Annotated in this window: 50 protein-coding genes, 3 tRNA genes, 1 other RNA gene and 3 pseudogenes; 27 read left to right on the top strand and 30 right to left on the bottom strand. The window is 49.2% G+C overall.

Features of this window, described 5'->3' with window-relative positions:
- Positions 1 to 104 precede the first annotated feature (104 nt).
- From J4F31_02235 to J4F31_02220, 4 genes are read left to right on the top strand one after another with little or no spacing between them, the layout of a single operon-like run.
- Entirely contained in the window at positions 105 to 620 is a 516-nt protein-coding gene (locus tag J4F31_02235) for a hypothetical protein (GenBank protein ID MCE2495394.1), read from the top strand.
- Between the two features lie 9 nt (positions 621 to 629).
- Complete coding sequence (locus tag J4F31_02230) at positions 630 to 1,796, top strand: ATP-grasp domain-containing protein (GenBank protein ID MCE2495393.1); 1,167 nt, start codon at positions 630 to 632, stop codon at positions 1,794 to 1,796.
- Positions 1,797 to 1,809: 13 nt separating this feature from the next.
- Positions 1,810 to 2,754, top strand: a complete 945-nt coding sequence (locus tag J4F31_02225; GenBank protein ID MCE2495392.1) for a glycosyltransferase family 2 protein — start codon at positions 1,810 to 1,812, stop codon at positions 2,752 to 2,754.
- Entirely contained in the window at positions 2,751 to 3,779 is a 1,029-nt protein-coding gene (locus J4F31_02220; protein ID MCE2495391.1) for a hypothetical protein, read from the top strand. The genes J4F31_02225 and J4F31_02220 overlap by 4 nt, the downstream gene beginning before the upstream one ends.
- A 3-nt stretch (positions 3,780 to 3,782) precedes the next feature.
- Here the strand turns inward: J4F31_02220 and J4F31_02215 are convergent, their stop codons facing one another.
- The 5 genes from J4F31_02215 to J4F31_02195 are packed head-to-tail and all read right to left on the bottom strand — an operon-like array spanning position 3,783 to position 7,594.
- The gene (locus J4F31_02215) at positions 3,783 to 4,154 is read right to left on the bottom strand and encodes a hypothetical protein (protein ID MCE2495390.1); all 372 of its coding nucleotides are present in this window, start codon (positions 4,152 to 4,154) and stop codon (positions 3,783 to 3,785) included.
- A 30-nt stretch (positions 4,155 to 4,184) separates the two neighbouring features.
- The gene (locus J4F31_02210; protein MCE2495389.1) at positions 4,185 to 4,655 is read right to left on the bottom strand and encodes a hydrogenase maturation protease; all 471 of its coding nucleotides are present in this window, start codon (positions 4,653 to 4,655) and stop codon (positions 4,185 to 4,187) included.
- A complete protein-coding gene (cybH, locus tag J4F31_02205; GenBank protein MCE2495388.1) occupies positions 4,648 to 5,379 on the bottom strand; it encodes a Ni/Fe-hydrogenase, b-type cytochrome subunit in 732 nt (243 codons plus the stop codon). Before cybH ends, J4F31_02210 begins: the two co-directional genes overlap by 8 nt.
- A 2-nt stretch (positions 5,380 to 5,381) precedes the next feature.
- A complete protein-coding gene (locus J4F31_02200) occupies positions 5,382 to 7,103 on the bottom strand; it encodes a nickel-dependent hydrogenase large subunit (GenBank protein MCE2495387.1) in 1,722 nt (573 codons plus the stop codon).
- Positions 7,104 to 7,114: 11 nt separating this feature from the next.
- Positions 7,115 to 7,594, bottom strand: coding sequence for a hypothetical protein (locus J4F31_02195; GenBank protein ID MCE2495386.1), 480 nt, complete (start codon positions 7,592 to 7,594; stop codon positions 7,115 to 7,117).
- On the opposite strand from J4F31_02195, the gene J4F31_02190 reads away from it, so the two are divergent.
- The 4 genes and pseudogenes from J4F31_02190 (at position 7,569) to J4F31_02175 (ending at position 9,458) form a co-directional block, all read left to right on the top strand.
- On the top strand, positions 7,569 to 7,685 hold the full coding sequence (locus tag J4F31_02190) for a hypothetical protein (GenBank protein MCE2495385.1): 117 nt from the start codon (positions 7,569 to 7,571) through the stop codon (positions 7,683 to 7,685). The two genes, J4F31_02195 and J4F31_02190, sit on opposite strands and share 26 nt — an antisense overlap.
- Positions 7,686 to 7,721: 36 nt before the next feature.
- Positions 7,722 to 8,072: a hypothetical protein gene (locus J4F31_02185; GenBank protein MCE2495384.1), complete on the top strand. Its 351-nt coding sequence runs from the start codon at positions 7,722 to 7,724 to the stop codon at positions 8,070 to 8,072.
- A 28-nt stretch (positions 8,073 to 8,100) separates the two neighbouring features.
- Positions 8,101 to 9,116: pseudogene (gene hypE / locus J4F31_02180) on the top strand (hydrogenase expression/formation protein HypE).
- A gap of 84 nt (positions 9,117 to 9,200) precedes the next feature.
- Entirely contained in the window at positions 9,201 to 9,458 is a 258-nt protein-coding gene (locus J4F31_02175) for a hypothetical protein (protein ID MCE2495383.1), read from the top strand.
- A 12-nt stretch (positions 9,459 to 9,470) separates the two neighbouring features.
- Here the strand turns inward: J4F31_02175 and J4F31_02170 are convergent, their stop codons facing one another.
- Positions 9,471 to 10,844, bottom strand: a complete 1,374-nt coding sequence (locus J4F31_02170; GenBank protein MCE2495382.1) for a transglutaminase domain-containing protein — start codon at positions 10,842 to 10,844, stop codon at positions 9,471 to 9,473.
- A gap of 419 nt (positions 10,845 to 11,263) precedes the next feature.
- Between J4F31_02170 and J4F31_02165 the strand changes: the two genes are divergently transcribed.
- From J4F31_02165 to J4F31_02150, 4 genes and pseudogenes are all read left to right on the top strand, one after another.
- Positions 11,264 to 11,560, top strand: coding sequence for a helix-turn-helix transcriptional regulator (locus J4F31_02165; protein ID MCE2495381.1), 297 nt, complete (start codon positions 11,264 to 11,266; stop codon positions 11,558 to 11,560).
- Positions 11,557 to 12,537: pseudogene (locus J4F31_02160) on the top strand (virulence RhuM family protein). The gene J4F31_02165 and the pseudogene J4F31_02160 overlap by 4 nt, the downstream one beginning before the upstream one ends.
- A 6-nt stretch (positions 12,538 to 12,543) precedes the next feature.
- Positions 12,544 to 14,019, top strand: a complete 1,476-nt coding sequence (locus J4F31_02155) for an N-6 DNA methylase (GenBank protein ID MCE2495380.1) — start codon at positions 12,544 to 12,546, stop codon at positions 14,017 to 14,019.
- Positions 14,016 to 14,738 carry an ORF6N domain-containing protein gene (locus J4F31_02150; GenBank protein ID MCE2495379.1) on the top strand — a complete coding sequence of 241 codons (723 nt, stop codon included), beginning with the start codon at positions 14,016 to 14,018 and terminating at the stop codon, positions 14,736 to 14,738. Before J4F31_02155 ends, J4F31_02150 begins: the two co-directional genes overlap by 4 nt.
- Before the next feature lie 83 nt (positions 14,739 to 14,821).
- Here the strand turns inward: J4F31_02150 and J4F31_02145 are convergent, their stop codons facing one another.
- Genes J4F31_02145 through hutI form a run of 7 tightly spaced genes read right to left on the bottom strand, consistent with a single transcriptional unit; the run spans position 14,822 to position 23,810 of the window.
- On the bottom strand, positions 14,822 to 17,023 hold the full coding sequence (locus tag J4F31_02145) for a hypothetical protein (GenBank protein MCE2495378.1): 2,202 nt from the start codon (positions 17,021 to 17,023) through the stop codon (positions 14,822 to 14,824).
- A 2-nt stretch (positions 17,024 to 17,025) separates the two neighbouring features.
- Positions 17,026 to 17,526, bottom strand: coding sequence for a hypothetical protein (locus J4F31_02140; protein ID MCE2495377.1), 501 nt, complete (start codon positions 17,524 to 17,526; stop codon positions 17,026 to 17,028).
- Positions 17,523 to 17,966, bottom strand: a complete 444-nt coding sequence (locus J4F31_02135) for a nuclear transport factor 2 family protein (GenBank protein MCE2495376.1) — start codon at positions 17,964 to 17,966, stop codon at positions 17,523 to 17,525. The genes J4F31_02140 and J4F31_02135 overlap by 4 nt, the downstream gene beginning before the upstream one ends.
- Before the next feature lie 25 nt (positions 17,967 to 17,991).
- Positions 17,992 to 19,554 carry an FAD-binding protein gene (locus tag J4F31_02130; GenBank protein MCE2495375.1) on the bottom strand — a complete coding sequence of 521 codons (1,563 nt, stop codon included), beginning with the start codon at positions 19,552 to 19,554 and terminating at the stop codon, positions 17,992 to 17,994.
- A 1-nt stretch (position 19,555) separates the two neighbouring features.
- Positions 19,556 to 21,520, bottom strand: a complete 1,965-nt coding sequence (locus J4F31_02125; protein ID MCE2495374.1) for a gliding motility-associated C-terminal domain-containing protein — start codon at positions 21,518 to 21,520, stop codon at positions 19,556 to 19,558.
- 39 nt (positions 21,521 to 21,559) lie between these two features.
- Positions 21,560 to 22,576: a formimidoylglutamase gene (locus J4F31_02120; GenBank protein ID MCE2495373.1), complete on the bottom strand. Its 1,017-nt coding sequence runs from the start codon at positions 22,574 to 22,576 to the stop codon at positions 21,560 to 21,562.
- The gene (gene hutI / locus J4F31_02115; GenBank protein ID MCE2495372.1) at positions 22,563 to 23,810 is read right to left on the bottom strand and encodes an imidazolonepropionase; all 1,248 of its coding nucleotides are present in this window, start codon (positions 23,808 to 23,810) and stop codon (positions 22,563 to 22,565) included. Before hutI ends, J4F31_02120 begins: the two co-directional genes overlap by 14 nt.
- Before the next feature lie 251 nt (positions 23,811 to 24,061).
- Here hutI and aroC point away from each other — a divergent pair, with 251 nt between their 5' ends.
- The 3 genes from aroC to J4F31_02100 all read left to right on the top strand — a co-directional run bounded on the left by aroC (position 24,062) and on the right by J4F31_02100 (position 28,528).
- Positions 24,062 to 25,126: a chorismate synthase gene (gene aroC, locus J4F31_02110; protein MCE2495371.1), complete on the top strand. Its 1,065-nt coding sequence runs from the start codon at positions 24,062 to 24,064 to the stop codon at positions 25,124 to 25,126.
- Positions 25,123 to 26,523: a dicarboxylate/amino acid:cation symporter gene (locus tag J4F31_02105; GenBank protein MCE2495370.1), complete on the top strand. Its 1,401-nt coding sequence runs from the start codon at positions 25,123 to 25,125 to the stop codon at positions 26,521 to 26,523. Before aroC ends, J4F31_02105 begins: the two co-directional genes overlap by 4 nt.
- 61 nt (positions 26,524 to 26,584) lie before the next feature.
- Positions 26,585 to 28,528 carry a PD40 domain-containing protein gene (locus tag J4F31_02100; GenBank protein ID MCE2495369.1) on the top strand — a complete coding sequence of 648 codons (1,944 nt, stop codon included), beginning with the start codon at positions 26,585 to 26,587 and terminating at the stop codon, positions 28,526 to 28,528.
- Positions 28,529 to 28,558: 30 nt separating this feature from the next.
- On the opposite strand, the gene rplS is transcribed toward J4F31_02100, so the two are convergent.
- The 4 genes from rplS to J4F31_02080 form a co-directional block, all read right to left on the bottom strand.
- The gene (gene rplS, locus J4F31_02095; protein MCE2495368.1) at positions 28,559 to 28,987 is read right to left on the bottom strand and encodes a 50S ribosomal protein L19; all 429 of its coding nucleotides are present in this window, start codon (positions 28,985 to 28,987) and stop codon (positions 28,559 to 28,561) included.
- 63 nt (positions 28,988 to 29,050) lie between these two features.
- Positions 29,051 to 29,740 carry a tRNA (guanosine(37)-N1)-methyltransferase TrmD gene (trmD, locus tag J4F31_02090; protein ID MCE2495367.1) on the bottom strand — a complete coding sequence of 230 codons (690 nt, stop codon included), beginning with the start codon at positions 29,738 to 29,740 and terminating at the stop codon, positions 29,051 to 29,053.
- 51 nt (positions 29,741 to 29,791) lie between these two features.
- Positions 29,792 to 29,874, bottom strand: a tRNA-Leu gene (locus J4F31_02085).
- Positions 29,875 to 29,936: 62 nt separating this feature from the next.
- Positions 29,937 to 30,009, bottom strand: a tRNA-Lys gene (locus J4F31_02080).
- A 330-nt stretch (positions 30,010 to 30,339) separates the two neighbouring features.
- Here J4F31_02080 and J4F31_02075 point away from each other — a divergent pair.
- Both J4F31_02075 and J4F31_02070 read left to right on the top strand, forming a co-directional pair.
- Positions 30,340 to 30,861: a shikimate kinase gene (locus tag J4F31_02075; GenBank protein ID MCE2495366.1), complete on the top strand. Its 522-nt coding sequence runs from the start codon at positions 30,340 to 30,342 to the stop codon at positions 30,859 to 30,861.
- Positions 30,845 to 31,438, top strand: a complete 594-nt coding sequence (locus J4F31_02070; GenBank protein ID MCE2495365.1) for a nitroreductase — start codon at positions 30,845 to 30,847, stop codon at positions 31,436 to 31,438. Before J4F31_02075 ends, J4F31_02070 begins: the two co-directional genes overlap by 17 nt.
- Here J4F31_02070 and J4F31_02065 read toward each other — a convergent pair.
- Positions 31,435 to 32,570, bottom strand: a pseudogene (locus tag J4F31_02065) (pirin family protein). The gene J4F31_02070 and the pseudogene J4F31_02065 overlap by 4 nt on opposite strands.
- Positions 32,571 to 32,670: 100 nt before the next feature.
- On the opposite strand from J4F31_02065, the gene J4F31_02060 reads away from it, so the two are divergent.
- The 6 genes from J4F31_02060 to J4F31_02035 all read left to right on the top strand — a co-directional run bounded on the left by J4F31_02060 (position 32,671) and on the right by J4F31_02035 (position 37,447).
- On the top strand, positions 32,671 to 33,606 hold the full coding sequence (locus tag J4F31_02060; GenBank protein ID MCE2495364.1) for a hypothetical protein: 936 nt from the start codon (positions 32,671 to 32,673) through the stop codon (positions 33,604 to 33,606).
- Positions 33,607 to 34,413: a hypothetical protein gene (locus J4F31_02055; protein MCE2495363.1), complete on the top strand. Its 807-nt coding sequence runs from the start codon at positions 33,607 to 33,609 to the stop codon at positions 34,411 to 34,413.
- Between the two features lie 98 nt (positions 34,414 to 34,511).
- Positions 34,512 to 35,237 (top strand): VCBS repeat-containing protein, encoded by a 726-nt coding sequence (locus J4F31_02050; protein ID MCE2495362.1) that lies wholly within the window; start codon positions 34,512 to 34,514, stop codon positions 35,235 to 35,237.
- Positions 35,234 to 36,244, top strand: a complete 1,011-nt coding sequence (locus J4F31_02045; GenBank protein ID MCE2495361.1) for a VCBS repeat-containing protein — start codon at positions 35,234 to 35,236, stop codon at positions 36,242 to 36,244. The genes J4F31_02050 and J4F31_02045 overlap by 4 nt, the downstream gene beginning before the upstream one ends.
- A gap of 11 nt (positions 36,245 to 36,255) precedes the next feature.
- Entirely contained in the window at positions 36,256 to 36,708 is a 453-nt protein-coding gene (locus J4F31_02040) for a VCBS repeat-containing protein (protein ID MCE2495360.1), read from the top strand.
- The gene (locus J4F31_02035) at positions 36,638 to 37,447 is read left to right on the top strand and encodes a T9SS type A sorting domain-containing protein (protein MCE2495359.1); all 810 of its coding nucleotides are present in this window, start codon (positions 36,638 to 36,640) and stop codon (positions 37,445 to 37,447) included. The genes J4F31_02040 and J4F31_02035 overlap by 71 nt, the downstream gene beginning before the upstream one ends.
- 1 nt (position 37,448) lies before the next feature.
- Here J4F31_02035 and J4F31_02030 read toward each other — a convergent pair whose 3' ends face one another.
- Genes J4F31_02030 through rlmD form a run of 4 tightly spaced genes read right to left on the bottom strand, consistent with a single transcriptional unit; the run spans position 37,449 to position 40,509 of the window.
- Complete coding sequence (locus J4F31_02030; protein MCE2495358.1) at positions 37,449 to 37,979, bottom strand: hypothetical protein; 531 nt, start codon at positions 37,977 to 37,979, stop codon at positions 37,449 to 37,451.
- Entirely contained in the window at positions 37,948 to 38,454 is a 507-nt protein-coding gene (locus J4F31_02025) for a phosphoribosyltransferase (GenBank protein ID MCE2495357.1), read from the bottom strand. The genes J4F31_02030 and J4F31_02025 overlap by 32 nt, the downstream gene beginning before the upstream one ends.
- A 25-nt stretch (positions 38,455 to 38,479) precedes the next feature.
- Entirely contained in the window at positions 38,480 to 39,070 is a 591-nt protein-coding gene (locus tag J4F31_02020; GenBank protein ID MCE2495356.1) for an SAM-dependent methyltransferase, read from the bottom strand.
- Positions 39,067 to 40,509: a 23S rRNA (uracil(1939)-C(5))-methyltransferase RlmD gene (gene rlmD / locus J4F31_02015; protein ID MCE2495355.1), complete on the bottom strand. Its 1,443-nt coding sequence runs from the start codon at positions 40,507 to 40,509 to the stop codon at positions 39,067 to 39,069. The genes J4F31_02020 and rlmD overlap by 4 nt, the downstream gene beginning before the upstream one ends.
- A 74-nt stretch (positions 40,510 to 40,583) precedes the next feature.
- Here rlmD and J4F31_02010 point away from each other — a divergent pair, with 74 nt between their 5' ends.
- Positions 40,584 to 41,699 (top strand): MBL fold metallo-hydrolase, encoded by a 1,116-nt coding sequence (locus J4F31_02010; protein MCE2495354.1) that lies wholly within the window; start codon positions 40,584 to 40,586, stop codon positions 41,697 to 41,699.
- Here J4F31_02010 and J4F31_02005 read toward each other — a convergent pair.
- From J4F31_02005 to J4F31_01995, 3 genes are read right to left on the bottom strand one after another with little or no spacing between them, the layout of a single operon-like run.
- Complete coding sequence (locus J4F31_02005; GenBank protein MCE2495353.1) at positions 41,696 to 42,274, bottom strand: acyl carrier protein phosphodiesterase; 579 nt, start codon at positions 42,272 to 42,274, stop codon at positions 41,696 to 41,698. The two genes, J4F31_02010 and J4F31_02005, sit on opposite strands and share 4 nt — an antisense overlap.
- On the bottom strand, positions 42,271 to 43,557 hold the full coding sequence (rocD, locus tag J4F31_02000; GenBank protein ID MCE2495352.1) for an ornithine--oxo-acid transaminase: 1,287 nt from the start codon (positions 43,555 to 43,557) through the stop codon (positions 42,271 to 42,273). The genes J4F31_02005 and rocD overlap by 4 nt, the downstream gene beginning before the upstream one ends.
- Before the next feature lie 53 nt (positions 43,558 to 43,610).
- Entirely contained in the window at positions 43,611 to 44,687 is a 1,077-nt protein-coding gene (locus J4F31_01995) for a glutaminyl-peptide cyclotransferase (GenBank protein ID MCE2495351.1), read from the bottom strand.
- Positions 44,688 to 44,729: 42 nt separating this feature from the next.
- Between J4F31_01995 and J4F31_01990 the strand changes: the two genes are divergently transcribed.
- A complete protein-coding gene (locus tag J4F31_01990; protein ID MCE2495350.1) occupies positions 44,730 to 45,275 on the top strand; it encodes a Smr/MutS family protein in 546 nt (181 codons plus the stop codon).
- Positions 45,276 to 45,352: 77 nt separating this feature from the next.
- Positions 45,353 to 45,721: RNase P RNA component class A (gene rnpB / locus J4F31_01985), an RNA gene on the top strand.
- 64 nt (positions 45,722 to 45,785) lie between these two features.
- Here the strand turns inward: rnpB and trxB are convergent.
- The 3 genes from trxB to J4F31_01970 all read right to left on the bottom strand — a co-directional run bounded on the left by trxB (position 45,786) and on the right by J4F31_01970 (position 50,074).
- Positions 45,786 to 46,766: a thioredoxin-disulfide reductase gene (trxB, locus tag J4F31_01980; GenBank protein ID MCE2495349.1), complete on the bottom strand. Its 981-nt coding sequence runs from the start codon at positions 46,764 to 46,766 to the stop codon at positions 45,786 to 45,788.
- A gap of 72 nt (positions 46,767 to 46,838) precedes the next feature.
- A complete protein-coding gene (locus tag J4F31_01975) occupies positions 46,839 to 47,723 on the bottom strand; it encodes a DUF4249 family protein (protein ID MCE2495348.1) in 885 nt (294 codons plus the stop codon).
- Entirely contained in the window at positions 47,720 to 50,074 is a 2,355-nt protein-coding gene (locus tag J4F31_01970) for a TonB-dependent receptor (protein ID MCE2495347.1), read from the bottom strand. The genes J4F31_01975 and J4F31_01970 overlap by 4 nt, the downstream gene beginning before the upstream one ends.
- A gap of 89 nt (positions 50,075 to 50,163) precedes the next feature.
- Here J4F31_01970 and J4F31_01965 point away from each other — a divergent pair.
- Positions 50,164 to 50,238, top strand: a tRNA-Pro gene (locus J4F31_01965).
- Here J4F31_01965 and J4F31_01960 read toward each other — a convergent pair.
- The gene (locus J4F31_01960) at positions 50,230 to 51,168 is read right to left on the bottom strand and encodes a recombinase zinc beta ribbon domain-containing protein (protein ID MCE2495346.1); all 939 of its coding nucleotides are present in this window, start codon (positions 51,166 to 51,168) and stop codon (positions 50,230 to 50,232) included. The two genes, J4F31_01965 and J4F31_01960, sit on opposite strands and share 9 nt — an antisense overlap.
- Before the next feature lie 21 nt (positions 51,169 to 51,189).
- Positions 51,190 to 51,747 carry a recombinase family protein gene (locus J4F31_01955; GenBank protein ID MCE2495345.1) on the bottom strand — a complete coding sequence of 186 codons (558 nt, stop codon included), beginning with the start codon at positions 51,745 to 51,747 and terminating at the stop codon, positions 51,190 to 51,192.
- Positions 51,748 to 52,145: the final 398 nt, after the last annotated feature.

Genomic DNA, 52,145 nt, shown 5'->3' with positions numbered 1-52,145 from the left:
TCGTCAGTAGTAGACGTCTTTATAGTTTATATGTATTAAATCGCACGTTCACTTGCGATTTAATACAGTACCTTTTTTTAGTTTAGCACCAAACCCATTACCTCATGAAAAGAATCTTACTCTTTGCCTTGACTTTAATAACAACGGCAACAATGGCCCAGACGAATGCTCGCGGAGATGAGCGTCCTGCTATCGACCGACTTTTTGACTTTTACGATGGAAAGGATAGTATTCTCGTTAAGAATGACAACGGGCAAATTTGGGTGACGTTACATCGGCAGTATAATATGGAAGGCTTGCCCTTATCCATGACCGCTGAAATTGCTTCTGAGAATATTCCAGCGCTGTCAGAGATCGTGGTCGACCTTTATCACAAAAGAATCTCGGAAGGATTTGAAGCGGAAATGACCCATCCGTACACCGAAAAGATGCTACAACGAGAAATGATGGATGGTTGGACGATTGAAGTCTCTATGCAGCGGGGATCTGAGCACTTTGTCGTCAAGGGGCAACGCGATTGGGCGGAGCCAACGTCCATGATGTCGATTTACCAAATTCACATCTCATTCATCGATTGGGAGTGCCGCAGCGGAGAGCGTGTGGCAGAGTTCGATTTTTAATTCGGCGCCTTGAAAGTAGCTATTCTCGGGGCGAGTTATTTGCAGCGCCCTCTTGTTGAGCGAGCCAAAGAGCTCGGTCATACTACCTCTGTTTTTGCTTGGCGCGAGGGAAGTGTAGTTGACGATATTGCGGATCACTACTATCCGGTTTCCATTTTAGATAAGGAAGAGATTCTTCGCATTTGTCGTGAAATGGAGATCGATGGAATTGTTACTATCGCAACGGATATTGCCATGATGTCGGTCAACTATGTGGCGGCAGAATTGGGTTTGATTGGCAATTCCGTGGCGAGCACTTTAATCTCTACCGATAAATTCGAAATGCGGAAGGCTTTGCAGGCCGCCGATATCCCATGCCCACGATTTTACTTTTTTGAGCGCCCTGATTTCGATGGACAGCGACACATCATCGATTTTCCGGTAATCGTGAAACCAACGGACCGATCAGGGAGCCGCGGCGTTACGAAAGTGGAGAGATCGGAACAAGTCAACGATGCCATATCCAAGGCATTGACCGAGTCCATTCAAGGGCGTGTAATACTCGAGGAGTTCATCGAAGGGCGCGAATTTAGCGTAGAAACCATCTCCTACCGGGGAAAGCATATTCCATTGGCCATAACGGATAAAGAAACGACAGGGGCGCCATACTTTGTAGAAACGGCTCACCACCAGCCTGCAGATATCTCCCGGGAGGTAGAGGAAAAAATATTTACGGCTACCCTGCAAACGCTTGATGTCTTGGGAATAGAGAACGGGGCTGGCCACACCGAAGTGTTTTTAACTGACAACGGTGAAGTGCGAGTGGTTGAAGCTGCGGGCCGGATGGGCGGCGAATTCATCGGTTCTCACATGGTTCGCCTATCGACCGGATACGATTTCATAGGTAACGTCATTAAAGTGGCATTGGGACAGGAACCCGACCCGGCCCCTGGTCACTATAAGGCATTTTCCGGGGTGTACTACGTGTTGCCTGAACCTGGACGTATTAGTCGAATTGAAGACCGTGGCGAACAGTATCCTGAGGTGGTTGAAACCGTTCGGATCAAGGGCGTGGGAGAGATCGCACCCGTGCTCCTTGACGGTGCAGGAAAACGATCCGGGCTATTCGTATACCGTTCCGACCATCGTTGGCGCATTGACGATCCGGGCTCAATACTTAGTTTTGTAACTGAATAGGTAAATTGCCGAAATGAATTCGAGTAGCCCCGTATATTCAGTTGTAATTCCAGTGTATAATAGCGTTCAGTCGCTTGAAAAGCTCTGCGGCCGATTGGAGGCTGTGTTTTCGAGCATGGGAGACTCTTTTGAGATCGTTTTTGTCGATGATTGCAGTCCAAATAGAGAAACCTGGCCAAAGCTCGAGGATCTGTGCAATAGAGATTACGTGCGGGCCGTAAGGTTTAGCCGGAACTTTGGGCAACAACCCGCGACCATTTGTGGACTCGAAAAAGCGCGGGGCTCGTGGGTGATCACCATGGATGATGATGGACAGCACGCTCCCGAAGACATACCAAAACTGCTCCGTCAAAAGCAGCATGATGTGGTGATCGGCGAGCTGCGTGAAAAGAAGCACAACCTAAGAAAGCGCATTTTGAGTCGTATCAAAGGTCGTTTCGATCGCATTATTCTCGATAAGCCCAGAGATTTAAAGCTCTCTGCCTTTCGTTTGATCAACCGCAACACGGTTGATGGGATGTTGAAGCTTAAGGAAACACCGTACCCCTTTATTCCGGCCATGATGTTCTACGTAACCAAGGATGTCGTTGGCGTATCCGTTGATCACTTCGAACGAACTGAGGGCACTACAGGCTACACTTTCCGGAGTATGCTGCGGCTTTTCCAGAATCTCTTGATCAATAACTCAAGTCTTCTATTGCGTTACATCGGAAACCTCGGTGTGAGCATTGCGGCATTGAGCTTTTTATTTTCCGCCTACCTCGTATTTCGCAAGCTATTCATGGATATTGTGGCTCCCGGTTGGACTTCCGTGATGGTGACCGTGTTGTTCATCGGCGGACTCATACTCTTTAGTCTGGGCGTTATAGGGGAATACCTCATTCGCATCATCAATACCGTGGAACGCCGTCCTATTTACCTGATTCGCGATGAAAGGGGCAATACGGACGAGGCATGAAGCACGTGTTGCTCACCGGTATGGCTCGATCGGGCACCACCTTGCTCGATAAATACCTGGGGAATCACCCCGATGGAGCGATCGCTTCACAGCCTTTGCCCTTGTTTTTTATAAAGCTCAAGAAGGCGTTTTACGCTTCCATTGGGCATCCTGAAGGCTATTACGTCCTCAGTCATTTATTCGGCGAATCGCGATACACCCCGCAAGACTTGTCCGCGTTCTTACTGGCGTTCAAATGTCCGGAAGAAATGTTGAAGAAGGTTTTCGCGAATACTTCCAATTACGGTGGGCAGTACAGGAAATACGAGAATCCAGATGCATTGGCAGCCGAATTGCAGGGGCATTCTCCGGCCCGCACCCTGGAGCTTTTATTGACCAAGATATTCCCAGGTGCTTATAAATTTCGGGGATTAAAGGAGATCTACGTTGAGGAATTCGTTCCGTACTTCCTAGCGGAAGGATGGTCATGCGCCGTCGTTGTTCGCGACCCTCGAGACGTGTTGGCATCAATGAATAAAGGGCAGGGGAGTGCGTACACCGGAACCGTAAAACCCACCCTGTTCAATATCCGCAACTGGCGAAAATCGATCCGTTTCCACTTAATGCCCGGGGTGTATGGTTTGCAATTCGAGGCATTGGTACAACGTGCCGAAAAAGAGCTGTCGGACCTTGTGCATGAGCTATCGGGCCGCGAGGCCCAGAAACACTGGATTCCCGAAACGTTGAAGGACGAATACGGAAACCCGTGGAAGGCGAACTCGTCCTTTAATTCTGAATCGTCCGAAAAGCCTACGGAAATGAGGAAACTTCGGCCCGAACAAACGAGCTTTATAGAGGCCTATTCATACGACGAAATGTTGCAATTGGGCTATTGGCCCGAGCAAATTACGAGGCGTCCAAATTCGATCGACGATCTTCCTCTGAACGATCCGTTCGAGGTCAATGACGAGCGACTCAGTGCTTTATACAGCAATACAGAGCGGGAACGCGAGCGCGAATGGACTGAGATGGCAGGCCGAGGCTAGGACTTACTCCTTGCTTTTCTTCCTCATTTTATCGAGTAATGCGCCTGTCGACTGTTTCGTGACTTCCTTGTATTTAATGAAGTCTTCTTTACTCAAGAGCGACTGAACCTTTGAGTCTTTTTCGCCCATGAGCTTGTTCATTTGCTCCATTGTACCGCTTTCGACGATCTTGTCGGCAGCCTTGAAGAACTCATTGTGGATGTCGGTCATTTTGGCGACCTGTTCATCGGACATATCGATCTTGGAGGCCAGCTGCTCCATGAGCATGTCGGTTTGTTTTCCGGGGTCGATTCCCATGCTGTTCATTGAGGGTATTTGGGCGAATAGGGCAGTAGAAGCCAGTGCTAAGGTGAGGGTAAGGAATAATTTCTTCATGGTTGGTATACTTTAGAGTGAGTAAGATACTCAAAACGTTCGATCTTTTGCGAGGGAAAGTTCGACCTTGTGTATGGCTTGCTCGATCTTAGGGAAGGTGTTCGCAATGGTTTCGCTGAGCTCAAGGCTTAATCCGGCGTAATCCTTTACCGATACGGCAATAAGGAACATGTTGGGCAATTGATCGATCAGGGTGAGGGAAGTGATGAGGTCTTTGAGCCCAATTTCGTGGGTGCTCATGGTCGATGGGAAATCGCGGTATCCGCTGGGCTTGATGAGCCTAACGGTACCTTCGGGACGATCGTCCAAGGTGGCATCGATCAAGATCACGGGGTCGTGCTCAATTAAGTGCTCCATGAGGTGGAATCCGCCTGTACCGCCGCCGAGGAAGTCGAATTGCGGGAACAATCCGCTTTTCTCGAGATGGGCTACAGCTTGGCAACCCACGCCTTCATCGCCCATGAGTGAATTCCCGACCCCGAGAATCAATCCTTTACTCATGGTTACAATCTTCTTTTTCGAGGCAGTCTTCCTCAATGAATTTCCATCCACCTCCCATACTCGAGATTTCCCCGTGTCCTTCTACGTAGTCGTGGTAGAACACCAAGTAAACGTGGATAATGATGAAGATCACGAAGGCCCACATGGCCACGTGGTGAACTTGCCGGGTTATTATATCACCTCCGAGTACGCCCGTTACCCAATCCAACAACTGTGGAAACCACGAAGGACTCATACTGCTGTACAAGGCAAAACCAGTCAATACCATCAAGAGCATCAATACAAATAGCATGAAGTAGGAGAAGCCCGCCAGAGCATTGTGGTCTATAGCGAAGTGTTGTTTGTTCTTTTTTAGCAGAACGTCCATCTGGATCACCTTCACCAGATCTTTCCAAAAAGCCTTGTTCATGCTGATGAAATTCTCCCACCTCTCGTATTTGTTGCCCGCGAACATCCAATACATCCTAAAGGCGAATCCGACCGTAAAAATGTAGGCCGATGCGAAGTGAATGAATCGGACCGTTCCGAACCAGTAGCCAAAGCTAGCTTCTTGCCCTTGCTGAATAGCGGGCGGATTCGCCATAATCAAACCAGTGACGATCAACACAATGATCGCCGGTGCATTGATCCAATGGAAGAATCGAATGGGCAAGGAAAAAACATATACCCTGCGCATGACCTTGTGGTCCAACTCTGCTTTCTGTGCGGCTCTAGCTCCTCTCATGATCAGAATATTTCGAGTTCGTGGTCGTATTCATTTCCCTGATCGTCGTACAAATGCACTGCACAGGCCATACAAGGATCGAAGCTGTGCAGCGTTCGGAATATCTCGACCGGTTGCTCCGGATCGGCAACCGGAGTGCCTAATAAGGCCTCTTCGTACGAGGAACGTTGGCCAGCGGGGTCCCGGGGCGATGAATTCCAAGTTGAAGGAACTACGAGCCGGTAGTTCTTGATCTTTTGATCTTCGATCACGATCCAGTGTGCCAGTGCTCCAAGGGGGGCTTCCATGAGGCCAACGCCTTTTGCTTCTGCCGGCCAGGTGTCCTTCTCGAACTTCTCGGTGTTCGCCATGCGCTCATCGCCGTTCTTGATGTTCGAAAAGAGGTTGCCCATGAATTCGAGCCCCCAATCCGCGGTCAATTTCGTTTCGATCACACGCGCAGCTGTTCTGCCAAGTGTTGAGAACAAGGCTGTAGCCGGCACGTCCAATTTTGCAAGTACCGCATTTACATTTTCGACGAATTCCTCTTTTCCACTGGCATAGCCTACCAGCACGCGGCTCAATGGCCCAACTTCCATAGGTTTTCCTTTCCACTGAGGAGTTTTGACCCAGCTGTATTTTCCGTCGACATTCAAGTGCTCGTAAGGAGGCTTGGGTCCGGTGTAATTCATAGTGGATTCACCTTCCCATGGGAACTTGCCGACCTCGTCGCCATCAGAGTAACTGTACCGGCTGTGTTTGATGAATTCTTGAATTTCGTCGTGGTCGCGCGCATCGACCTCGTGGACTTTGCTCAGGTCGCGGTCTAAAATTATACCACGAGGAAACTTAAAGCTACTTACATCACCATACCCTCGGGTAGGGAGGTCACCGTACGCGAGGTAGTTGGATAGCCCGCCGCCGATTCCACCCAAATCAAGGTAATAGGGAGCAACGGCCAAAATGTCGGGGATGTATACGTTGTTGACGAATTCTTTTGCCTCTACCAGCAACTGACGCACGTATGCAAGTCTTTCGGCATTTAAGGCGTTGGCCTCGTTGGTGTTTATTGCGAAGGCCATGCCTCCGACCAAGTAGTTCGGGTGTGGATTCTTTCCTCCAAAAATGGCGTGGATCTTCACGATCTCTTTTTGCCATTCAAGGGCTTCGAGGTAATGAGCAACTCCGATGAGGTTGATCTCCGGCGGAAGTTTATAGGCGGGGTGTCCCCAATAGCCATTCGCGAAAATCCCCAATTGGCCGCTGTTCACGAATGTTTGTAGGCGCTTTTGAACATCACTGAAGTATCCCGGACTCGACTTTGAGTGATTTGAGATGCTCTGTTGAATCTCCCTCGTCATCTTCGAATCGGTTTTAAGTGCGCTAACCACGTCGACCCGGTCCAAGGCATGTAAATGGTAGAAGTGGATCACGTGATCCTGCATGTATTGGGCAGTTTCCATGATATTCCGCACCAATTCGGCATTTGGTGGAATCACTATTCCCGGGGCGTCTTCAACCGCTCGGCACGACGTCAGCGAATGCACCGTAGTACAAACACCGCATACTCGGCCTACGAAGACCCAGGCGTCTCGTGGATCTCGGCCCTTGAGGATCTCTTCAAGCAGCGGAACCATGGTTCCGGAACTGTACGCGTCTACTACTTTACCGTCCTTTATTTCAACTTTGACCCGTAGGTGACCATCGATACGGGTTACTGGGTCTATGGCTAATCGTTCTGACATGGCCTGAGTTTTTATTTATTATCGCCTTCCAACCTTCCGTCGTCGACGGTGTCTTTGATGATCATTGCCTTTTGAATGTTCGTGGCTATGGCGTGAGTCAAGACGCCGGCTCCAACCGCAGCTCCGGCTATGGCACCGATCTTATCGGCATTGCTTTCAATTCCAAATCCCGGGAAGCTGCTTATTCGCTCGTAGAATGGCCCATTGTCCCAGAAATTATCTTCATTACAACCGATGCATCCGTGTCCTGATTGAATAGGGAAACTAACCCCGTTATTCCACTGCATAACCCCGCAGGCATTGTAGGTTACCGGACCTCTACAGCCGAGCTTGTATAAGCAGTAGCCCTTTTTAGCATTTTCATCGTCGAAGCACGTATTGGTTCCGCCCGCTATGGAGGCCATTTTAGGGGCAGCAGATAATAAGATACAGGGGTTTTTAACGGCCGGACACGTATGCACGATCATGGGCACCGATGAGTATCTGCTCATCGCGAAGAAATTCAACGCACCTATCGAGATCTCGGGTTTTGAACCCGTAGACCTGCTCCGCGGTATCTTAGAGCTCGTTAAAATGCTCTAAGCGGGTCAGTCATCGGTCGAAAACGCCTACGCTCGCGTGGTTCGATTAAATGGTAATCCCGAAGGGCAGGCTATTCTCGATGAGGTTTACGAGCGTATTGACAAGGAGTGGCGCGGAATAGGATCCATCATAAAAAGGGGCTTGGGTATCGCCCCGAAATACGCACGGTACGATGCCGAAGAAAGACTCTCCCTCACTGAAGAGGAAAGCACGGGAAGCAATGGTTGCATCGCCGGGGAAGTCTTACGCGGAAATAGAAAACCGCTCGATTGCCCCTTCTTCGGGAAAGGCTGTACTCCTTTGAACCCCATGGGCACCCCCATGGTCAGTAGCGAAGGAGCTTGTGCCGCCTACTATAACTACCACAGCGAAGAAAGCCATGTCTAGCCATCTACGTTTTTCACTTAACTGCCCGTTGCCCGAACTCAATTTCGACACCATCACCCTCGGCCACGGAAGTGGCGGCTTATTGACCAATCGGCTGCTCGATTCCGGCGTGTTCCGCATTTTCGACAACGAACAACTGCAACAGCGTCACGACGGGGTTTTACTGCCTACGGCAGGAAAGGTGGCTTTTACCACCGATAGTTTCGTTGTGAGCCCGCTATTTTTTCCTGGCGGCAACATTGGTGACCCGGCCGTTCACGGCACGGTGAACGATTTGGCCAGGTGTGGCACTCGTCCTCAGTATTTGTCCTTGGCGTTCATTCTTGAAGAAGGCCTCCCGCTGGCCGATTTTTGGGAGACATTGCTCACCATCGACAATGCCGCTGAAAAGGCTGGGGTTCAGGTGGTCACGGGTGATACCAAGGTCGTTGATCGGGGTACGGGCGATGGGATCTTTATAAATACCACCGGTATAGGTGAGGTGTTGCGCGGAGCCGATATCGATCACCGTAGAATAGAGGATGGCGACGCTATCATCGTAAGCCACAGCATTGCCCATCATGGAATGGATATTATGTTAAAACGTGAAGGTTTGGAATTCGACGCGGAGATCGAAAGTGACTCGCGAGCCGTTCATCGCGCCGTTGAGGCGCTGATCGGTAAACTGGGGAATGATGTAAAGCTCTTGCCCCAACCCGTGGAGGGGTGGCAACGGTGCTGAATGAGATCGCCGGACAGGTGCGGTTGGGGATTGACCTGGATCATGCTGTTATTCCGGTCGATGACGTGGTCAAGAGTGCCTGTGAGGTCCTCGGACTCGATCCGCTGTACGTGGCGAATGAAGGGGTTTTCATTGCGGTTGTTTCGGCCGATCGGGTCGATTAGGCTTTGGAATTATTGCGTCAACGGCCCGAAACTTCGAGGGTCGCTCACATTGGGGTGTTTACCGACGAGCATCCCGGCAAGGTGATCATGAGCAGTGGAATAGGGGGGCGACGAGTGATCAATATGTTGGCCGGGGAGCAGTTGCCGAGGACTTGCTAAACGGGTTCGGCAGCACCATCTGTTGTACTCGGATTGAATTTTCTATATCTTCATATCTGTATTGACCCTTAAACCGCTCTCACTATGAAACGAGTTTTATTTACCCGAGCCTTTACTTTGGCCGTATTCGCATTGGGCTTTTTAACAACCATTGCCCTGGCTTCGTGCGGGGGTGGAGCATCTGAAAGTAATGCCGAAGAAGACGCTACGGAAGAAATGATGGATGCCGAAGATTCTTCGGAATCGGCTCATGAACATCCGGCCGGTGAACATCCATCGGGAGATATGGATGGCGATTCTGAAGACGAAATGGAGGAAGCCGACGACGAATCCGATAGGTAAGATCGACGGAAACTATTGTTTAGCTCCGGTTTGAGATTCCCTTTTACGCGTAAAGGTGAAGGTTGTTTCGACCTGTTGCTTACGCCCCTCCATTTCAAAGATGGGGTACGCGAGGAAGAGGATTTTTCCGTCTATAGGAGCGGGGTTCACCACGAGATCACGCCCGTGAGAGAATTCAATGCGATTGGCCGGATGATGGCCGAAATAATAGGTTGCCAGCGCCGTGTACTTATTGGCTTCGCTAATGTCGACGGGCCACCATTTACCCTCGGCATAGAACTCTGCCCAACAGTGGTAGCCGTTGACGCCACCATCGTTGCGGTCACTGGGTATGGCTGCTCCTATGGCAAACCGAGCCGGGATTCCGACTGAGCGGGCCAAAGAGATGAAGAGCGAATGGAACTCCGTGCAGTTGCCCGACTTGGCGTCGCAGGCGAAATTGGCGTCTCCGGTTCCGTAGGTGCCTTGTTTGGCATAACGCATATTGTCTATGATGTAATCGTACAGCGCACGTGCTTTTACCAAGTTATTTTGACCTCTCTCATCGGCCAGGACCGAGTCGGCAATAGCAGCGAATCGTCCGCCCGTAGGCAATAAGGCCGACGATCCTAAATAATTATCAGCGTCATCGCTCGCATCGGAATAGGCCGTTTTTTCACGACGCACGACATCGTAATCGAGTCGAAGCTCCTTGCCGCTGTCGCTCGGTCCAAATTCAAAGTAGAAGATGGCGTTACCGTACCTTTGGTCTTCGATTTCCATATAATTTCCGGTGAGCTTAGAATGAGTTAGAGTAACCTTTTGCCAGCGGTCCGTTTTTGGCACGGGGATCCACATGCGGGCCGATTCCTTGGTCTCGGGGAGCACGACTGAGTACTGAAAAGTAAACTGGTCTTCACCTTCGATTACTCCAAGCAAGTCATTGCTGGCACCTTTTACCGGCACTTGTCCCCAGGTTTTATCTGCTTTTTGTCTCCAGGTATAGAAAGGTTTTCCGTTGAGTTTGTGCACTGTGGTTTGAGTGACTTCCATGTTTCCGGGTTCGCCTTTCAAAAAGAAATCGACATCGTACACATCTCCGGTACTATCCGCAAGGTCCACGCATGCAAAGAACTCACCGGGGCTTAATACGGACAAGTACTCGGTGTGGACGCGTACGAGGTGCATATCGAGATCGAGCGTGTCGTCCTGTAGGTGAAATAAACCGTCGCCGGCCTCTGTTTGCGCGGCAATGTATTTGCGAATGCCCGCTTCGACGTCGGCGATGGTGGTTTTAACGGGCCGAACTTTTTCAATCTTCTCCGCGTTCTTTTGGCCTGTAGGGCCACATGCGACCAAGCCAATAACCAACGATAAAGCTAAAAGACCTGTAGCCCGGTAGTTCATAGACATTATTTTCCGATACACCTCATAGTGGGTTTTTATGAGGCCTCAACACGCTTGTAGTCTAAGATTTAGCGTCTAAAAGTGCGCAACAAACCAGCAGCAGGTGCCAATTTTGGCGTTTTGTAGCGCAACACATAAGCAACACCAAAGAACGGTAAAACGAAGATAATTCTTTTTTGTAAATGATTGGTTTTGGTGATCGATTTTAGATCGGGGAGGGGTGCTCAGGTTCTGTGTAGGGATAGCAGAATTTGGTTTTTTTACATGAACTCACAAGGGATTAGTTCCAACTATTCTAAAATTTCGAATAGCTCGATTTTCAGACTGGAGGCTTTTTATTGATTCTTTTAGATTTCAATGGTTGAATTAAGTTCAAATGGGTTAGATTTGGTGAATTACTGACAAGTCTCATTATGTATATGGAGAGCTTATTTGGAAATATGGTGCGGGCGTTGAGAAAGGATAGCGGTTTGATGCAACGAGAAGTGGCAGCTTTCTTGGAAATCGACTCACCCATGTTGAGTAATATAGAGCGGGGAGAGCGTAAAGCACGAAGAGAGTGGATTCCAAAGTTTGCTGAATTATTTAAAGCAGATGAAGACCGGTTGCTCACAGCTTGGCTTGCCGACAAAGTACAAGAGCTGATCCAAGGCGAGAATGTTGCTAAGGATACTATCAAAGTTGTCGCAAAAAATATGGGTTTATCGTTGAAATGAGGGAGAACCAACTCGAAATATTTAAAACAGAAAATGATCAAATCATTGTCCAGGTAAGATTTGATAATGACACGGTTTGGCTAAGTCAAAAGCAGATGTCGGAGCTTTTGATAAGGACTCTGATACGATTGGTCTTCATTTGAAAAATATCTTTTCCGACCAGGAGCTTGATGAAAATTCAACTACCGAGCTTTTCTCGGTAGTTCAGAAGGAGGGGAAGAGGAATGTGAAAAGAAACATCAGGCATTACAACCTAGACGCCATAATTTCAGTTGGTTACAGGGTGAATTCAAAACGTGGTACTCAATTCAGACAGTGGGCCACTCAACGCCTAAAAGACTATCTGATTGAGGGCGTAGCTATCAACGAAAGACGATTAGCCCAAAAGAACAAAGAAATTCAGGTGCTCCACGATGGAATTCGGATTTTAAGCAGAGTCATTGAAGAACAAGCCTCTGATAATAAAAGCTTTGCCTGGTTGCAACAATTCAGCATAGGCTTGCAGCTGCTCGATGACTACGATCATGAGCGCTTAGATGATAAAGGTCTAAACACCAAGCAGGCTAGTTATCCTGATTTAGAGGCCTATATAGTTTTAGTGAATCAAATGCGAGAAGAATTTCACTCGGATGTTTTTGGTAAGGAAAAGGACGGTGGATTTTCCAGTGCAATAAATCAAATACGGCAGGGCTTTGGTGATCAGTGTGTATCCCACCATTGAAGAGAAGGCGGCCATGCTCCTATACCTCATTGTTAAGAACCACGTATTTGTAGATGGCAACAAGCGTATTGCTGCCGCTTGCTTTTTATTGTTTTTAGAAGAAAACGACTTGCTGCACATTAATAACGGCCAGACGATCATTAGCAATGAGGCATTGGCTAGCTTGACCTTGTTTGTGGCCGCCGGTAAGGCCGATGAAATGGAAACCGTTAAAAGGTTATTAGTGAGTGTTTTAAATAGAAAAATGAAACTATAAATATTCATGTTTGAACAGACTTTTAAGAATATAGACGACATACTCCACAAAGATGCAGGTTGTGGAAGTGAACTAGATTATGTGGAGCAAACCTCTTGGGTGTTATTCCTGAAATACTTGGACGACTTGGAACGTGACCGAGCCACTTCTGCTGAACTCACAGGAAAATCCTACACCCCAATAATTGACCGGGAATACCAATGGAGTATTTGGGCTGCTCCCAAATTGGCTAATGGAAATGGTTCGACTAAGCTCACCACAAGAATTGATCACAACGCCCAGACAGGAGACGACCTTTTGGACTTTGTAAACGGCAAGCTTTTTCCCTACCTCAAAAAGTTCAAACTGTATGCCGAAAATGCCGATACCATTAAATACAAGATTGGCGAGATTTTCAGCGAATTGAAAAACCGCATCCAAAGCGGCTACAATTTACGTGAAGTGATTAACCGCATTGACGAGTTGCGTTTCCGAACCCATGCAGAGAAACACGAAATGAGCCATCTGTATGAAGACAAAATCAAAAACATGGGCAATGCAGGGCGCAACGGTGGCGAATACTACACGCCCCGACCGCTCATTACGACCATTGTAAAAGTGGTTGACCCAAAGATTGGCGACAAAATTTATGACGGTGCCGTGGGTTCTGCGGGCTTCTTGTGTGAAGCGTTCGATTATCTGAAATCAGGAAAAGAACTCAGTACCAAAGAATGGGAAACCTTGCAAAAACGAACCTTTTACGGCAAGGAGAAAAAATCATTGGCTTACATCATTGGCATTATGAATATGATTTTGCACGGTGTGGAAGCGCCCAACATTGTGCACACCAACACGCTTGCCGAAAACGTGGCCGACATACAGGAAAAAGGCCGCTATGATGTGGTGCTTGCCAACCCCCCATTTGGCGGAAAGGAACGAGCAGAGATCAAGCAAAACTTCCCGATTCAAACCAGTGAAACCGCCTCGCTCTTTTTCCAGCATTTCATTAAAATTCTGAAAGCAGGCGGCAAGGCAGGTGTGGTGATTAAAAACACATTTTTAAGCAATACCGACAATGCCAGTATTGCTCTGCGGAAAGAACTCTTGCAAAACTGTAATCTGTACACCGTTTTGGATTTACCAGGCGGCACTTTTACGGGTGCAGGTGTGAAAACCGTAGTGCTGTTTTTTGAAAAAGGCAAGCCCACACAAAAGGTTTGGTTTTATCAATTGAACCTCGACCGAAATTTGGGCAAGACCAATCCGTTCAATGAAAAAAATTTGACTGAATTTACGGAATTGCAACAGACTTTTGGGGATAGCTGTAACTCTTGGACAGTGAATATCAAAGATGTTGACCAAAGCACGTTTGATCTAAGTGTGAAGAATCCAAATACCCCAGAAGCAGCACCACTGCGCCAACCACACGAAATCTTGAAAGAAATAAAAGCTTTGGATGATGAAAGTGCAGAAATCTTAAACTCAATTTCGGATTTGATATGAGTAAAGAGTTGGCCATTTCGCAAAAGCATATCGAAAGCCCCATATTCTCCATTCGGGACAATCAGGTGATGATTGATCGTGACCTGGCCGAGATGTATCAGGTTGAAGTAAAAAGATTGAATGAGCAAGTCAAAAGAAATATTGAGCGATTCCCTGAATCATTTCGTTTTCAGCTTACTGAAGGCGAAAAGAATGAACCGGTCGCAAATTGCGACCGGTTCGAAACGCTGAAACATTCATCCAATAATCCCTACGCTTTTACCGAGCAGGGTGTGGCCATGCTTTCCGCTGTTTTGCGCAGTGAAACAGCCATCAAGGTCAGTATCCAAATCATCAATGCCTTTGTCGAAATGCGAAAGCTTATAGCCAACCATAGTGGACTTTTACAACGCATGGATGGCGTAGAACGAAAATTGGCAGAAAGCGACCAAAAATTTGAGCAAGTATTTAAAGCCTTAGAGAGCGAAGACAACATCCCCACCCAGGGTGTGTTTTTTAACGGACAAGTATTTGATGCTTATGAATTGGCTTCTAAAATTATCCGCTCAGCGAAATCAAGCATTGTATTAATCGATAACTACATCGATGAAAGCACACTGACCCACTTAGCCAAGAAAAATAAAGATGTACAGGTATCATTACTTAGTAGAGTCATCAATAAACAAGGCTTAAGACCAGAACAAATCTATCCAATTGTTCCGGTCTTAAGCCTTAAATAATGAAATTTAGAAAAGTCGACCTTAGGGACCTCATACGCAGATTGACAAGTCGACTTTGCTATTCCGAAGAAGCTACTGAGCCATCATTTCAACAAATGAAGCAGCCCTTTTATTTTCTGTTGATTTTCTTCCGATCGAAGTGCTTCGCGAACCTGCTTTTTCTCAGATTGCGAAAGATGCCAGCTCAAGCTAACGGCCTCTTCTTCCTCAAAGAGGTTTAGCTCGATCACATCCATCGGAACATCACACCATTCTTCTGCAAGCAACAGTAACTGACTCTGATTGAAATCTTGCATGTTATCGAAACTTTTAATGACTCCACTCACAGGGTTGAACAAGTTTTCGATGACCCCGCGATTTCTTTCGTCCCGAATACGGGTGTCATTAAGCCCATCGCTTCGTAATCGCACGAATATTATTCCACTCGTGTACCTTTCGAGCCATTGGTTAAAGTGATACACGTATCGCAGGCTTAATTCGAATCCGTTGTTATCACGAGCCCCTGCATCTATGAGCTCCATGGCCGGATCACTGGGCAAATTGATCAACGGAGTTATATACGGAAATGACGCACTCATCCGAATAGCGGAACTGAACCGAAGGCTATCGGCTCGCAGATTCGCAAAGAAACGTAGAAACTCAACTCCATCGTGAAATTCGGGTCTATCGTTGCTAGGCCCCACTAATGACAAGTAGGAGGTAGGGCTGCTCGAAATATTCAGTCTACGGCCATCGTTCACAAGGATAGGGGAAAAGACCATTTTCGGAATCTCCGCATCGATCTCAGGATCTCGATAGTAGGACAACGGAACGTCAAGTATCCCATGCGTATTGGCGTGCAACGCTTGCTCAAAGGAGAATCCGCGATCCTTATTATACACCTGATCACCTTCGTGCCAATGCAGGGTGTTGAAAAACAGATCATTGGTGACTAAGCCGAACACGATCAGATTCAATAAATCAGAGCTAAATCGCTCCCGAATCGCGGTCGGACCTAAGGAGTCCTGAATTCCCTCTAACTGTAGCGCTCTGTAGTATGCCGCACCCAGCATTCCGCCCGAGGCACCTGTGATCAATCTCGTGTGCCTAAAGAATTTTCCCTCGCTCAAGCTATCGAGCTGCCCCATCATTTCGAAAGTGAACAACGCAGATCGCAATCCACCACCCGAAGTATTGATGATAACGAGTTTCGGTTTCCGCTCCTGAGTAGATCTCCGCCAAGCACGCAGGGTCCTCAGTTCCTGATTTCTGTCGTAGGTATAGATACTGTCACTGGTCAAGCGCTCGAGTTGCTCGAACCGATAGGGAATGGGGTCGGCATTGTAGTCAAGTCCAAATGCGTGGTTCACCTTTTCAAACAAGGCAAACTGCGATAAAAACTGAATGGCAATAAAAACCAAAGCAATACCGAAAGCATACCAACTCTTGAACCAAGAGTGCAATACCGCGGTAAACATCAGGTAAAGCGTGAATAAAAGGTAAATGCTGCCTGCGGCAGGAATATTAGCCCACGGCTGCTCGCGCAAGAACCCGAACCCTATGATCACAAGGAACAAAGCCAAAATGAAGAAGGCCGCATTTCGGTGATGTTTGTCCAAGATTTGAATGAGAATCCTTCTCGGATAATGATCGGTTGGCCGCACCACGCGAAGGGTTACGAAATTGCGCATGTAGTATTGGGTTCGCGTATCGTCGAAAACCACCCTCGGATCACCGGCCCGCTTGACCAATAGATTCAGTGGACGCTCAAGGGACTCTTCGAGGCCGCGAAACAGGTTTCGGTTAGTACTGAAGAAGTAAGTAAAGGTGACCGATATACTGATCACCACCCCCAGTATCCACATCAATAGATTCAAAAGTGCATCGGCTGTCTCAATACGCTCCTCACCGGTCTGATAGTTAAAGCTGTAGTATAAAAAGACCAGCGTGTACGAGATCGGTAGGAGCGAATTGTTGATGCTGAAGCGATACAAAGGCTGCTCCAGCGTGGCCAAGAAGGTGAACTTGTGGCTGTAGTAGATATAAGTGCTTACGTGAAAGGCCATGAAAAACAGCCCCGCGAACAAACCCGACATGAAGAAAGACAATAGCCCAACTTCGCCCAAATACTCGGGGGCCAGAAAGAGTAGGGGAATGCCATAGGCGTCTGCGAAGTTCTCTGTTACGAAACCAACCAACAGGATCCAAAACAGCAACAGTATCAAACTCCGCTTAAAATGCAGTGCCAACAGTTGGATCGGAAAAAAACGACCCCACTGAATCGATATGCGGGGTTTGTCCGGCATGTTTATTCAGGTATTCCTTCCCACACTTCTAAACGCGGAAAAAGTCCGAATTGACTCATGTTGTGATAGAAATGTTTTCCTTGAAAGAGCCACCACATCTCCTTGTCCAATGTCCCGAACTTCGGATGTGCATGGCTCCAGTCGTCCGGTGCCGTATCTAAATGTGTCGCCATACGATCGTATTGGAATCGCAGTTTTTCGACCCACCGGTCGAATTCTTCTTGGTCTGAGGGCGCACTCAATTCATGGTAAAAGGCAGGTTGATTCGCTCCGGGTCTAATAAGATGATCACTGTGTAAAAAGGCGTAGGCCTTGGGCACCTTATCTTCCGGAATTTCCAACTCGATAGGATCTTCGTAAAAGGTGAGTTCCAAGCTTCCGATCAAATGACGCACCATATCATCTGCGCTCATCACGCCGAATGCGGGCTGTTGGTTGGCGTCGAGTGATCGCATTCGATCGAGCCCTTCTTCAATTACAGTTCTAGCTTCTATTGCTTTCATTCTTCGGGGTGTTGATAAAAAATCTTGGAAACGATCTTCCAGCCATCTTTGAACTTGTAAAGACTCAAATAGTCACTGTATACATGCCGGTCACCGATGAAGTACTCGACCTTGACGATGGCGGCATTGCCGGTGATGTCAACCAATGGATACTCGAATCGAACGGGTCCGCGTTCTTCGTTTGAACCGTCCTCGGCATTCTCAATGGCGGCGGGTTTCCAATAATATATTGGGAACTCCCACACCCGGTCGTTGTTTGCGTTATAGCCTAAAATGTTAAAGCCAGTATGAAATCCGGCGTCGATCTTTGAGGCATCGCCCTCATTGGTGATCCCTTCCAAATAGGCTGAGTTAATGGTTTCCATCACGGCTTCGCGATCACTCTCCTGAGCCCACAGCGCCGCTGGAGCAAGGAGTAAGACAAGTAGGAGTTTTTTCATTGGAGTAGATTTTACTCCAAGATAGTTATTTACTAACCGCTGCGCGAATGGCTCTTGCGACTTTTTGCCCGTCCATAGCCGCCGATACGATTCCGCCCGCGTAACCGCCTCCCTCACCGCACGGGTACAGCTTGGCCACTTCAGGGTGCTCCAAGGTTTCGCGGTTGCGCGGGATGCGAACCGGTGAGCTCGTTCTCGACTCTGTGGCGTGGACCACGGCTTCCGAGGTCAAATAACCTTTCATCTTTTTACCGAAGGCCGAAAATCCCGCACGCAAACGGTCCGATACGAATTCCGGCAGCACCTCATTGAGTTCGCTCGCCGTGGTTCCGGGCTGATAACTGGAAGCCGGCAAAACGGTAGAGGCTTGTTTGTTCACGAAATCGGTCAAACGCTGAGCGGGTACGGATTGTGTGCCTCCGCCGGCTTCCCAACAGCGCTGTTCTACCGCGGCCTGAAAGGCCATTGCCGCCAGCGGCCCTTCCGACGCGTACTTCTTGAAATCGGCCGGCTGTAATTCCACTACGATGCCCGAATTCGCAAAAGGGTTGTTCCGCTTACTGGGCGACCAGCCGTTCGTCACCACTTCACCCGGCACCGTGGCGCACGGAGCAATGATTCCGCCCGGACACATACAAAACGAATACACGCCCCGCTCTCGCACTTGATGCACCAAACCGTACGACGACGGCGGCGAGTACGGCGAACGCACATCACAGTGGTACTGGATCGAATCGATCAGCACCTGCGGATGCTCAACGCGCACCCCCAGGGCAAATGGCTTCATCTCAATGAGAATTCCCTGCCTGTGAAGCTGGCTAAAAATATCGCGCGCACTGTGCCCTGTAGCGAGTATAAATGCCTTAGCGGCATGAAGGGTTCCGCCCGAATCTATTACGCCTTCCAACTTGCCGTTCTTCACCCGGAAGCTTTCGACCCGAGCACCAAACCGCACTTCGCCACCACACTCTTCAATGAACTCCCTGATGGCCGTAATGACCTTGGGTAATTTGTTTGTTCCGATGTGCGGGTGCGCATCGATCAAAATATCTTCGGGAGCCCCAAAGGCTACCAACAACTCAAGTACCTTGGCGATATCACCTCGTTTCTTTGATCGCGTATAGAGCTTTCCGTCGCTGTAGGTTCCGGCGCCTCCCTCTCCAAAACAGTAATTTGAATCGGGGTCCACGATGTGCTCCTTGTTCAACACGGCTAAATCGCGCCGACGCGCACGCACGTCTTTTCCGCGTTCCAGTATGATCGGACGCAATCCGAATTCAATGAGTTCGAGCGCAGCGAATAATCCGGCCGAACCCGCACCGATGATCACGACTTCGGGAGCGTTCGAGACGTTCTGAGCTATAGGCTCAAAAGTACTCGGCGCTAGTGTTTCACCGGGTTCTTGGACGAGTAATTTTAGATTGATCCAAACGGAGCGACCTCGAGCATCGATGCTACGACGGTCGATTCGGTAGGGTGGAAGTTGTTCATCGGGCCGTAGGCCCAAAGCATTGGAAACGGCTTTGTCCAACTGCTCCGGCGTAGCCGCCACCACAGGCTTCACGCGCAGTTGAATCACATTGGCCATTTTATCGGATCATGAAAATATTACCGGACAATCGGTCCTGTTTGATTCGCGATTCTCCTTGATTTCGAATACTGTAAATGATTTCATAGAAGTATACCGTGTCTACCAAGTATTCATCGTTAAAGGTTCCGTCCCACCCTTCGGCAATGTTGTCTGAGTAAAAGATCTCCTGTCCCCACCGAGTAAAAATGCGCATTTCGTATTCGAGAACGACACAACTCGAAAAGTCCGTTACGGGCCTAAAGAATTCGTTTTTACCGTCAACGTTCGGTGTAAAGGCATTCGGTACGTACATGTTACAAGCACATGGATCCACTTCTACATTTACAGTGTCACTTGTTACCGTGTCACAAATGTTGAAGATCGTCACATAGTAATCACCCGGTCCGGAAACGGTGTAAGTAGAATTAGTGTTTCCGTCTTGCCAGAGGTAGTCAGAATCTGGGAACGAAGCCTGGAGCTGGAAACTCTGACCGTCGCAAATGACCTTGTCGTTTCCGAGTGTTACAGTGAAGCCTGTAAATGGCGTAAAGGTAACGTCATCGGAAATACTCTGACATTCGTCCGTAACGATGACGGAATAGGTTCCAACGTCTAATACGTTATAGGTAGACGATGTTGATCCATCTTGCCACAAATAGGTATAACCAGGGCCACTCACGCCCGGATCCAAAGTAATATTATCTGCGGAACAGTACGTTCCATCAGGTCCGAGGTCCACGGTAAACGGAGGCGGACTAGTGATCACAATGGTATCGAACTGAGTAGAGCAGCTGTCCATAACCTCAGCGTAATAGGTGCCCGGTCCGGTTACAATACGAATAGTATCGGTGGAGTTATCGTCCCAAATGTATTGGTAGGGCGCTCCACTCAATCCCGGATCGAGCACGATTTGATCCCCGGTACAAATGATGGTATCGTCGCCGAGGTCCAAAACGAAAGACTGAGGTTGATCGATCACGATGGTGTCGTAAACGAATTCACAGTCATTCGTGGCCGCCACGAAGTAGGTTCCGCCCGAGTTCACAGTAAATGTGGTTCCACCGTTGTTCGGATTCCCCATCCATTGGTATTGTACGTTGGGCTGATTGGTCGTAGCCGTAATGGTGTACGACTGACCTTGACAGATCAAGGTGTCGGGGCCCACGTCCACCGTCAGTGGTGGAGGCGTAGTGGCCACAAAGGTTGCGGTATCCGAGCCACAGGCATTAGTCACCGTAACTGAATATGTACCATGGGTAGTAATGGTATCCGTTGATGCCGTTGAACCGCTCGACCAAAGGTATGTCACCGGACCGGCACTAGCGGGCTGAATGGCATTGAGCATGGGGATCACGTCTCCCGGACAAATAACAAAGTCGGCAATACTCACTGAAACCGTATCGATGTGATTCAGGTTGAAGGTCAAGGTCCCCGAACCGCAAATATTGGTCACCGTACAGGTGACGACCGTATCGAGTGCCGTAGCCGTGTAGGTAGCTGCTCCGGCATTGGGCGGATTCCAGCTATACGTACTAAAAGGTTGAGTAGCATCGAGCAGGACTGTTCCATTTGCACAAATGTCGGGCGTTAGCGTTTGAGTGGGAGGGGTTAAGGCCAGGTCAAAAGTATTCGAAGTTGACCCGACTTGTGTGCCGGTTAAGTCGTATCCGGTAACGGATACGTTGTAGGTACCCGCATTCAAATACTGATAGCTGATTGTTGGAATACCTGCACCATAGCTGGCCGTACCGGCCAAAGCATCGTCAAAATCCCAGTAAAGCGAATCTACCGATGTAGTATCGGTATAGTCGAAGGTCAAAGCATTATCGCCACAAACCGGGCTAGCGGTACCCCCATTCCAGGTAAAGGTGAACTGCGCTCCGCGGAAATCGTAGTTCACTGCCTGCGGCAGGATTAGCGACGCCGCGGAGAAAAGGAGAAATAAGGAAGAGAGTAGGTTACGTATATTCTTTTCAGAGATCATATCAGCTCATTCGTAATTGGCAAAGATATTCAATTCGCATTAATGCCTTCCGGCGCCACTTTTAATAAAATCACACAGCAAGAATGCCAGCGAACGTCCCACTTTACGGTCCGATCCGGCCACCAACGAAGGTGCCGCTTCGGCTATATGCAGGTAAGCCACGCGGGCATCTTTATTTTTTAGTGCCAGCAACATCTGGCGTATTTCGTTTAGCGTGAATCCACTTGGCGTGTCGGCACTCGACGGGAAATCGGTAATTCCGTCCACATCGATCTCGAGTCCGACCTTTTCGCTTCCAAACCGGCTCCACAACTCGTCCCAATGATCGATCATGGGCAACCGCCCAAATGAAACGTTCTCAAAACTTAGGCACCAAGATTTACCGGGCCTCTTCAACAGCGAAAGCATTTCGGCCGAATTATAACCTTCGTGTAGCCCAAAGACCGAATACTGCTCTAAATAGCCCTCATCGCGAGCGTACCGAAACCCGTTGCCGCTGTGCCGCCCCTCAGGACTACGGAAATCAGCGTGTGGGTCAACATTGACGCAGTGGATGGGGCGTCCTATAGCCTGAGAAACTCCACGCAAACAGCCATAGCTGTTGTTATGTCCGCCGCCGATCACCATCGGGACCTTGCCCAGCGCGGCGATCTTTTCGATCAGCGGCCAAACGGCGGCATCGATCTTGGCCGTGAGCTCTCGCAGTCGATCGACGGATACCCCTTGCGAGGTCTTCATCCATTCGGCGGTGTTGAGCGTTCCGAGCACCAGCACCTCCTTGCCGTCCAGGTACTCATTACTCTGCACATTCATGAAATGCGGAAGTGTGGCCTTCCAGCCGTAGGCTGCACCCGGTCTACCGCCATTGGCGCGCACTCCAATATCCTCCGGAATACCCAACAGCACATAGCGAGCATTCGAAGCCTCTAGGCTTTCGAGGATCCCGCTGTCGGCGCATTGAACGCGTTGCCCGATTTTGATTTCGCCCTCGCGGGCGGATGTGCATGTCGCGGCGTCCTCAGATGTGAACGGTCTCCAGTGGTCAGTCCAGGTCATGATATAAACGGGCTCCGTTGACGTACGTGCTTTCGATCCAGTTGGCACCGAAGGCGTACGGCAGAAAACTATAACTGTTCACGTTTTTCGTGACGATTAGGTTGGCTTGCTTGCCCGGACAAATACTGCCGTGAGTAGCTTCGAGCCCCATGGCATAGGCGCCGTTAAGGGTTGCGGCCTGAATCGCCTCTTCGGGGAGCATCTTCATTTTTATACAGGCGAGCGATAGAATGAAGGGCATTCGACCCGATGGGCTCGATCCTGGATTGTAGTCGCTGGCTAAGGCCACGGGCAATCCTGCATCGATCATTTTTCGCGCCGGTGGATACTCCATACCGAGGAAAAAGGCCGTCGATGGAAGCAAGGTACTCATGGTCTCACTACTGAGCAATGCGTCGATCTCAGCGTCGCCGGTACACTCGAGGTGATCAACGGAACGAGCTGCATATTTAACTCCGGCTTGAATTCCACCCGAGAAGTCGAGCTCGTTTGCGTGGATCTTCGGGGCGAGCCCGTATTCGGCTCCGGCGGCCAATATGCGCTCTGTTTGTTGGGGAGTAAAGAACCCTCTGTCACAGAACACGTCGATGTAGTCGGCCAACTTCTCTTCGGCCACGGCCGGAACCATCTCGTTCATCACCAGGTCGACATAAGCCTCGCGGTTTTCGCGATACTCGGCCGGAAAAGCATGTGCGCCTAGAAAGGTCGTTTTTACGGCCAGTGGAAATTCCTTCTGCAAGCGGCGGGCAACGCGAAGCATTTTGAGTTCTGATTCCGTGGTGAGTCCGTAGCCGCTCTTGATCTCAACAGCACCGGTTCCCATGGTAATGATCTCGCCCATACGTCGAGCGCTTTGTTCATAGAGCTCGTCTTCAGGGGTGTCGCGCAGCCTCTGTGCGCTGTTGAGGATACCACCACCTCGTTTGGCTATTTCTTCGTAGCTGAGCCCGTTGATCTTGTCCACGAATTCTCCTTCGCGACTTCCGGCATATACGAGGTGGGTGTGGCTATCGCACCACGCCGGCATCACTACTTTTCCGGTGCAATCGATCACCTCGTCGGCCGCGTTTGGAGCGGTGTCCATACCACCGAACGAGTCGATCTTATCGCCTTCAACGAGCAGCCACGCGTCGTTCAAATGCGGTAAGGTTCGCATGTCGGATCCGGCCACCCAGCGAGTGGGTTCTTCTTCTACGAGTAATAGAGATTGTATGTTCTTGAATAAGGTCTTCATGTGTTAGTGGTTGAGCGAGGGTGCAATTTAGTTCTTCGAATTATTAATCTTTAATTCTCAATTTTTAATTGGGGAAATGCGTCAATTATAAAATTGCAAATATAATCTACTAGGCCTCTCATGATTCGCAGTTGATAATACCTACCGCTTCGAATATACCCGTGGTTTTGCATTAAGAATTAAGCATTAAGAATTTCTCGACTGATGTTGCGGGAGCTAATGTTGAGGCTAAACCTTTATATTTGCCAACTATGGCTGGAAATACCTACGGGCATCACTTAAAACTGACCACTTTTGGCGAAAGTCACGGATTGGCGATCGGTGGTATGCTCGATAATTTTCCGGCCGGGGTGAAGCTCGACCTCGACGCCGTGCAAAGAATGCTCGACCGTCGTAAGCCAGGGCAGTCGGCATTGACGACTCAGCGGAAAGAGAGCGACACAGTAGAGTTTCTGAGCGGTATTTACGAAGGATATTCTATCGGTACGCCCATTGGCTTCATCATTCGCAATTCCGATGTTAAATCCAAGGATTACGATCACCTCAAAGAGGTCTACCGACCCTCACATGCCGACTTTACCTATCAGACCAAGTACGGCATGCGCGATCACCGCGGGGGCGGACGTTCCTCGGCGCGCGAAACCGCCTGCAGAGTGGTTGGCGGTGCCTTGGCGATGCAAATCGTGCCGCAGGCACAAATAGCAGCCTATGTGAGTCAAGTGGGAGAGGTGAAACTCGATAAGGGTTTCCAAGAGCTCGATTTGGACCTCCGATACACCAACGATGTCCGTTGCCCGGATGAGACGACCGCTGGGCTCATGGAAGAGCACATCAAGGCCGTTCGGAAGGATGGGGATACGGTGGGCGGAGTGATATCGGGAGTGATTCGCGGGCTTCCGGCCGGATTAGGAGCACCGGTGTTCGATAAGCTGAACGCCGATTTGGCCAAGGCGATGATGAGTATAAATGCGGTGAAGGGGCTTGAGATCGGGAGCGGATTCGATGCCGCCGCAATGCGCGGAAGTGCGCATAACGATAAATTCGTGGAAGGCGGTGGTGCGGAAACCAACTTTTCGGGCGGGATCCAAGGCGGGATCAGCAATGGGCAGGATATTTACTTCCGCGTGACCTTTAAGCCCGTGGCAACGCTCATGATGGATCAACAAAGTATTAATGAACGTGGAGAAGAAGTAACGGTGAAAGGTAAGGGGCGGCACGATGCCTGTGTGGTTCCTCGCGCTGTGCCTATCGTGGAGGCCATGGCGGCCCTGGCGGTAGCCGATCACTATTTATTGAATAGAAGTAGCAGAATATGAGCAAGTTAGCCTTGCATTGGCAGATCATTATTGGCCTTGTGGCCGGAATCATATGGGCCGTTATGTCGAGTGTGCTCGGTTGGAGCGAATTCACGCTGAACTGGATCGATCCATTCGGAGTTATTTTCATCAACTTATTGACACTCATTGCCGTTCCGTTGGTGTTATTCAGTATCATCAGCGGCATTAGTGGGCTAAGCGACACATCGAGTCTGGGGCGTATGGGCATCAAAACCCTCGTTGCGTACCTCGTTACCACGGTTTTTGCCATTACTATTGGACTCACCCTCGTGAACACTATTAAGCCGGGCAAGCTGGTCGACGAAGGTCAGCGCCGCAGCAATCGCGTTCGATACGAACTGTGGGTGGTTGAAACGCAGGGAGTCGATAAACTCGACGACCGTAACTTGCTTCAGAATTTGACCGAGGAAGAAAAGCAGGCCCTGCGGGCCGAAGATCAAGCTCTAGCTGAAAACAGCACCGTTCAAAGCGAGATGGAAAGCGCCAGGAAGACCAAGGATGCCGGACCTTTGCAGTTCGTGGTCGATATGGTGCCGAGCAACATCTTTTTCTCATTGAACGACAACGGCCTCATGCTGCAGGTAATCTTCTTTTCGATCTTTTTCGGGGTGACCTTACTGTACATTCCGCCACATCAGGCCAAGCCGGTGATCGACTTCATCAACGGATCCAACGAAGTATTCTTGAAAATGGTCGATATCGTCATGAAAGGAGCGCCGTTCTTCGTTTTTGCGCTTTTGGCCGGTAAGTTGAGCGAAATGGCAGGGAATGACCTTGGTGCTGTGATCGAGATTTTCAAAGGGCTCGGATGGTATAGTTTGACCGTGGTATTGGGTTTGGCTATAATGATTTTTGTAGTGTATCCTTTCGTCATGATGGTGATTGTAAAGCGGCGCAGTTATCGCGAGTTCTTTAATTCTATAGGGGCAGCTCAAATATTAGCTTTCTCAACGAGCTCAAGCGCGGCGACCTTACCCGTGACCATGGAATGCGTTCAAGATAATCTGGGAGTAAGTGAAAAGGTGACCAGTTTTGTCTTGCCCATTGGGGCCACGGTGAACATGGATGGAACATCATTGTACCAGGCTGTGGCAGTGATCTTCTTGGCTCAGTTTCACATGGTCGACTTGACCGTGACGCAACAGTTGACCATTGTACTTACGACCACGTTGGCCAGTATCGGGAGTGCTGCGGTTCCTTCGGCCGGACTCGTAATGTTGAGCATCGTTCTGGAATCGATCGGATTAAACCCGGCGTGGATCGCTATCATTTTTCCGGTAGATCGGATTTTGGATATGTGTAGAACGGTGGTGAACGTTACCGGCGATGCCACGGTTTCAACGATCATAGCAAGCACCGAGGGAGAGCTTGAATAAATATGAGCTTCCGGCGTTATATATACACTGTTAACACCAACACCCGACTAATCAAAAGCTAATGCCAACGCTAAGGCTCAAGTCCTTTATAAGTCTGTCGCTAGTGCTGTCGCTGTCACTATCGGTTGCTCAACCGCGGCTCGACTGCGAGTGGGAGGTAAGTAAGAAAGCCGAAAAGCTTTACGAAGAGGGCAAGGAAGAGCTTTTGGCCGGACACCCCATGGCGGCGCAAACCCTGTTCCTGGAGGCCTTGCAGAAAGAAGAAAGATATCCCCAAGCACGGTACTACCTCGGCGAGATCAGTTGGAGGTTAAAGAAATATAACATTGCTCGTCAGCATTTGGAGCTGGCTATCGAAGATTGTCCGGACATCAACTGGGAAACCTATCATCATTTAGGGATGTTCGCCCTTCAGAACTACGACTATCCGTTGGCCGAACGATACTTCGAAAAAGCACTGAAACTGTCGTTCGAATACAAGGCCGATCGGGACGAAACAGCCGATTTACTCGGCTCTACCAAAAACTTGGCCTTTTTAATGAACAATCCGGTACCCTATGATCCTAAGTCTGTGCCTGGAATCAGCACGCCTGGCGACGAGTATTTGGCGATCATTTCCCCTGATGGCTCGCAGGCTTACTACACCAGGAGGTATCAGAAGAAAGAAAAGACCATGCTCACGGCTACCTATGTAGAGGAATTTACGCGTTCCATGAAGCAAGGCGATCGCTGGATGCCCGGCGAAACACTGCCATTTCCATTCAATCAGGGCGATAACGAAGGCGGACCCAGTATCACGGCCAACAACAACGAACTGTATTTCACGGTTTGCTCGCCCACGGGGAATGGTCAAAACAACTGCGATATTTATTGGTCCCTTCGGGACGATGGGTTCTGGACGGAAATTAGACCTGTGGAGAACGTGAACTTGCCTAACGCGTGGGATTCGCAACCCAGTGTAACGGCCAATGGAGATGTCCTTTTCTTCACGAGTAACTGTGGAGACGGCCAAGGAGGACTCGACCTTTGGCGCAGTGATCGGCAAGAAGACGGAAGCTGGGGAGCTCCTTACAATTTAGGGCCGAAGATCAACACTCCGGGAGACGAGAAATCACCCTTTATACACAGTGATAGCCGTACGCTGTATTTCGCTTCGGAAGGACATTTGGGCTTTGGCGGGTTCGATATTTTCTACAGCCAGGAGCGTTCGGACGACTGGGACCATCCCAAAAACATCGGTTACCCCATCAACACAGAGCAAGACGAAGTTGGATTATTCGTGAGCCTGGACGGAGCTACTGCCTATTTTGCTTCAAACGAACTCAAAAGCATTGGCGGCTGGGATGTATATAGTTTTAACCTGCCCACAACGGCCCGCCCCGACAAGGTAATGCTGCTCACCGGAAATCTCAGCGACGAGTTTAGCGAACCCGTCCGCGAGGCTCGAATAGAGATCAAGAACCTGGAAACGAAAGAGATACAAACCTTTAAAACGGACTCAGACGGTAGATATGCCGCCGTAGTGCGTCGTCCTAAGGATGAGGATCTGATCGTGACGGTAAAAAAGGAGGGATACGCCTTTCAGAGTGAATTCATTGCCGCGGATGAAGAAATGGAAGATATCGAAGAGGTGAATATGGATATTCGTCCGATCGAAGTAGGGGGGGAGTACGAGATCAACGACATCAACTTTGCCACGAACAGTTTCGAGCTTAACACCAGAAGCCGGTTGATCGTTGACGAGTTTGCAGCGTTCTTGCTCGAGAATCCGACCGTTCACGTCAGCATCGAAGGTCATACCGATAATGTGGGTAATAGCTCGGACAATATGACTTTGTCAAAAAATAGGGCTGAAGCGGTGTATTTAGAACTCATTGAACAGGGAGTTCAAGCAGTTCGCCTCGATTATAAAGGATTTGGCTCCACGAAACCCGTGGCGGACAATTCAACCGAATCGGGCCGCGCAAAGAACCGGAGAACGGTGTTTCGGATTCTCAATTTTTAGTTGGCAGAGAGCAGAGAGCCATTGGCCACATTAGGCATTGGCCATTAGCCACATAAAAAAAGCCACCCGTTTTCGGATGGCTTTGTTACTCGTCGATGTATAAATTCTTTCTAAGTGACTACGCTCTTTGATACGCGCTTTCTTACCGGTAAGCGCACGCAAGTAGAAGATCCGTCCACGACGCACGACTCCACGCTTGTTCACCTCGATCTTCTCGATGGCGGGTGAGTTGATTGGCATAACACGCTCTACACCGACGTTACCACTCATTTTGCGAATGGTGAAGGTTTCGGTGGCGCCACTTCCACGACGCTGAATAACGGTACCGCGGAAGAACTGCGTACGCGTTTTAGCACCCTCGCGGATGGTGTAATATACTGTGATCGTATCTCCGGCTTTGAAGTCGGGGAGATCATTCTTGGCTACTAATTCGTCGTTGACGTACTGCACTAAATCCATGTCTGTCACTCTTTAGGGTGTCGTAAAACAGGGCGCAATATTACGAAATATTTACGAATTGAACTACTCGTTATGTCCTTTTTTCCACAAATCGGGACGTAGTTTTTTAGTGCGCTGTTCGGCCTGGTCGTGACGCCATAGTTCGACGCCTTTATGGTCGCCACTCAGGAGGATGTCGGGCGCCTTATGCCCTTCGAAATCAGGCGGACGCGTATATACGGGGGGAGCGAGGAGATTGTCCTGGAAGGTGTCGCTCAGCGCGCTGGTTTCGTCGTTCAATACACCGGGCAACAGGCGAATGACGCTATCGGCCAGAACCGCAGCGGCCAATTCGCCACCCGAAAGCACGTAATCGCCGATGGATATTTCGCGCGAGACGAACATATCGCGTACTCGTTGATCGACTCCTTTATAGTGACCGCATAAAATGATGATGTTCTCATTAAGCGAGATCTCATTGGCCATCGTTTGGTTCAGGGTTGAACCGTCAGGAGTCATATAAATAATGTCGTCGTAATCCACATCCGCCCGCAGGGCGTTAATACATTTCGCAATGGGCTCAACCATAATGACCATTCCGGCACCGCCACCGTATTGGTAATCGTCGACTTGCCGGTGTTTTCCATACCCATATTGGCGGAGATCGTGAACATGCACCTCAACGAGGCCTTTGTCTTGGGCGCGCTTGAGGATGCTCGCCTCGAAGGGACTTCGGAGGAGTTGGGGCAGTACGGTGATGATGTCGATGCGCATGGGGTAAAGCTAAAAATAAAAAGCTCCGAGTGCGACTCAGAGCTTTCGTTGTGCCCACGACTGGATTCGAACCAGCACGTCCTAGGGACACCACCCCCTCAAGATGGCGTGTCTACCAATTCCACCACGTGGGCAGGCAGCACAAAGGTAATTAAACCTTCAATAAAAAAGGGCTGCTTGTGACAACCCTCTTTTGTGACTCGGCTGGGGCTCGAACCCAGGACCCACGCCTTAAAAGGGCGTTGCTCTACCAGCTGAGCTACCGAGTCATTCCCGATTTGGGAGTGCAAATATACGACTGCTCTGAAAAGGGGCAAGTCCCGCGGCCAGATTTTTTAACGTAACCCGATTTTCGCGGTTTTGGTTCATGGGTCACTGTAGTTGGTGGGTGGAAATGGTTATTTTTAGAGCTGATAGTCTAGAGCTTAAAGCTTAGAGTAGTTGATTGGTTGATTGGTTGAATGTTTGATTAAGAAAGTTAATCGTTAATCGAAATTTCGGAACTTCAGTGGTTCAACCAAAATCAGGACGGGACATCATGGTTCATGGCCAATTAAGAATAAAATTGAGAATTCCATTAATTGTCTATCGAAGGAAAAATGCCAACAGTAAAGCCCCTGGCACTTATCGGGCCGATGGGTTGTGGTAAGTCCACCATCGGGCACTTGATCGCCGAAAAACTTCAGTGGCCGTGGGTCGATCTCGACTTATGGATAGAGCAACACGAGCAAAAGCCTATTAGGGAGATCTTTGCCGACAACGGCGAACCCTATTTTCGGCATCTAGAAGAGGAAAACATCAAGTTGTGGATGGAGCAGGCTCCGCTCGTGATCTCTTTGGGTGGGGGAGCGCCGTGCGACGCCAACCGTTGGGCCTTACTCAAAGAGCATTTTTTCACTATTTACCTCAAAGCCGATCCCGAAGTATTGATCGGGCGATTAGCCAATCAACGCGAAGCAAGGCCTCTGATCGCGCAGGGAGATGATTGGAAGGACCGCTTTCGCGATCTTTTGCGCGAACGCGAGCGTTACTACACACAGGCCGATTGGATCCTTGAGACTGGATCGGCCACACGTGAAGAAACCGCAGAACACATACTGGAACATGTCTTACACCACTGAGCGCGGCGAGCAAGCCTTAGAGCTCATCCGCCATCGCCGCACTGTCAAGCCCGAACAATTCGACGGCACTGATATTCCCGCCGAGATCATCAATAAGATCCTCGAAGCGGCTAACTGGGCACCAACCCATGGGCATACAGAACCCTGGAGGTTCTTCGTTCTTTCGGGCGATTCCATGACCGAGTTCGGGGACCGCATCCTCGAGGCGATGTCTGAAAAATCGGGAGTACCCATTCCGGAAGTCAAGGCCGACAAACTCCGACACCGTCTTCAGCTCACCAGTCATTTGGTAGTGATTGCCATGAAGCGAGGTGATAACCCCAAGATTCCGGCCGAAGAAGAGGTTATGGCCACCGCTTGTTCCGTGCAGAACTTGTGGATCGCAGCAAGTGCCTTCGGAGTAGCGGGTTACTGGAATTCGGGTGGACTCACCTACGAAGATCAGTTGAAAGAGGATTTCGGCCTACGACCCGAAGATCGCCTCCTCGGTTTTTTCTACCTAGGTAATACAAAAGAGCCCTGGCCCGTAGGAAGGCGCCAGAGGTCTGTAGAATCAAAAACGAATTTTATAGGTTAACCGGGAAACTTTTCCCGACCGTCGGCGTGTCTTGTGAAACGATCCGGGTTGCGGTCGTGCACCGGATCAATTCGATCCCACGGCCAACCCCCGAAGCGCGTCCGCTGATAGCCTATATATAGGCCTGTTGCACTTCTTCGCGCGTATTCATCACGAACGGTCCGTGTTGCACTACGGGCTCACTGATCGGGCGACCTTGTAGCACCAGAATCCGACATTCTTTATTTCCGGCGGTGAGCTTAATGGCTTTGTCGCCTTGTACATCGGCGGCGTGGTAATGAGGCACCTCTGTATCGTGCACGGTTAGTTCGTCTCCCTTATAGAAGTACAAGGTACGGTTGGCCCCACTTCCTGCCGCAGGCAGCAAGTATTCAGCTCCAGCTTCCATGCGGATATTCCAGATGCCGACCTCGTGCTCGTCTTGCGCGGCCCAACTATTTGGAGGTGGGGTCGGAGCGGTATAAGCACCGATAGCCCCGGCGATCACCTCGATGCGCGTGGTTTTTCCGTTGTCGTCGGTGTGGTCGATGTCGGGAATCTGCTCGGCCCACAACATCTTGAAGTGGGGCTCCACCATCTTGTCCTTTTTCGGCAGGTTCAGCCAAATCTGGAATAACTCCATGGAATTCTTTTTATCCGGATGGATCAACGGAAACATCTCAGCATGCTGCAACCCGCTACCCGCGGTCATCCATTGCACATCGCCGTTCCCGTATCGACCCGCAGCATCGGCCGAATCGCTGTGATCCACGAATCCTTCACGTACAACCGTAACTGTTTCGAAGCCTCGGTGGGGGTGTCCCGGGAAGCCCGGAACCGAAGTCCCGTGGTACATGCGGAAACCGTCTTTCACCAAGAAGTCAGACCCTATATTTCGCCCTTGTAAGAGCTGCTTATCCGGTCCCAATTCTGAATTTCCCTCGGAAAAAAAATCTTCGTGATGTACGCAAAATAAAAAGGGGTCCTGCGTTTGCCATTGGAATCCCAAGGCGCGTACGCTGCGAACTACTGGAGGCATATTTTCTTCTTTTTTTTCGTTGTGGGCAAAAGTGCTTCGGCCCGCAACGACCGATCCGGCCGTTATGGCCGCCATCTTCTGCAAAAAGCTTCTTCGACTGTTGTTCTCGCTCATGACTTTATAGATGTATGTACATCAAAGTTAATCAAAATACGACAGATGCCGTATTGTGGCCCTACGGGCCGATTAACAACTTTGACGAAAATAAAATATCATGAAGCGTTCAATTGTTCTATTTCTCGCCCTGATCGCTTCCGCTAGCATGCTCAGGGCTCAACAAGTCAACTACACCATCGAGTACGACAATCCGGATATCAAGCCGTTTTGGATACTCAATTTACAGCACCTCGATATGGAGGTAATGTCCGATAACATCTCCGGACTCACCTTTAATTTATCGGCTTGGGGTGTGGTGGAGCCCGTTAATCGAATTGGTATCGACTACCGCTTTCGTCGGAGTATTTTATCGTTCGCATCGCTGAACTACGATGGAAACCCAACCTTGAACGATATCGAAGTGGGAGGATACCTAACCTTGTCGAGCAAGGTGAAGACCAACGACAATAAGGGGATTCTCGACATCGACGAAGCTGAGGATTGGTACACCCAAAATGAAACCATCACCTACACTTTCCTGACCGTACCGTCACAACGTCGCGTCGATTTCATGGTTCGAGGCGGATATTACCACTTTAGTTCAGCAATGGACGCCGAAGGGCTATTGGCCTACAGCGGCAACGAAAACACCATCATGGCCTTCTCGGAGGATGTGGGGAGCGCAAATTTCAACGGACTCTATGCAGGGGTCAACTGGCCCTTTATCACCAACGTGTTCATCAAGGCCGATGGATGGGGTAATCAGTTTAGCTCCATCGCTAAGAACATTTACATCGATGCCCTGTTGATCGACGCCTCCTTCAAAGACCCTATGATCGACGGCGAACCCGATGTTACCGACGAGGTCAATAATACTCGAGACGCGCTTCCGGTCGGATTCCGACTAGGGTGGAGCGCCTACCGGATCGAAAAAAAGGACCGCACCGATAAAAAGTTTGGTATGTGTTACAACTTCGAATTCGGATACCGTCCGTACATGGGATACTATGTTGGCGGTGGTCCGGGACTCACCATCGTCAAAATGACCCGATAAGTGAAACGAGTAGCCTTCGCAGTCTTAACGTGCATAGCACCCGTACTGGCCTCAGGACAGCTCGCTGATTTTAAATACCTGGGCGAGTCGTATTTCGATCGCGAACTGTACCTGGGCCTTTCGGTGCGGCACATGGCTTTATCAACACCCAGTGCACCACGGCCCGAAAACCATAAAGGCACCTTCTGGACCGGAAACTTCTTCCTGTATCGCATAGATAACCCGGAAGTCGGGAAAAGTCGCTTCGTTTACCGCAACAAGATCATCGGCGAGATTTTCTACCTCCTAAAGGACACCGACCTCAACAACAACCAAGGAGCGAACATATACCGCGATGAAGGTTCCACTTTCACCAACTTTTTAATGGGGGCCGCCGGTTGGGGGTGGAATTTCGTTGCAAGCGATAGAGTGGTGGTGGCGGGTGGATTCAACCTCACGGACTTCGCCCTCGGAAACACCTATGTGGTCGAAAACGAGTTCGGACAAAACGAAGAAATCACCTACGCACCCCACGGCTGGTACCTCGGAGCAGGACCCACCCTTTTCGCCGATGTGGCACTCACGCGTTGGCTTATACTCGAAGCCCAGGCCGACTACACCCTCACCTTTTGGAACCCGGTTCCGCTCACCTGCGGAGTGGAAGATCCGGACCACAAAAAGCCCCATGCGGCGTTGGTTTCGGCTCGACTCATGACCTCACTTGGTCTCTTTATCGGATTCGACCATAGCATCCTATTCGATCGCACGCCCAACGCCTACAATATGTACAAGACCGAGATTCATTTCGGTTGGTCCATTATGCTGTAAGGGCTTCTTTTCTTCCGTTTTGAGAAAGCGGACCTAGCTGAATGTTTTTTTACGGACAGGTTCTTGCTACTTTTGTTTTTTGTAGAAAACTCCTTACAATGGGCAGTAAATCAGTCACTCTCAGTCTAATCGCAGTACTGGCTTTTGGCCTCCAACACGTTCGAGCTCAGTCATATATACATATTTCCGACGTTGTTAATTATCCAATTTTATCCGGTTTCCTTCTTTCCGGAGATGTGGACCAGGATGGTGATATCGATATTCTTGTCCCGAATGGTTTTTTGAAATCCGGGAAATTATTCTTGAATAACGGGAACGCAGAGTTTTATTCTGATACTTCGGCAAACTTTTTCCCGGAGGTAAGTAGCTTAAATGCGGCCTTAATCGATGTAGATCAAGATGGGGACCTCGTCCTAATTCAGTCCGGTGTTTTCACCAATGGTGATGACACGACATTTACCATGTTGAATGATGGGCAAGGGCATTTTACGCCAACACCAGGGGCAATCAACTCAGGACAGAAAGGTCCTTTTGATTGCGGCGATCTTGATGGCGATGGAGATATGGATTTCGTCTTTAGATATTTCGATAGTAGCCTCGGCCTTCCTGTATACGTCTATATTTTTGAGCAAATTACGCCCGGAGTTTACACCTTTCATACTCCGTCCGTACCTGGCCACTTTCAAGACAATATCGTTTTGTTCGATATAAATAACGATGGGCTTGAGGATATTATGACCGTCGGAAATGGTCTTTTCTTTGACCCCCCAAGTAGGGTTCTCTTAAAAATGGGAATCTTGTTTTTGTTGACGATACGACGATGACGTTTCCATTCTTTGATTTCGGAACGACATTAACGGGAGACCTAAATGGTGATAGTATTGAAGACCTATTGCTCATAGGAGCTGAGAATGGCTCCCCAGCTTATATTTATCCGGGAGGAACAGCATATCCAAGTGCCGTTATTCCGGACACTCTTCTAGCTACTGAAGGAAGACAGGTCGTATCGACTGATTTTGATGCCGATGGATTAAATGAAATTGTTTTGATCAACCACGGGATACCGTGGTCTAGTCAGGACAGGTTTGATTTATATTGGAACAATGGCAATTTTGACTTTGAACTCGATACGTTAAATGGAATTTTTGAGCCTGACGAATATGATCCGCCCAACGAAGTTCACTCGATTGCTCTAGGTGATTTTAATGGGGATGGCTTACAAGATTTAGTCAATGTTGGTGGATTTACTGAAAGTAATGCTGAAAGCGGACTGAACAAGCTTTTTATTAATAACGGGAACAGAACGTTTATTCAAAAATATCCTAGTGGAGATACACCGATTACAGAAGGACAAGACTCTTTCGGTGATTTGGATGGCGATGGAGATTTCGACTTGTTGAGGGCTGGTAGTGACGTAGAAGGCAATGCTAAAACTGTAGTATACCGAAATAAAGGGGGGCTGATCTTTGAAAATTGGGATGACACGACCTTTATCGGGGTTAAAGAAGCTGCCACGGCCTTATTTGATTTTACGAATGACGGATTAATCGATGTCATGATCTCGGGACGCGACACTTTTGGTGATCGCAAAACACATGTATACATCAACAATGGAAATGGGAACTTTTCAGAAGTGATGAATCACGGGATCATTGATTTTGGTGTTCCTCAGTTCAGAGCCATGAACTTGAATGGGGATTCCCTGATCGACCTTCTGGTCATTAAAAACAGTGTATTGGATCCCACCATAGAGGGCTATATTAATCAAGGTGGAGTGTGTTTAACTGGAACGGTCAATTTAACTTGCATTCCGGTTTCAATGGTGGGGTAGAATTTGAAGACTTGAATAATGACGGACTGTTCGACTACATTTCGTGGGGTGGAGGAAATGGTGGTCAAAAGTACCGGGTCTATATTCGTGTTAATGGCCCGCCTTGGCTCATAAGTGAGGTTATTGACTCCATTGGATGGCGACATGGAGCTATGGACTTTGTCGATTGGGACGACAATGGTGATATGGATTTTTTAGCCATGGGTCATTTCCAGCCGTATAGCCCTGCCTACCAATCGGTAGTATTTTTGAATGACGGCACGGCTCATTTTACCCCAAACGTTGTGACAAGCACAATTGAACCACTTGTCAATGGGTCTCTCGATTTTGTCGATCTTAACAATGACGGAGCCCTAGAACTCATAACCATAGGGTTTACAAGTCTATCCAAGGGTGAGAAAAGGTCAAATATCTATCAACTTCAAAGCGGTTCATACCAACCTAATTCAAAGCGACTTTGCTGAATTTGATGTTCATCCATTAACACATTTTGTAGATCCGGATGGAGATCAATTAAAAGAGATTTATATCGATCAGTTCGAGGTGGGACAGTTGGGAGGTTTTATTCACCACAACACCTCTTGCAATGCGGCGATTAATTTCTCAGAAGTACAAGCATGTAGTTTCTACATTGACCCCGACGGTGTCTACCACAGTTCGTCAGGTACGTACAATGGAAATTTCGTGGCATCGAACGGATGCGACTCCATAGTTCGGATTGACTTCAGTATACATTCTGCGGAAACCACCATAACTCAAATAGATTCCTTGATTGCTGTAAATGAACTGAGTGGATTGAGTTATCAGTGGTACGATTGCAGTTCGAATTCACCCATAGCTGGAGAAACGAACGACACCCTTATCGCACCGTATACGGGTAGTTTTAGTGCATTTGTTCAAACCGATAGCTGTAGCTTTTACACGCCATGTGCGTATTTCGGCTACACTGAAAATGATGAATTAATTAGTACTAGTGGAGTAAGCATTCATCCAAATCCTGCCAATTCCAAGGTCCAAGTTCGATGTGAGAAGAAAACCGTATGGGACCTTTCAGTCTACAGTTCAACCGGTAGAAAACGAATGGAGCGGTCCTTTACAGGAGAGTGCTCCGTAAATGTCGAACATTGGTCTACAGGTGTGTATTATTTTCACTTCTTTAGTGAAGTTGAAGGTAGCTTTTATCAAAAGGTAGTGGTTCGGTAATTTATCGCCTACGGCGCGATGCGGAACTCCCGGCCGGATTAAAACTCGTGAGTTGACGGTCAAATCGCTGCGACAATTCTTGTGCAGCTTCTTTCGCCCGCTCAACCGTAGGATATCGACACAACGTAATTCGCTTGTGGTGATTGACCGATAAAAGACACACATCGTATACCTTGTCCGAATTGACCACACTTTGGTTCGAGTAATATGAGGTAGTTGTATAACTCAAGGTCTTTCTCGTTACGGCCATATGCGGGTAATGCTCCAATTCTTTCCAGTCGCCTTGACGCGTCCAAAATACGCGAACGTATTCTCGAATTCGACCACCCTCCAAATCGACCTCGGTACCGCTCAATGAAAAACAAAAAAAGATACCCGTTCCAATAGGGAGCAACGCGATCAACGGATTCGCGAACAACGCAACCGCGCCGACCGCCAAAAAAATGTATCCAACGAATACCGCAGCCGTAGAAAAATTCTTCCCGTGTATGAATAGCTCGCTATTCAAGGTACACCGCATCTTCTTTCCCAAACTCAACACTCACATGCTCTTGCAAGGTAGTGCTGAGCTTCATTCCGGCATAAGTAGCCTGAATAGGGAAGCGATTGTGTCCACGATCAACTAAAACCAAAATATCGAGCGACTTAAACGGCGTGGTCAAGAAATACTTAGCTCCATACATGAGGGTGCGACCTGAATTGAGGACGTCGTCGACCAGAATCACAGTCTTATCCGTATAATCCGCTGGCAAAATACTTAGGCGAATATCCTCGCCCATGGGATTTTCCTTGCTCAACTTCAACTCGGCCAAGGTGATCTTGATGTCCGTGATCTTGGCCAACAATACACTGACCCTTTTGGCTACCTTGAACCCGCGCTCAGCTATGCCCGCTATAACGATCTCCTCGTCATCATAGTGATTCTCATAGATCTCCCAGGCCATTCGAATGATGCGCTGCTCAATTTGCAGGTGATTCAAAATCAGTGTGCGTTCTTCTGCCGCCATATTGTCGATTTTCTCGTCTAAGATACTACTTCCTTTGAAGGTGCATGAACCATTCTCGTCCGGCTCGTGGCACAATGCTGTTTCCACAAGGCTCCCACGACAAAAACTCAAAGTCATCCTCAAAATAAGTTCTGTATGCGCTCTCGTGTCCGCCAAATGGAGGGCGATCATCGTTCAAAGGAACGTTGAATAAAACACCCGATAAATGACCTCCACCAGGTAACAGCTTTGCCATTTGTCGAGCATACTTCTCGCGTTGATCCGGATGAAGCGCACAAAAGAAGGTCTGCTCCAAGATCAAGTCATACTGCTCCCTATGATCGAAGAAATTCTGCTGAATCAGATGCGCGGTCGGAAAGCCGGGAACGCGCTTATGAAATCCTCGCAAGGCCTGCTCACTGAGGTCGAGTACATGAATGTGCTCGTAACCCGTGTTCCAAGCATATTCTGCTTCGTACGCATTCCCCGCTCCGGGAATCAAGATCTTGGCGTTCTTGTCGGGCCAACGATCCAGGAATTCCTTCAACGGCCTGCTGGCTTCGCCTATATCCCAACCCATCTGATTGTGGATATATGGCTCATTCCAAAATTCCGCATTCAGTTCCTCGGGTGTCATGACTTCAGTTTTAATGACACGATATTTTCAACGTGGTGGGTATGCGGAAACATATCAACGGGCTGAACCTCAATGAGATCATATGCCTCTTTCAAAAGCTCAAGATCGCGCGCTTGTGTAGCCGAGTTACAGCTCACATAAACGAGCTTCCTCGGTCGCGCTTCTAAAATGGTCTCTACTACCTTCGGGTGCATCCCGTCTCGAGACGGATCGGTAACCACAACATCCGGAGCACCGTGTTCCACCACGAATTCCGAGGTCAGCACTTTGCGCATGTCTCCAACGTGGAATTCCACATTGTCGATGCCATTCAACGCGGCGTGCTCTCGCGCCGCAACAATGGCTTCCTCTATGGCTTCAACACCTACGACATGCTTTGCTTTATGCGCAACGAACTGCGCGATGGTACCCGTTCCCGTATACAGATCATATACCAATTCATCTCCCTGTAAATCGGCCATTTCCCGAGCGCGCTCGTACAAGTGATAGGCCTGCTCAGGGTTCGTCTGATAAAAGGTCTTCGGTCCGATCTTGAATCTCAATGGCTCGGTATCGCCCTCGAAACGAGGCATCTCTTCGTAAATGAACGCACGGCCGTGGTAGCACTGAACGTTTAGATCATACCAGGCATCGTTCCCTTTGGTATTGACCGCCCACATAAGACTGGTCAGATCAGGGAATTCATTTTTAACGAATTCGAGCAGCGCCTCTCGGCGCGATGTGTCCTCTTCGCCAAACTGAATCGCTAACATGACCTCCCCCGTAGTAGCGGTTCTGATCATCATCGTTCGAAGCAATCCGGTTTGTTCATATGGATTGAAAAAACTGTAGTCGTTTTTTAACGCGAATTCCCTGATCGCATTCCGAAGCTTATTACTGGGCTCGGGCTGTAGATGACAATGCTCAATATCGAGGATCTTATCCCACATCCCGGGGATGTGGAATCCGACCGCTCGGCGATCATCAAAGGTCTTGCCGCCGGCCATCTCGGCCCGACTCAACCATCGCTGCGAGCTGAAACCGAATTCGAGCTTGTTTCTGTAATAGAACTGTTCGCCCGATCCCATGATCGCATGCGTTTTGCCCTCGGGCAATTCAAGGTGCCCGATACGCTTTAAGTGATCGAGCACCTCGCGTTCCTTCCACTCGAGCTGATTCTCATACGCTACGTTTTGCCATTTGCATCCTCCGCACACGCCAAAATGCTGACATGGTGCTTCCACACGAGCTTCTGAGTATTTGTGAATCGCAGTCGTCTGCGCCTCATAGTAGCTGCGCTTCTTGCGTGTTACTTGTAAGTCCACGACATCACCGGGTACCGCCCCCGTAAGCATGATGGTTTTTCCATCGGGAGCCTGGGCAATACTCTTTCCTTTCGATCCTGCGCGCAGGACTTCGATCGATTCAAATAATGGTTTGGGTCTTCTGTTTCGAGCCATTTCGCAAATTTAGGCCAAAGGTGCGGACTCTCGAACTTATTGCGCACTTTTGGTTTAGTTACCGTATGAACTTCATGAGACGATTCCTCAAGATCCTAAAACGCATGCTTTACGCCGTAATCGCCATTGTTATTCTGCCCACCCTGGGCGTTTTCATCTTTGTGAGGACTGCTCCTCAGATCGGCCGCGCTCCTTCAGGTGAACATCTCGAACGAATTTCTAGATCACCAAACCACGCCGATGGTTCGTTTCATAACCTCATTGAAACGCACATGGGCTCTTTCGGTGAAATGATGGGAACCATGCCCGAATTCCTCTTCGGTAAAGGACAAAGTCCGCAAGACTCACTTCCCGTTCAATTCGACGAACAAGCGAACACCATTGACAGCCTTTGCCAAGTCACCTGGTACGGACATTCTGCTTTCCTCATCGAAATGCACGATATGCGCATCCTCATAGATCCGATACTCGGGCCAAAGGCCTCTCCGGTTTCTTTTGGAAGCAAGCGCTTTCCTAATAAAGAACCCATTCCACTCGACGAACTCACCGATATCGATGCCGTGATCTTATCTCATGATCATTACGACCATTTAGATTATCCAACCATTAAGAAACTCGATGGCGAAATTGCGCATTTCTATACCGCACTCGGTGTGGGTTCGCATTTGAAACACTGGGGAATCTCAGAGGATCGTATCACGGAACTCGATTGGTGGGATTCGGCTTCGGCCGGACCTATCGACCTCATCGCTTGTCCGGCGCGCCATTTCTCGGGTAGGGGAGTGACCGATCGAAATAAGACCCAGTGGGCCAGTTGGGTCATAAAATCCGAAGACCACAACATCTATTTCAGTGGCGATGGAGGTTACGGGCCTCATTTTAAAGAGATCGGCGATCAATACGGTCCTTTCGACTTTGCCATGCTCGAATGCGGTCAATACAATGAAGCGTGGGAAGCCATTCACATGATGCCGGAGCAGAGTGTTCAGGCCGGATTAGATGTACAGGCGAAATTGTCGATGCCCATTCACTGGGGTGCATTCAAGTTATCGATCCACAGCTGGACCGAACCCATTGAGCGGTTCAAAGCAGCAGCGCAGGAGAACAATTTACCTGTGATCCATCCACTGATCGGTGAACGATTTGCCATTGGGGTCGATTACCCTCGATCCGAGTGGTGGGCCTATTAGGAAAGGTATTCGGCACATGCTTTTTGAAGCAACGGGAAGAACTCAAAGAAATCCTGTTCGAATTCGCCGTGCATGGCTTTGAGCTCGCGTACTCCTTCTTCCATTCGCGACTCGAACTTAGCTCTCCGGCCCATTCCATGTAGAACGCGATCAATTCCTTCAAGGAGAGCGTAGTTCGTTAGCCAGTCGTACCGCTCCATATAGGGCAACATATGCTGAATTCGCTTGGGAAGTAGATCCCGGTTCGCCCTCATCAAGGCATATTGATCCTGAGCATAGTCTGCCAGTGGCGTAGGGCAGTATTGATCCCAATGGAGTGCTAAATAGTGATCGTAGTAGATGTCTGCCAATACCGATGCGTATTTTTGGTAAATGGGCCGAAGACGCTCCTTGGATCTCTCTACTACGGGATGATGATCGGTGAATTCGTCGATCATCCAATGAAGTTCAACACCAACGGCCATTCGCTCCGGAATGCCTTTTAACTGACTTCTTCGAATCGCATCGCCACAAAAGTTGCCGATAGCCACAAGGTCCTCATCTCCACTCAAGTACAGGTGGGCGAGGTAATTCACTCTTCTTCGGCTTCGTATGCTCTAATAGTGCTCGTGATGATCTCAACACATTCCATAAGCTCCTCCTCGGTCATCACGAGCGGAGGAGCAAATCGAATGATATTTCCATGAGTGGGTTTCGCAAGCAAACCATTGTCGCGAAGTTTCAAACAGATATTCCAAGCAGTATTGCTGTCTTGGTGGTCGTTGATCACAATGGCGTTCAACAACCCACGTCCGCGTACCAACCGAACCAGGTCGGTCTTTTCAATGAATTTGTTCATCTCTACCCGGAAGAGTTTACCGAGACGGCGAGCGTTTTCTGCTAATTTCTCGTTTTCCACGACCTCAAGGGCGGCAATGGCCACTTGGGCTCCAAGTGGGTTTCCACCAAAGGTTGAGCCGTGGGTTCCCGGGGTGATCACCTGCATCACAGCATTATCTGCCAAGACGGCCGAAACCGGATAAACCCCACCACTCAGGGCTTTTCCCAAGATCAAGATATCGGGCTTGTATTCGTACTTCTGTTCACATCGAGCGCCACAATCGCACTCGCCACAAACGGCTAAAAGCGCTCCGGTACGTGCAATACCCGTTTGAATTTCATCGTCGATCAACAAGACGTTAGCTTCCTGACACATCTTCGCTGCTTTGGCCATATAACCTGGAGTTGGAACCATAACACCCGCTTCTCCTTGAATCGGTTCAACCAGGAATCCGGCCACGTGCTCATCTTGCAGGGCTTCGCGGAGCGCATCTAGATCGTTGTAGGGTATACGTATGAATCCGCCCGTATACGGGCCAAAATTCCCACGCGCCTCGGGGTCACTACTAAAACTGATAATGGTGGTCGTTCGCCCGTGGAAGTTGTTCTCCGCTACGATGATCTTGGCCTGATTTGGCTCGATGCCCTTTTTCTCGTACGCCCATTTACGTGCGATCTTGATGGCTGTTTCAACGGCTTCGGCGCCTGTATTCATGGGCAAAAGCTTGTCGTACCCGAAATACTCTGTGGCGAATTTCTCGTAAGGGCCCAAAACGTAGTTATAAAAAGCGCGAGAGGTCAAGGTCAAAGTGCTGGCCTGTTCCTTGAGCGCATTGATGATGTGTGGGTGGCAGTGCCCTTGGTTTACGGCCGAATAGCTCGATAAAAAATCGAAGTACTTTTTGCCGTCGACGTCCCAAACGTACACCCCTTCACCGCGGCTCAAAACTACCGGGAGCGGATGATAGTTGTGCGCTCCGTGTCGGTTTTCGAGATCGATATACTGCTTGGCTTTGGTATCTGTGGCTACGTTTTCCATGATTTCTTTCTTGTGGTCTTCTTCAAAGTTACATTTTGCGATCGAGAGCGACACTATGTGCCTTGTGGCACGATGCGTACCTCAAACACGTTGGGCCATAATTTCCCCGTGACGAATAAATTCCCGGTCGACTCATCATAAGCTATACCGTTGAATACATCGGTACGTCGTGGGTATGATCTTCGGTCGAATATCTGCGTAAAATCAACGATTCCGGTCACCGCTCCGGTTTTGGGGTCTATCCGGCAGATATATCCCGTGCCGTACACATTGGCCCAGATTTCACCGTTGATCCACTCTAATTCGTTGAGGTTGATCATCCGCGCTCGCTCATTGTATACTTGCAACACACCGATCTCGGTCATAGTTTGCGGATCGAGGATGTAGATGCGGTGACTTCCATTGCTCATGAACAGTGCCGTATCATTGTGCGTAAGTCCCCATCCTTCGGTATTGTAATTGAACTCCTCTATGGGTTTCAAGGTTTCGAGGTCGTATACGAATCCGGTCTTCCCTTGCCAGGTGAGCTGATAGAGCTTGTCATCCTTTACCGTGATGCCTTCTCCGAAAAAACGGGCCGGAATACTGTGACTGCGAACGATCTTGCCCGTTTCGACTTCTACTTCACGAAGGCTCGATTGACCCTTGAGTCCGGTACCCTCGTAGAAAACTCCATCGTGTAGATACAATCCCTGAGTGTAGGCATTGGGGTCGTGCGGAAGGGTACGAACCAACTCGTAGGTGTATTGATCGGGCTCCTGAGCAGCTGCGATCTCCTTGATCAAGGTCTTGCTTTGTGCTTGGCCATACGCTGTTTTACCGGTCAGAGTAAACGCGTACTCCCCAAGCTTTTGGTCAGCGCTGAACCAGAGGAGCCCGGTTCCGCTTCCTGCCGTAGGCAGCCCGTTAACTGTCCATTGCCATTCACCGATATCGAAGCTATGATCTACGACCTCGACGTTTATGACCACGGTATCGCCTTGATTTAATAGCGGAGCGGAACCTTCTGATACGAGGCGAAATAGGGTAGGGAGCTTTTCGATCTTTGACGGGCTATCACCCGTTGATTTCGGGTCTGATTGGCAAGCGACGAGGAGCAATATGGTGACAAAGGGAACGATTCGGCGCATAAGGCGTTTATTTGGCGTAAAAGTAGGGTGTATTTTTGCACTATGGAAATCAAAAAGGGGATGCGTGTGGCTTTGATCGACGACGTACTCGAAGGTACGGTGACCGAAGTGCGTGGTAACCTCGTTACCTTTAAGACGGATGACGGATTCAAGGAAGAGGCCTGGAGCCATGAATTGGTGGTTGATAGCGGGGAAACCTACGATATCACTCGGGTGACCGATGAAGACGAGTTGCCGAAGTTGATTCGCGAAAAAGAAGGGGAGCCGAAGAAAAAGCCGATCTCGAAGAGACACAGCCGACTTTCGCGCAAGGTCGATATGGAAGTGGACCTGCACATTCATCAACTGGTCGACATTGAGCGCGGTCTCAACTCACACGATAAACTGCGTATTCAGGTAGAGCACTTTGAACGCAAGATGCATTTCGCCCTGCAGAATAATCTGCATCGCGTGGTTTTTATACACGGAGTTGGAGCGGGTGTGTTAAAACACGAAATTTGTAGGCTGTTGGATGAAGTCTATCATCTGGAGCATTTCGACGCGGCATTCCAGAAGTACGGCTTCGGGGCAACGGAAGTTCTTTTATAATAGCCACAACGACAGCTACAGCTACAACAAATGAAGGTAATTAACTGTTGCTGTTGCTCACACTGTTGCCGAGAAAAATAGCGTTCCGTTCTGTCGCTGCCAGGCCTAGCCTGGGGGAGGAAAGTCCGGACAACTCAGAGCACCATACTTCCTAACGGGAAGGGCCTTCGTTCGGGTACGGAGGTACGACCAGTGCCGCAGAAAAGAACCGCCTCGCTTGCGAGGTAAGGGTGAAAAGGTGGGGTAAGAGCCCACCAGTGCATCGAGCGATCAGTGCAGCTGGGTAAACTCTATGGGTTGAAAGACCGTGTATACCGGGATTGAGGGCTGCTCGCCCGACCGGGGGGTAGGTCGATGCCGATCGTACGCGTGAGCGTGCGGCTAGATAAATGACAGAAGCCTGCTTCGGCAGGATACAGAATCCGGCTTACAGGAACGCTAAATACCCGAGAAAAACAAAGCCGCCATCCGAAAGGAAGGCGGCTTTGCCATTTATTATTGGATAGCGATTCAGTTCGTCACTTCTTCTACGGTTTCCGACACGATCTCGTGTTCGGCCAAATATCGCTCTGCATCGAGAGCTGCCATACATCCTGTTCCGGCCGCGGTTACTGCCTGGCGGTACACTTTGTCCATAGTATCACCAGAAGCAAAAACTCCAGGTTTAATGGTCTTGGTGCTTCCCGACTTAACGATGAGGTAGCCGACATTGTCCATTTCGAGTTGTCCTTTGAAGATGTCTGTATTCGGCTTGTGGCCGATTGCTACGAAAAACCCTTGAATGGCCAGTTCTGATTTTTCGCTGGTTTCGTTGTTCACGATACGAACTCCTTCGACTACTCCATCACCGAAGATCTCTTCGGCTTCTGTATTCCAGTGCACGGTGATGTTTTCTGTATTGAAAACCCGGTGCTGCATCGCTTTTGAAGCGCGCAATTCGTTGCGGCGTACCAACATATGAACGTGCTTACAAAGCTTTGCGAGGTACGTAGCTTCTTCTGCGGCAGTGTCACCACCACCTACGATGGCCACGTCCAATCCCTTGTAGAAAAATCCGTCGCATACCGCACAAGCACTGACTCCGCTACCTGCATAGGTCTTTTCAGACTCTAGTCCGAGGTACTTGGCACTTGCTCCGGTTGAAATGATCACGGTTCTGGCTTGAATCTCGGTCTTGCTATCGACCCAAAGCTTGTGGTAATCTCCGGCCTCTTCGCTGAACTCGACCTTGGTGACCATACCCCAGCGGACATCGGTACCAAAGCGCTCAGCTTGAGCCTTAAGTTCTTCCATCATGGCCGGACCGGTGATTCCGTCCGGGTATCCCGGGAAGTTCTCGACCTCCGTCGTTGTGGTCAATTGACCTCCAGGTTCCATTCCCTGAATCATGACCGGTTTAAGGTCTGCACGTGCAGCATAGATCGCTGCCGTATAGCCCGCAGGACCCGATCCGATAATGACGCAGTCCAGTTTTTCTATTCCGTTGCTCATAGCTTCATTTTTATCGATGCACAAAATTAAGAAGAATGACCGTCACCTTTTGTCACTAAGGTTACAAACTTATTATGGGATATAAACAGTGTCGATGGACTCCGCATAACCGCCCCAGATCCCAAGTCCGCCATTGATGTTGGAGGCTACGTTCTGGGATGGGCTAAAGGCGTCGCTAGCCTCGTTATTGCGCGTGCTTTGCCAAAACTCATAAGTGGTAGAAGAAATGGCGTCCCAGTACAGAATGACCGCTTGACCCGGAACAAAGCGGAATTGATCCGGAACCGATTCGCTTTCTTCGGGCACATAGCGCTCGGCGTAGGTACGCGATCGATACACTGTTGATTCATATGTGAGCCCATTTACGAGCCTATCGGTCCGGGTAGCTCCGCTGGTAGCAAATGGGATTTCGTCGATGCCGATGCGTTGGTAGTACAATCGGTGGTAGTTTCCCAAGGTATCGGGGTCGCTGTATTGGTAGTGGATCGGGCCAACGCTGTCTCCTGTTTCAAGGTGAACGTCATCGGCTTTCCACCAAAGCGAATCGAGCGAATTCACTTTTGGAATATAAGTAGATGCGGTGAGCAGTTTTCCATCGATATAGACCTCGAGATCGTAGCGCTGATTTTCCTGGCCGATGATCTGAGTTCCGAAGTAGGCGACAGGAGGCAGGTAGCCTGGGGCTACATCAAATTCACAGGTATCGCGAACGATCCCGTTTGAGACCACGATTAGGGCATCTTCGATGATGAAATCTTCGTAATTGGTGAGATCGATGGTGCCGAGAAATTCGATATTCCGCGTCAGGTGAATACGGGCCGGTTTACCAGTGGTGATGTAACCTTCGACACTGATCTTTGCTTCGTAATCGGCCAGCTCCAAATCGATGTTACTCTCGCATCCGCCCGAGAGGGCGAGAACAGAAAGAAAGAGGAATATATTCTTAAGCGTTTTCATAGAAATTTGAAATTCCACGTGACACTCGGCAGAATGGGGAACAAGGTGATTTGGCGCGCGGCTAAACTATAGGTTCCGTCAATGATGCTGCCCTGGCCATCGAAATAAACGAAGAAGGGGTTTTGTCGGTTGTATGCATTGTAGACGCTGAACACGAAGCTCGACTCGAACCGCTTTGTCTTTCTCGCGACCCAAGTAGCGCTGAGGTCTAGACGATGGTAAGCGGGTAGGCACTTGCTGTTGCGCGGCCCCCATTCAGTATAGAACTGCCCGTCGATGAGGTAGCGCGACTTTGGTGGGGTATAGTTTGATCCACTTCCGAATACGAAAACGGTTCCGAGGCTCCACTTTTCGGAGAGCTTGTAGTTCAGGGCGATCGAGATATCGTGAGGTCGGTCGTAAATTGCCAGGAAGGTGTTTCCTTCATTGAGTTCCGGGAAATAGCGTAGACTTCGACTCAGGGTGTATCCGACCCATCCGGTAAGTTTTCCGGTACTCTTTTTCACGAAGAACTCGACCCCGTAGGCTTCTCCAGTGCCAAAGGTGAGGTTGTTATCCGGGTTGTCGGCAATGTTTTCGTTCGGCGTAACCCCTTCTTTGTAGGCGACCAGGTTGTCGAGTTCTTTGTAGAAGACTTCGATGGAGAATTCATAAGTGTTGTTCCGGAAGTTTTGAAAATAGCCCACGCTGTACTGGTGTCCGGTCTGCGGCTTTACGACATCGGAAGAAGGTAACCATAGGTCGGAAGGAAGGCCGAGAGCCGAGAAGCTGACCAGGTGGAGGTATTGGTAGTTCCGAACGAGTCCGATCTTCACAGAACTCTTATCATTGAGGCGGTATCGTGCACTGAATCGCGGCTCCCAACCGAGATAGCTTTGAACGGTTTCTCCCGTTCGGTACGATACAGTGTCCTCTATGGAGCCATTGGGATCCTTGAGGTAACGGTCGAACGGTCCTACTTGATTGAAAAACGAAACGCGGAGTCCTGCATTGATTCGGAGCCGCTCGGAAACGTCGAAGTCGTTGAGCGCGTAAACGGCTGCCTCGTGGGCGTGTTGGCGGTTGACGCCCTTTGCACCGAACGAGGTGTTTTGTTGCCGGCCTCCAACATTGGACGGTGTAATAATGTGTCGGATATAGTTAGCTCCGAACTTGATCCGGTTACGGGGGTTGGGGTGGTAGCTGAAATCGGTTTTTAGGGTGTAATCCTGAACACCGCTGTACAGCTGGTAATCGAACGTTGAGTTGGAGGCTTCGTATTGAAAATAGTAGTCGCTGAATACGGCCGTGGTGTTCACAAATAATTTATCGGTGAATAGGTGGTTCCAACGAACGCTCGCCGTAGCATTTCCCCAGGGAATCGAATTTTGATAGTCGCTTTTTGGGTCGTTGAATACAAAGGCGTCGCGTCCAAAATACCCCGATACGTATATTCGATCGCGATCGGTTAGGCGGTAGTTCAGTTTGAGGTTGAGGTCATAAAAAAAGTAGGTGTTCCCTTCAATCTCAGTACCTCGGACGAATGGTGCCAAGAACAGATCGACATAGGTTCTACGGGCCGAAAACAAATACGAGGCGCGGTCTTCGACGATTGGCCCTTCGGCGGTGATACGGGAAGCTATGAGGCCGATCCCTCCTTGCTGTTGGTGGCGTTTATAATTTCCGTCGCGTTGGCTGATATCGAGCACAGAACTCAATCGTCCTCCGTAATTCGCCGGCATTCCGCCCTTGATCAGCTCTACCTTTTTAAGCGCATCGGCGTTGAATACACTGAAGAAGCCGAGTAGGTGAGAGGCGTTGTATACCACGGCTTCGTCGAGCAGGATGAGGTTCTGATCGGCACCCCCACCGCGTACGTAGAATCCGCTCGATCCTTCTGCAGCGCTTTGTACTCCGGGCAATAATTGAATCGATTTAAGTACATCGACTTCGCCTCCTACCACCGGAATTTGCTTAATGAGGTCGAGTTCGAGGTCGACTCGTCCCATATCAACGCCCTCTACGTTTCGGTCCGGGGAATCGGCGGTGACCACCACTTCGTCGGTGATGAGACTACTGGCTTCAAGTTCAAAGGAAAGGGTGGTGTCACTCTTCAGTGGTATGGTAATGTCGAACTCCTTGTAACCGAGGTATGAGATCCGAATATTTGCGAATCCACCCGCAAGGGTGAGCGAATAAAAACCGTACACGTTGGTTGATGTCCCTAGCGATTGGCTCGGTTCGAACACATTGGCGCCGATCAGCGACTCGCCTGTTGCGGCATCGGTTACATAGCCGCTCACGGTATAATTTTCCTGTGCCGACAAAGTCAGCGACAGAAGTAAAACCCCGATGAGTGATATATTTTTCATTGGAAATTGCGAAAGTAATTCTAATTTTGTGCCCCCTCAAGGAGGTACGTTACGTTAACGTAAAGAAAGCCTCACATGTTGAGTCGAATCGGGGTGTAGCTTAGTCCGGTTAAAGCGCGCGTCTGGGGGGCGCGAGAGCGGAGGTTCAAATCCTCTCACCCCGACATGAAGAGACGACTTGCCACTTTGGTAGGCCGTCTTTTGTTTTTTACCCCAGTGCCTTCGGCTGTCAACCCCTTGTATTTAGGGATTAAATCAAAGAGCAAGGCAAAATCCAAAAGGACTTTTTTATCCAACAAAAGACGGTTCGACCCAATTTTTTTCACAAAGGCCTTAATTTCCCCAAAATCATCCGAAGAAATCAGCCGACCCGCATCATTACTGGCCTCCACGAACCCACGCACAAGTTCGACCCACTCAACACCCCTTTTCTCAAAATCTTGCTTTTGAGCCTCTAAATCAACTTTCTCTTTTAGAAGTTGCTCCTTCTTTTTGAGGTAGATTTCTTGCTCAATCATCCCGTCAAGAAAACCGTTTACCAGTTTATCCAATTTGGTTTCGGTTTCATCCAACTGCCGTTTCAGATTTTGGGAAAAGGACTGTTTGCCATGTTTTTCCTCGCGCTTCACCCGCTCACATTCAGCCAGCAGAAAATCGCCCCACCCATCCGGTAAAGCAACCTTTTCTAATATCGCTCTCAATTCCCCAAGCAAAGCCTTATCGCTCAAATAGCCTTGCGCACATACGCCAAACTTCTTTGAACAGCGGTAGTAAACGTATTTCCGTTGTTTGGCGTATTGAGCCGTAATTTGCCCTCCACACTCCCCGCAAGTTAGAAGGCCAGTAAATGGAAAGTTATGGCGTCCTACTTGCTTGCGTGGCCTCGATCGTCTGTGCAATTCCTTTTGCACCGCTTCAAAGATTGCTTTATCCAAAATCGGTTTAAATGCGCCTTCGAATAGTTCCCCTTTGTGTTCAATCAAACCCAAGTAAGTTGGATTGGTCAATATTCGATACACAACCGATTTTACAACAGGCTTTCCCGTCTTGCCCGCAACGCCCCAAAGGAAAAGCCTGTGCCGGATGGATTCCAAGCTATGCCCACCCGCTGCAAATTACTTGTATAGCCTTCTAATGATTTTCGCTTTTACCGGATCAACGTCAATATTCCTCGTTTTCGGATTGTTGATGTAGCCAAATGGCGCATAGCAATGATATTCCCCGCGCCTGATCTTTTGCCTTATCCCGCGCAGCACATTTTGCGAAAGGTTATCCGAGTAATATTTTGACTGCCCGAACGCTACTTGCAGCATAAATAAACCTTGTGGCGTAGGTTCAAACCAAAAGGTCGGAAACTTCAATGCCACCACACGCTTTAAATCGATCAGGTAAATGATTTGCCCACCGTCCATGCTATTCCGCGCCAGCCGATCGGGATGCCAAGCTAAAATCCCAATCGGCTCCCTACTTTCATAAACCTTTGCCATCATTTCATTGAACACAGCCCGCCCCGGTTTCTTCGCGCTCTTGCTCTCTACAAAGGTTTCTGCAGTCTTGATTTTTTCCCTGCGCGCAAAATCATTTAGCTCTGTAATCTGCGCTTCAATTGACATTACCTGTCGCTCCTCATCTTCGGTCGATTTTCTGGCATATAAGAAGTATTTCGTTTTCATAATTATCAGGTTTATTGGTACAACAAATGGCCATCCTGCGCACTCTCAGGCCAACGCGCTTTCCCGCTTGCAGCGGGAGTGAAAAAAATTGGGTGTTCAGAAGAGGGGAACACGCGCTGTCGCGCACTAATTCCCCTCTCCTGAACTGGCGGTTTGCAACCGCCACGAACCACCTTTTGAAGGACAAAAAAGTCCAATTGGATAATGCCAAGCCCAATGAAATAATCCCTAAATACAAGGGGTTGACAGCCGAAGGCACCGGGGTAAAAAAGAAAAGACGGCCTACCAAAGTGGCAAGTCGTCTCTTCATGTCGCGTTTCGCAATCGAAGTTATTACTCACTATCAACATTCTATCCACATATAGTCCACAAGCGTTAGCGGCGGGGGCATCCGCGTT

The sequence above is a fragment of the Flavobacteriales bacterium genome, from assembly GCA_021296215.1.
Taxonomy (GTDB): domain Bacteria; phylum Bacteroidota; class Bacteroidia; order Flavobacteriales; family ECT2AJA-044; genus ECT2AJA-044.
The sequence above is the reverse complement of the archived record's forward strand: the minus strand, read 5'-3'. Positions and strand labels throughout refer to the sequence as shown.

Coding starts and splice junctions, on each gene's coding strand:
- J4F31_02235 (MCE2495394.1), top strand. CDS start 105: ATGAAAAGAATCTTACTCTTTGCCTTGACTTTAATAACAACGGCAACA.
- J4F31_02225 (MCE2495392.1), top strand. CDS start 1,810: ATGAATTCGAGTAGCCCCGTATATTCAGTTGTAATTCCAGTGTATAAT.
- J4F31_02220 (MCE2495391.1), top strand. CDS start 2,751: ATGAAGCACGTGTTGCTCACCGGTATGGCTCGATCGGGCACCACCTTG.
- J4F31_02215 (MCE2495390.1), bottom strand. CDS start 4,154: ATGAAGAAATTATTCCTTACCCTCACCTTAGCACTGGCTTCTACTGCC.
- J4F31_02210 (MCE2495389.1), bottom strand. CDS start 4,655: ATGAGTAAAGGATTGATTCTCGGGGTCGGGAATTCACTCATGGGCGAT.
- cybH (MCE2495388.1), bottom strand. CDS start 5,379: ATGAGAGGAGCTAGAGCCGCACAGAAAGCAGAGTTGGACCACAAGGTC.
- J4F31_02200 (MCE2495387.1), bottom strand. CDS start 7,103: ATGTCAGAACGATTAGCCATAGACCCAGTAACCCGTATCGATGGTCAC.
- J4F31_02190 (MCE2495385.1), top strand. CDS start 7,569: ATGGGCACCGATGAGTATCTGCTCATCGCGAAGAAATTCAACGCACCT.
- J4F31_02195 (MCE2495386.1), bottom strand. CDS start 7,594: ATGAGCAGATACTCATCGGTGCCCATGATCGTGCATACGTGTCCGGCC.
- J4F31_02175 (MCE2495383.1), top strand. CDS start 9,201: ATGAAACGAGTTTTATTTACCCGAGCCTTTACTTTGGCCGTATTCGCA.
- J4F31_02170 (MCE2495382.1), bottom strand. CDS start 10,844: ATGAACTACCGGGCTACAGGTCTTTTAGCTTTATCGTTGGTTATTGGC.
- J4F31_02165 (MCE2495381.1), top strand. CDS start 11,264: ATGGAGAGCTTATTTGGAAATATGGTGCGGGCGTTGAGAAAGGATAGC.
- J4F31_02155 (MCE2495380.1), top strand. CDS start 12,544: ATGTTTGAACAGACTTTTAAGAATATAGACGACATACTCCACAAAGAT.
- J4F31_02150 (MCE2495379.1), top strand. CDS start 14,016: ATGAGTAAAGAGTTGGCCATTTCGCAAAAGCATATCGAAAGCCCCATA.
- J4F31_02145 (MCE2495378.1), bottom strand. CDS start 17,023: ATGCCGGACAAACCCCGCATATCGATTCAGTGGGGTCGTTTTTTTCCG.
- J4F31_02140 (MCE2495377.1), bottom strand. CDS start 17,526: ATGAAAGCAATAGAAGCTAGAACTGTAATTGAAGAAGGGCTCGATCGA.
- J4F31_02135 (MCE2495376.1), bottom strand. CDS start 17,966: ATGAAAAAACTCCTACTTGTCTTACTCCTTGCTCCAGCGGCGCTGTGG.
- J4F31_02130 (MCE2495375.1), bottom strand. CDS start 19,554: ATGGCCAATGTGATTCAACTGCGCGTGAAGCCTGTGGTGGCGGCTACG.
- J4F31_02125 (MCE2495374.1), bottom strand. CDS start 21,520: ATGATCTCTGAAAAGAATATACGTAACCTACTCTCTTCCTTATTTCTC.
- J4F31_02120 (MCE2495373.1), bottom strand. CDS start 22,576: ATGACCTGGACTGACCACTGGAGACCGTTCACATCTGAGGACGCCGCG.
- hutI (MCE2495372.1), bottom strand. CDS start 23,810: ATGAAGACCTTATTCAAGAACATACAATCTCTATTACTCGTAGAAGAA.
- aroC (MCE2495371.1), top strand. CDS start 24,062: ATGGCTGGAAATACCTACGGGCATCACTTAAAACTGACCACTTTTGGC.
- J4F31_02105 (MCE2495370.1), top strand. CDS start 25,123: ATGAGCAAGTTAGCCTTGCATTGGCAGATCATTATTGGCCTTGTGGCC.
- J4F31_02100 (MCE2495369.1), top strand. CDS start 26,585: ATGCCAACGCTAAGGCTCAAGTCCTTTATAAGTCTGTCGCTAGTGCTG.
- rplS (MCE2495368.1), bottom strand. CDS start 28,987: ATGGATTTAGTGCAGTACGTCAACGACGAATTAGTAGCCAAGAATGAT.
- trmD (MCE2495367.1), bottom strand. CDS start 29,740: ATGCGCATCGACATCATCACCGTACTGCCCCAACTCCTCCGAAGTCCC.
- J4F31_02075 (MCE2495366.1), top strand. CDS start 30,340: ATGCCAACAGTAAAGCCCCTGGCACTTATCGGGCCGATGGGTTGTGGT.
- J4F31_02070 (MCE2495365.1), top strand. CDS start 30,845: ATGTCTTACACCACTGAGCGCGGCGAGCAAGCCTTAGAGCTCATCCGC.
- J4F31_02060 (MCE2495364.1), top strand. CDS start 32,671: ATGAAGCGTTCAATTGTTCTATTTCTCGCCCTGATCGCTTCCGCTAGC.
- J4F31_02050 (MCE2495362.1), top strand. CDS start 34,512: ATGGGCAGTAAATCAGTCACTCTCAGTCTAATCGCAGTACTGGCTTTT.
- J4F31_02045 (MCE2495361.1), top strand. CDS start 35,234: ATGACGTTTCCATTCTTTGATTTCGGAACGACATTAACGGGAGACCTA.
- J4F31_02025 (MCE2495357.1), bottom strand. CDS start 38,454: ATGGCGGCAGAAGAACGCACACTGATTTTGAATCACCTGCAAATTGAG.
- J4F31_02020 (MCE2495356.1), bottom strand. CDS start 39,070: ATGACACCCGAGGAACTGAATGCGGAATTTTGGAATGAGCCATATATC.
- rlmD (MCE2495355.1), bottom strand. CDS start 40,509: ATGGCTCGAAACAGAAGACCCAAACCATTATTTGAATCGATCGAAGTC.
- J4F31_02010 (MCE2495354.1), top strand. CDS start 40,584: ATGAGACGATTCCTCAAGATCCTAAAACGCATGCTTTACGCCGTAATC.
- rocD (MCE2495352.1), bottom strand. CDS start 43,557: ATGGAAAACGTAGCCACAGATACCAAAGCCAAGCAGTATATCGATCTC.
- J4F31_01995 (MCE2495351.1), bottom strand. CDS start 44,687: ATGCGCCGAATCGTTCCCTTTGTCACCATATTGCTCCTCGTCGCTTGC.
- J4F31_01990 (MCE2495350.1), top strand. CDS start 44,730: ATGGAAATCAAAAAGGGGATGCGTGTGGCTTTGATCGACGACGTACTC.
- trxB (MCE2495349.1), bottom strand. CDS start 46,766: ATGAGCAACGGAATAGAAAAACTGGACTGCGTCATTATCGGATCGGGT.
- J4F31_01975 (MCE2495348.1), bottom strand. CDS start 47,723: ATGAAAACGCTTAAGAATATATTCCTCTTTCTTTCTGTTCTCGCCCTC.
- J4F31_01970 (MCE2495347.1), bottom strand. CDS start 50,074: ATGAAAAATATATCACTCATCGGGGTTTTACTTCTGTCGCTGACTTTG.
- J4F31_01955 (MCE2495345.1), bottom strand. CDS start 51,747: ATGAAAACGAAATACTTCTTATATGCCAGAAAATCGACCGAAGATGAG.